General features: G+C 47.5%; 47 protein-coding genes (2 of these 47 only partly in view). 36 read left to right on the forward strand and 11 right to left on the reverse strand.

The features are described from left to right. Nucleotides 1-113, reverse strand: partial view of an S-layer homology domain-containing protein gene (locus MHH48_RS06925; RefSeq protein ID WP_076322871.1) — the start only. The gene continues 937 nt to the left of window position 1, outside the view; 113 of the gene's 1,050 nt are visible here — the first part of the coding sequence; it begins with the start codon at nt 111-113; the stop codon falls past the left edge of the window. Between the two features lie 379 nt (nt 114-492). Between MHH48_RS06925 and MHH48_RS06930 the strand changes: the two genes are divergently transcribed. Beyond that, nucleotides 493-1,407 carry a hypothetical protein gene (locus MHH48_RS06930; RefSeq protein WP_076322872.1) on the forward strand — a complete coding sequence of 305 codons (915 nt, stop codon included), beginning with the start codon at nt 493-495 and terminating at the stop codon, nt 1,405-1,407. A 313-nt stretch (nt 1,408-1,720) separates the two neighbouring features. Beyond that, nucleotides 1,721-2,263 carry an alpha/beta fold hydrolase gene (locus MHH48_RS06935; protein WP_076322873.1) on the forward strand — a complete coding sequence of 181 codons (543 nt, stop codon included), beginning with the start codon at nt 1,721-1,723 and terminating at the stop codon, nt 2,261-2,263. A 453-nt stretch (nt 2,264-2,716) separates the two neighbouring features. Here MHH48_RS06935 and MHH48_RS06940 read toward each other — a convergent pair whose 3' ends face one another. From MHH48_RS06940 to MHH48_RS06950, 3 genes are all read right to left on the reverse strand, one after another. Then, nucleotides 2,717-4,537, reverse strand: coding sequence for an ABC transporter substrate-binding protein (locus tag MHH48_RS06940; RefSeq protein WP_076322874.1), 1,821 nt, complete (start codon nt 4,535-4,537; stop codon nt 2,717-2,719). A gap of 81 nt (nt 4,538-4,618) precedes the next feature. Further along, on the reverse strand, nt 4,619-6,127 hold the full coding sequence (locus MHH48_RS06945) for an ABC transporter permease (protein ID WP_076322875.1): 1,509 nt from the start codon (nt 6,125-6,127) through the stop codon (nt 4,619-4,621). Nucleotides 6,128-6,140: 13 nt separating this feature from the next. After that, nucleotides 6,141-7,583: an ABC transporter permease gene (locus tag MHH48_RS06950; protein ID WP_076322876.1), complete on the reverse strand. Its 1,443-nt coding sequence runs from the start codon at nt 7,581-7,583 to the stop codon at nt 6,141-6,143. A gap of 147 nt (nt 7,584-7,730) precedes the next feature. Here MHH48_RS06950 and MHH48_RS06955 point away from each other — a divergent pair, with 147 nt between their 5' ends. The 12 genes from MHH48_RS06955 (at nt 7,731) to MHH48_RS07010 (ending at nt 21,414) form a co-directional block, all read left to right on the forward strand. Beyond that, nucleotides 7,731-9,473, forward strand: coding sequence for an ABC transporter ATP-binding protein (locus MHH48_RS06955; protein WP_076322877.1), 1,743 nt, complete (start codon nt 7,731-7,733; stop codon nt 9,471-9,473). Nucleotides 9,474-9,817: 344 nt separating this feature from the next. Next, the gene (locus MHH48_RS06960; RefSeq protein WP_076322878.1) at nt 9,818-10,453 is read left to right on the forward strand and encodes an SGNH/GDSL hydrolase family protein; all 636 of its coding nucleotides are present in this window, start codon (nt 9,818-9,820) and stop codon (nt 10,451-10,453) included. A 221-nt stretch (nt 10,454-10,674) separates the two neighbouring features. Beyond that, a complete protein-coding gene (locus MHH48_RS06965) occupies nt 10,675-11,796 on the forward strand; it encodes a sugar ABC transporter substrate-binding protein (protein WP_076322879.1) in 1,122 nt (373 codons plus the stop codon). A gap of 144 nt (nt 11,797-11,940) precedes the next feature. Then, nucleotides 11,941-13,431: a sugar ABC transporter ATP-binding protein gene (locus MHH48_RS06970; RefSeq protein ID WP_083659684.1), complete on the forward strand. Its 1,491-nt coding sequence runs from the start codon at nt 11,941-11,943 to the stop codon at nt 13,429-13,431. Next, a complete protein-coding gene (locus tag MHH48_RS06975; RefSeq protein ID WP_076322880.1) occupies nt 13,428-14,423 on the forward strand; it encodes an ABC transporter permease in 996 nt (331 codons plus the stop codon). Before MHH48_RS06970 ends, MHH48_RS06975 begins: the two co-directional genes overlap by 4 nt. A gap of 288 nt (nt 14,424-14,711) precedes the next feature. Continuing rightward, a complete protein-coding gene (locus MHH48_RS06980) occupies nt 14,712-15,167 on the forward strand; it encodes a thioesterase family protein (protein ID WP_076322881.1) in 456 nt (151 codons plus the stop codon). 50 nt (nt 15,168-15,217) lie between these two features. Next, on the forward strand, nt 15,218-16,216 hold the full coding sequence (locus MHH48_RS06985; protein WP_076322882.1) for a Gfo/Idh/MocA family oxidoreductase: 999 nt from the start codon (nt 15,218-15,220) through the stop codon (nt 16,214-16,216). A 126-nt stretch (nt 16,217-16,342) separates the two neighbouring features. Further along, entirely contained in the window at nt 16,343-17,419 is a 1,077-nt protein-coding gene (locus MHH48_RS06990) for a fatty acid desaturase (RefSeq protein ID WP_076322883.1), read from the forward strand. Nucleotides 17,420-17,523: 104 nt separating this feature from the next. Beyond that, nucleotides 17,524-18,657 (forward strand): sensor histidine kinase, encoded by a 1,134-nt coding sequence (locus MHH48_RS06995; protein ID WP_076322884.1) that lies wholly within the window; start codon nt 17,524-17,526, stop codon nt 18,655-18,657. Next, on the forward strand, nt 18,654-19,256 hold the full coding sequence (locus MHH48_RS07000; protein ID WP_076322885.1) for a response regulator transcription factor: 603 nt from the start codon (nt 18,654-18,656) through the stop codon (nt 19,254-19,256). The genes MHH48_RS06995 and MHH48_RS07000 overlap by 4 nt, the downstream gene beginning before the upstream one ends. Before the next feature lie 367 nt (nt 19,257-19,623). After that, complete coding sequence (locus tag MHH48_RS07005) at nt 19,624-20,844, forward strand: cation:proton antiporter (protein WP_076322886.1); 1,221 nt, start codon at nt 19,624-19,626, stop codon at nt 20,842-20,844. An 81-nt stretch (nt 20,845-20,925) separates the two neighbouring features. Further along, nucleotides 20,926-21,414, forward strand: coding sequence for a cation:proton antiporter regulatory subunit (locus MHH48_RS07010; RefSeq protein WP_076322887.1), 489 nt, complete (start codon nt 20,926-20,928; stop codon nt 21,412-21,414). A 214-nt stretch (nt 21,415-21,628) separates the two neighbouring features. Here MHH48_RS07010 and MHH48_RS07015 read toward each other — a convergent pair whose 3' ends face one another. Beyond that, nucleotides 21,629-22,375 carry a class I SAM-dependent methyltransferase gene (locus tag MHH48_RS07015; protein WP_076322888.1) on the reverse strand — a complete coding sequence of 249 codons (747 nt, stop codon included), beginning with the start codon at nt 22,373-22,375 and terminating at the stop codon, nt 21,629-21,631. A gap of 588 nt (nt 22,376-22,963) precedes the next feature. Between MHH48_RS07015 and MHH48_RS07020 the strand changes: the two genes are divergently transcribed. The 3 genes from MHH48_RS07020 (at nt 22,964) to MHH48_RS07030 (ending at nt 26,231) form a co-directional block, all read left to right on the forward strand. Continuing rightward, entirely contained in the window at nt 22,964-24,148 is a 1,185-nt protein-coding gene (locus MHH48_RS07020; RefSeq protein WP_076322889.1) for an acyltransferase, read from the forward strand. Between the two features lie 151 nt (nt 24,149-24,299). Next, a complete protein-coding gene (locus tag MHH48_RS07025; RefSeq protein ID WP_076322890.1) occupies nt 24,300-24,992 on the forward strand; it encodes a response regulator transcription factor in 693 nt (230 codons plus the stop codon). A gap of 21 nt (nt 24,993-25,013) precedes the next feature. Further along, nucleotides 25,014-26,231 (forward strand): HAMP domain-containing sensor histidine kinase, encoded by a 1,218-nt coding sequence (locus MHH48_RS07030; RefSeq protein ID WP_076322891.1) that lies wholly within the window; start codon nt 25,014-25,016, stop codon nt 26,229-26,231. Nucleotides 26,232-26,389: 158 nt separating this feature from the next. Here MHH48_RS07030 and MHH48_RS07035 read toward each other — a convergent pair whose 3' ends face one another. From MHH48_RS07035 to MHH48_RS07045, 3 genes are all read right to left on the reverse strand, one after another. Further along, a complete protein-coding gene (locus MHH48_RS07035) occupies nt 26,390-26,578 on the reverse strand; it encodes a hypothetical protein (protein WP_083659672.1) in 189 nt (62 codons plus the stop codon). Next, nucleotides 26,575-26,916, reverse strand: a complete 342-nt coding sequence (locus MHH48_RS07040) for a sigma-70 family RNA polymerase sigma factor (RefSeq protein ID WP_076322893.1) — start codon at nt 26,914-26,916, stop codon at nt 26,575-26,577. The genes MHH48_RS07035 and MHH48_RS07040 overlap by 4 nt, the downstream gene beginning before the upstream one ends. Before the next feature lie 227 nt (nt 26,917-27,143). Then, nucleotides 27,144-28,856 carry a DUF4127 family protein gene (locus MHH48_RS07045; protein WP_076322894.1) on the reverse strand — a complete coding sequence of 571 codons (1,713 nt, stop codon included), beginning with the start codon at nt 28,854-28,856 and terminating at the stop codon, nt 27,144-27,146. Nucleotides 28,857-29,187: 331 nt separating this feature from the next. Between MHH48_RS07045 and MHH48_RS07050 the strand changes: the two genes are divergently transcribed. The 17 genes from MHH48_RS07050 to MHH48_RS07130 all read left to right on the forward strand — a co-directional run bounded on the left by MHH48_RS07050 (nt 29,188) and on the right by MHH48_RS07130 (nt 50,862). Beyond that, entirely contained in the window at nt 29,188-29,505 is a 318-nt protein-coding gene (locus MHH48_RS07050; protein ID WP_076322895.1) for a hypothetical protein, read from the forward strand. 184 nt (nt 29,506-29,689) lie between these two features. Continuing rightward, nucleotides 29,690-31,957, forward strand: a complete 2,268-nt coding sequence (locus MHH48_RS07055; RefSeq protein ID WP_256720548.1) for a PQQ-binding-like beta-propeller repeat protein — start codon at nt 29,690-29,692, stop codon at nt 31,955-31,957. A gap of 325 nt (nt 31,958-32,282) precedes the next feature. After that, nucleotides 32,283-32,834, forward strand: a complete 552-nt coding sequence (locus MHH48_RS07060; RefSeq protein WP_083659673.1) for a PadR family transcriptional regulator — start codon at nt 32,283-32,285, stop codon at nt 32,832-32,834. Then, entirely contained in the window at nt 32,815-33,576 is a 762-nt protein-coding gene (locus tag MHH48_RS07065) for a type II CAAX endopeptidase family protein (RefSeq protein ID WP_076322897.1), read from the forward strand. Before MHH48_RS07060 ends, MHH48_RS07065 begins: the two co-directional genes overlap by 20 nt. A 257-nt stretch (nt 33,577-33,833) precedes the next feature. Then, the gene (locus tag MHH48_RS07070) at nt 33,834-35,126 is read left to right on the forward strand and encodes a maltose ABC transporter substrate-binding protein (protein WP_076322898.1); all 1,293 of its coding nucleotides are present in this window, start codon (nt 33,834-33,836) and stop codon (nt 35,124-35,126) included. Nucleotides 35,127-35,162: 36 nt separating this feature from the next. Continuing rightward, nucleotides 35,163-36,479, forward strand: a complete 1,317-nt coding sequence (locus MHH48_RS07075; RefSeq protein WP_076322899.1) for a sugar ABC transporter permease — start codon at nt 35,163-35,165, stop codon at nt 36,477-36,479. Next, the gene (locus MHH48_RS07080) at nt 36,480-37,313 is read left to right on the forward strand and encodes a sugar ABC transporter permease (protein WP_076322900.1); all 834 of its coding nucleotides are present in this window, start codon (nt 36,480-36,482) and stop codon (nt 37,311-37,313) included. A gap of 35 nt (nt 37,314-37,348) precedes the next feature. Then, nucleotides 37,349-39,109 carry an alpha-glycosidase gene (locus MHH48_RS07085; protein WP_076322901.1) on the forward strand — a complete coding sequence of 587 codons (1,761 nt, stop codon included), beginning with the start codon at nt 37,349-37,351 and terminating at the stop codon, nt 39,107-39,109. Between the two features lie 46 nt (nt 39,110-39,155). Continuing rightward, a complete protein-coding gene (locus MHH48_RS07090) occupies nt 39,156-40,073 on the forward strand; it encodes a LacI family DNA-binding transcriptional regulator (RefSeq protein WP_076322902.1) in 918 nt (305 codons plus the stop codon). A gap of 26 nt (nt 40,074-40,099) precedes the next feature. Then, nucleotides 40,100-41,443, forward strand: a complete 1,344-nt coding sequence (locus MHH48_RS07095) for an alpha/beta hydrolase-fold protein (protein WP_076322903.1) — start codon at nt 40,100-40,102, stop codon at nt 41,441-41,443. A 5-nt stretch (nt 41,444-41,448) separates the two neighbouring features. Beyond that, nucleotides 41,449-42,792, forward strand: coding sequence for an alpha/beta hydrolase-fold protein (locus MHH48_RS07100; protein WP_076322904.1), 1,344 nt, complete (start codon nt 41,449-41,451; stop codon nt 42,790-42,792). A gap of 281 nt (nt 42,793-43,073) precedes the next feature. After that, nucleotides 43,074-45,389, forward strand: a complete 2,316-nt coding sequence (locus MHH48_RS07105) for a helix-turn-helix domain-containing protein (protein ID WP_076322905.1) — start codon at nt 43,074-43,076, stop codon at nt 45,387-45,389. A gap of 190 nt (nt 45,390-45,579) precedes the next feature. Continuing rightward, the gene (locus tag MHH48_RS07110; protein WP_076322906.1) at nt 45,580-46,500 is read left to right on the forward strand and encodes an ABC transporter permease subunit; all 921 of its coding nucleotides are present in this window, start codon (nt 45,580-45,582) and stop codon (nt 46,498-46,500) included. Between the two features lie 12 nt (nt 46,501-46,512). Then, entirely contained in the window at nt 46,513-47,373 is an 861-nt protein-coding gene (locus MHH48_RS07115; RefSeq protein ID WP_076322907.1) for a carbohydrate ABC transporter permease, read from the forward strand. A 59-nt stretch (nt 47,374-47,432) separates the two neighbouring features. Then, nucleotides 47,433-48,983, forward strand: a complete 1,551-nt coding sequence (locus tag MHH48_RS07120) for an extracellular solute-binding protein (protein WP_076322908.1) — start codon at nt 47,433-47,435, stop codon at nt 48,981-48,983. Between the two features lie 29 nt (nt 48,984-49,012). Beyond that, entirely contained in the window at nt 49,013-50,068 is a 1,056-nt protein-coding gene (locus MHH48_RS07125; RefSeq protein ID WP_076322909.1) for an amidohydrolase family protein, read from the forward strand. A 434-nt stretch (nt 50,069-50,502) separates the two neighbouring features. Then, the gene (locus MHH48_RS07130; protein ID WP_076322910.1) at nt 50,503-50,862 is read left to right on the forward strand and encodes a Rieske (2Fe-2S) protein; all 360 of its coding nucleotides are present in this window, start codon (nt 50,503-50,505) and stop codon (nt 50,860-50,862) included. A gap of 746 nt (nt 50,863-51,608) precedes the next feature. Here MHH48_RS07130 and MHH48_RS07135 read toward each other — a convergent pair. Genes MHH48_RS07135 through MHH48_RS07145 form a run of 3 tightly spaced genes read right to left on the reverse strand, consistent with a single transcriptional unit; the run spans nt 51,609 to nt 53,256 of the window. Then, complete coding sequence (locus MHH48_RS07135) at nt 51,609-52,151, reverse strand: chromate transporter (protein WP_076322911.1); 543 nt, start codon at nt 52,149-52,151, stop codon at nt 51,609-51,611. Then, nucleotides 52,151-52,720 (reverse strand): chromate transporter, encoded by a 570-nt coding sequence (locus MHH48_RS07140; protein ID WP_076323163.1) that lies wholly within the window; start codon nt 52,718-52,720, stop codon nt 52,151-52,153. The genes MHH48_RS07135 and MHH48_RS07140 overlap by 1 nt, the downstream gene beginning before the upstream one ends. A gap of 53 nt (nt 52,721-52,773) precedes the next feature. Next, complete coding sequence (locus MHH48_RS07145) at nt 52,774-53,256, reverse strand: Lrp/AsnC family transcriptional regulator (RefSeq protein WP_076322912.1); 483 nt, start codon at nt 53,254-53,256, stop codon at nt 52,774-52,776. A 435-nt stretch (nt 53,257-53,691) separates the two neighbouring features. On the opposite strand from MHH48_RS07145, the gene MHH48_RS07150 reads away from it, so the two are divergent. Next, nucleotides 53,692-54,786 carry a CapA family protein gene (locus MHH48_RS07150; RefSeq protein WP_076323164.1) on the forward strand — a complete coding sequence of 365 codons (1,095 nt, stop codon included), beginning with the start codon at nt 53,692-53,694 and terminating at the stop codon, nt 54,784-54,786. A 473-nt stretch (nt 54,787-55,259) separates the two neighbouring features. Then, nucleotides 55,260-57,671 carry the start of a phosphodiester glycosidase family protein gene (locus MHH48_RS07155; protein ID WP_179090636.1) on the forward strand. The gene runs 3,690 nt beyond the window's last position, so 2,412 of the gene's 6,102 nt are visible here — the first part of the coding sequence; the start codon lies at nt 55,260-55,262; the stop codon falls past the right edge of the window.

Below are 57,671 nucleotides of genomic sequence, written 5' to 3' on the forward strand. Positions count from 1 at the left end.
GCCCAGTGGTTATCGATATCCCGAAACGTAACCCCGGCGGAAGCGCTGCCAGCCCCAACGAATAAAGAGACAACCAGGAGTATAGGCGCACATAGTGTCCTGAACTTCAACATCTGCAATCCTCCATCTATAATTTGCTAAAATACTACAAAATACATTGTATAAGTCTGTTTTTCGAGCGGTCAAGCGTCTTGAAGCGGTTCTTGCCAAAGATGGGCTGTTATAACTAGCTAACTAACTTAAGCGATACTTAGCGACTACAGGACTAAGGAAGTGCATAAATCCTCCACTTTGAAATATGGAATAATGAAAGAAAGACATGTTTTTCGCGAAGGAGCTAGGAAATGGAGTATGCTGTACTGTGAAATATTCGAGCACGGAATAAGAAGGCTGTAGTCTAAAAGTTAGGGGTTCGTTATTCCTATTGGAAGATACCAAGTCATTAGGTAAAATATCCCTTGTTTACTATCTATAGAAGAGGGGCGAAATTCAATGAGATTGGTGCGGAAATCCTTATTGACCCTATGCAGCCTTTTGCTTGCAGTCTCGGTTCTGATTCCGCAAACAACGGTTCACGCAGCGGATCAGAAATGGATGAATCAAGTATGGAGCGAGTATCAATCGTATAACAAGAAGACCGTAAATGCATATAACACTTATCAGAAGCAAGCAGATAAGAAATATCAGCAATTTTATGATGAAAGTCATGCTTCCTTGGATCAGCTGGAGAGAACAGTGCTGGAGGATCAAAAGCAGTGGGATGAGAAGCTTCAAGCAGATCTAGATCAGCTGAAGCTGAAGTATGAAGGAAACCGCGACTTAAAGGATAAGCTGGCACAATATGAACGGTTTATCAATCCAAGTTATTTGAACAGTCCGATGTGGAAGTATGCGAATGCTGCAAACCGGCATTATTTGAATAGCACGCTCTGGAAGCTAAGCAAAGAAATGAACGAGGATTATTTGAACAGCTTGATGTGGACCTATAAGAAGACGATCGATCCGGATTATTTGAACAGCTCCGCGTGGAAATTTAACAAAACGGTCAGTGAGACTTATTTGAATAGTCCGATGTGGAAGCTACGGAACGGGTCAAGCACGTCGTATCTGAACAGTCCGATGTGGAAGTACAAGCACGGAAAAATCAGCAAGGCAACAGCCAAGAGCCAATACAGCAAGCTGTTTAAAGAGCAAACAACCGCGATATCCAAGAGCAACGCCGCAAGAAAATCCGAAATAGAGAAAATGGCAAGCGGCACGCAGAAGAAGATAGGCGAGCTTTACAAGGAAACCGTGATCACCCTTGAGACACGACGCGAGGAGGCACTGAAGAGCATCTCCGACCTGCGGATTGAAATCACCGGAGAAGGCTTGCAATGGGAAACGCTGCTTGTGGAGAGACCGTAATATTATTTTATTGTTAACAAGGGAAGAGCTGCCCTACTGGTCTGAACATGACCAGAGGGCAGCTTTTGTTTTTGTAAAAATGAGGATTGCGGCTGATAGAGAAACCAATCCTCGATGGTTTGATCATAAGCAACAGTAACCTAGGGGTATCTTCATCTCCATGTGATGAGGTCATGTAAAGGGTGTCCGATTCCGGCCAGATGTCAGCAAACGAAAAGAAGTCCAGCACTCTACTATCGGTTACCCTAGATTGGTAGACATTCTGTTGGGATATGTCCATACCCTTAAGCAAAGATCGGGAAGGAGACTAAACATGAAAAAACAAGTTTTGTTCATCCATAGTGCCGGCCCACAAGGCATTCACCAAGGCAGCAGTGACTTGATTGCCCATCTACAAGATCAGCTCGGGAAAGCTTACCATGTCTTATCCCCCGGCATACCGGATCCGGATTACGCCCTGTGGAAAGCGCAGATCGCCAATGAAATCGAGGCATTGGATGAGGAGGTTCTCCTCATAGGCCATTCCCTGGGCGGCTCGGTGTTGCTAAAATTTCTGTCGGAAGAAGGCTGCAGGCGAACCGTCTCCGGACTGTTCTTGATCGCCGCCCCCTATTGGGGGAAAGACGACGATTGGCGGAGTGAAGATTTTAGATTGCCTGATTCTTTCGCCACCATGCTGCCTCGCATATCCAGTCTGTACCTGTACCACAGCCGCCACGATCCCGTGGTGCCTTTCGCGCACGCTCAGCACTACGCGAAGCAACTCCCCCAAGCTGTCACCCGAGAATACGAGGGCGACGATCACTATTTCTGCGAGGGCTTGCCCGAGCTTGTAGATGATATCAAGCGTATATAATCTAAGTCTTCAATCTTGGAAAGCCCCCCTGTATATGTTAATTACAGGGGGGCTTCCTCTCACTCCCCCCTCCCCAAAAAAGGCGAGAGTAGCTGCGCCGCGGCTATCATTCGTCCCTTTTTATGGCTAATGTGAGATGTATCGAAGCATGAGCTAACAACGGACTACTTAAGGCAGTGCTCCAGCGGAGAAGGCGGAATGATTCTGGAGAAGCGAAGCGGTCTCCGTTGCCCCCGGATTTCTACTCTGGCCCATTCATTCATAGAAATCTGGGGGCAACAGAGATCGGAAGAATCATCCGCATGCGGAGCGATGAAAAAAAACAGCCGGAGCGATGCAAAGGGTCTACCTGCGAACATAGCAATGCTATGGGAGCCATAATTTTAAGGTGGCGCATATAAACCTCGCATCAAAAAGACGACATCAGCTTTTCGCTAATGTCGTCCTCTTTTTTTACTTGCTCGCTTTATATGCGCTCAAGTATTCCTTCACCTTCGCCGGATCGGCAACCAGCTCGTTGCCGGTTTTAACGATTGGGCTGACGGTGGAGTAAGCTTTAATTTTGTTGTTGTTGTAGTAAGTCAGGATTTCATCCTGGTTGATGGAGTAGAGCACCGCTCTTCTCAGATCATCGCTTGTTGCCACATCACGGTTTTTCGTGTTGAACAGCAAGTAGGATACGGCGTTACTTTCGATGGTTTGCAGCTTCAGCTTACTGTCGCCTTTAACCACATCGTATTTCGTTTCAGGCACGCCGTAGTACAGGTGAATTTCGCCGCTGCGCAGTGCGGAGAGCGTGCTGTCCGCATCTTTGATAAAACGAACTTTCACTTGCTCGATTTTCGGTTCGTGCTCGGTACCCTTCATGTAGCCAGGGTTTTTGTAGAAGGTCGCTTCATAGTCATTTTTGGAAGACAGAATGTAAGGACCGCTGGCATACAGCGTGTTGTTGTATTTGTCGCCTTCGGTTACCGTGTTTTGGTCGCCGTAAGGGATGTCTTTGTTAACATCGAATTTCTCAACATCATATGTGTTGATGGATTCCACTTGTTTCTTCGATACGATACCGGCCGATTGGTGAGCCAGGTAGTTCAACACTTGCGGGAACGGCTCGGTGGTCGTCAATTTAATGACTTGGTATTTACCATCTTTCGTGCTTGCTTGATTCTTGTCGTCGACGAGGGAAGTGATCTTGGTATCCAAACCAGCTTCCAGTGCATCCTTGATGCTTTCGCTGCCACCCGACACTTTAGTGTTCTCCAGTGCGCTCAGATCGGTTACAGCTTCAACCGTGTTGATATGCTCGTGAAGCGTGTAGGTGCGATGATCAGGTACCGAATTTTTGTCTTTGGCTCTGTTCATGGAGAAGATGACATCGTCAGCGCCTACGCGCTCGCCGGAATCTTCAGCCTTTTTATTTGTGATTTTCGCAAAGTCAATATCGTCTCTAAGAATGAAGTAGTACTCCGAGTTGCCTTCGCCAATGGCATGGTTATAAGACAGCGATCCTTCGGATGTGATCTTGTCATCATCGGTCAGGTTGATCAGACGTACGTTCATGTTGGTGTTGATGATATTGATGGAACCATCGTTACCCTTGATTGGATCAAGAGAAGTCAGTTCAGAGATCGATTGGGACAGAATCAGCGGCTGCGTAGCACGCTTGGATTGGTCTTTGAAATCAACAGCTTCCCAAGGAAGGGAACGGGATTTCGAGAGACGGACGGAGTTTTCGTCCAGCACATCCTTGTTGAACGCTTGGCTCTTCAGGGAAATGTACAATGGCGCGATGTAAGCTTTGTCCGTAACGAGACGCTGTTCAAGCTGCTTGTAGGTTTCGGCAGCGTCCTCAGGCGTTTGTGTTGCCGCTTGGTCGATCAGCTTGTCCACTTCTTCGTCGGACATGATGCTGTAGTCGCCGCCCGTTTTGAACAAGGAACGTACAGCGTAGTCAGGATTACCCGTAACGGTTGTCCAGCTGGACAGCGCGATGTCGTAATTTCCGGCATCTTGCTGTGCCTTGTAGCTGCCGTAATCCGGCTGCAGATTCAGCTTCACGTTGAAGCCGTTCTTTGTGAGCTGGTCGCGAATGATGTTGACATCGGATTCGTTAGAGCTCATGCCAAGCAGTTCAATATTTACAGCGGATGTATCTGTAGCTGTATCCGATGGTTCTTGCTGATTTTGCTGTGCATCATCTTTGGTTGTTACGTTGCATCCAGCCAGTACAATGACTAGCGAGAGGAACAGTAACAGCAAGGAACTCTTTTTCATTTGTGATACCCTCCTGAGTTGTATATATATATAAAATATTTTTGAAACCATTAGTTAGTGTGCCATGGGCACTGAAGCACATTAATCCAGCTTAGGATCTAGGGCATCCCGCAGTCCGTCGCCAAGGAAGTTGAAGGACAGGACAAGCGCGATGATGGCGAGACCCGGATAAATGGCCAAGTAGGAATGTGTCTCAAGATACGTGCTTCCGATCTTAAGGATATTACCCCATTCCGGGATGTGCGGCTCAACGCCGAGACCCAGATAACTCAAGCTGCTCGTCGAGATGACGGCTGCACCAATGGTTAGCGTAGATTTGACAATCATGGGTGCAAGCGAGTTTGGAACAATATGCTTGAATATAATCGAAAAATTGCTCGAGCCGAAAGCTCTGGCCGCATCAACGTATTCAAAGGTAGAGGCCAGGAGCACATTCGCCCTCATGGTTCTCGCATATGTCGGGATAGCCCCTACGCTGAGTGCCAGGATGAGGTTGATGGTGTTGGCTCCGAATGCAGCAATGATCGCAATGGCGAGTAAGATACCCGGAATGGCGTACAGCACATCCAGCAAACGCATGATGATGTTATCGGTATGGCGGCCATAGTAGCCGGAGATGGCACCGAGAACACCGCCGATGACAACCGGGATCGCCGTAGAGGCAAATCCGACGATCAGCGAGATTCGGGCCCCGAACACAATTCGGGAGAACAAATCCCGGCCGAAGTTGTCCGTACCGAAGGGGTACACAAGGTTTGGCGGCTGCAGGATGGCACTGTAGTTGTTATCAATTGCGATGCTGTAATCGAAAGTAAACAGACTGCTTACCGACAGACAGAACAGGAAGATCACAAAGAACAGTCCGGACATGGCCGTGGAGTTAGCGGTAAGCTTCACCCACACGTCGCCCCAGCGAGTCATCGCCGGATTGCCGTTCTTGCGTATCTTCGCTAGCAGGTTGATGCCGAGCACCAGGGCAAAAATATTACCCGTCACTGCAGTCAGAATGACCGGAAAGGCAAGCCAGGCCATTTTGGGATGTGCATAATTCGTTGTTACATATCGGGCAACGAGTATAAGCGCGACCAGTTGAATGACTGCAATAATCAGAAGCGCGGCCATCGCCGGCAGGAATGTATTCGAGACGTAAGGCTTGAACAGATTCAGTGCCGATACCGCGATAACAAACAGTTGGGTTAACAGCATGTAGACGGCAATCGTATATTCAGGAGGCTTCTGTTTTTTAATCAGATTGAAACCGAACGTGACGGTAAACAGATTTCCTGTGACGATGCTCAGCAGCTGAATGTATCCCAGGATCCTCGTCGAGCGCCGGATTTCTCCCTGGCTTTGAAGGTCTCTTCGGATCAACAGCGTGATGATGATCTGAATGATGGTAAACAATGCATATACCGCAAAGGCGGTGAACACCCACGGTTTGATGGTTCCCCCAGTGAAATCAAAGCTGTTCAGAAGCAGGATCACCGTTAAGGTCAAAGAAATAACCCATGTGAAGCTGGCTTGACTGTACTCGTGTGAGGATTTCAGCTGGTGTTTGGTTTCTTGTTTAGAAAGAAGCTTCTTGATCATGAGTACACCTGCTTTAGTATTGTTTCATCTTGGACCTGATCCGTGGATCGAAGAACGCGTACAAGATATCAATGATGACGTTCACCAGCGATATGGTAATGGCGGTGTATACCACGCCGCCCATAATGGCCGGGATGTCAGGGATGAATTGTTTATCGACGATGTAGCTGCCGATACCGCTGATGTTGAACACCTTCTCTGTAACGGCAGAGCCGCCAAGCATCCCGCCGAACTGAAGTCCAATGACGGTAATGATCGGAATGATGGCGTTGCGGACAGCATGCTTCATCAGGATGGTGCCCTTGCTGAGCCCCTTCGCTCTGGCTGTGATCATGTAATCTTCATTAATAACCTCCAGGGTAGAGGAGCGCGTCATTCTCGCTACCGAAGCAGTAAGTCCTGTGCCGAGCACAATCACTGGCATGATCATGGACAACCAATTCTCCGGATTAAAGGTGGCGGGCAGCCAATGCAGCTTGATCGAGAAATTCAGGATGAAGATCAGTCCCTGCCAGAAGTTCGGAATGGACAGCCCGAGCAGAGCCACGAACATAAAGGTATAGTCAAAGAATGAATTCGGTCTCGTAGCCGAGATAATCCCGATTGGCAATGCGATCGCAATCGCAATGACCAGGGAAATGACCGTGAGCGTCAGTGTGATCGGGAACTTTCTGGCGATGCTTGAGGTGATCTCTTCGTTGCCAGAGAAGGATTTGCCAAGATCAAAATAGGCGATTCCTTTAATATTGTTCCACAGCTGCGCCAGGTACCCTTGGTCTAGACCGTGCATTTTGTTAAAAGCCGCGATCTGTTCCGGCGTTGCCGTCTCGCCCAGGATGTTGGCTGCAGGGTTGAACGGCGACAAGTGGAGAATCGTAAAGACAAGCACGGCTACCCCAAAGATAACGAAGACCGTCATCACGAGTCTCTCCATAATATATTTCAGGTAAGGATTGCTGTACAAAAAAATAAGGATGTACATCAGCAAGCCTGGAATAAGTGATATAATGAAGAACAACGGATTCTCGATGAGAGAACCAAACGTATCCGCCACGGTCAACCGTTTCCGGTTGTTCAGCTTCAGTTCCTTGGCAGTCCGTTCCTTAAGGACTTCCTGGAACCTTGCTTCTACGATCTTGTCGACTTCCTGCCGGAGCTGACCCTCATTGACTTTTTGCTTGAAAAAGTCGTGTTTGCGTTTCTGCTGCTCCATAATCTCGGAGCGAAGGGCCTCCAGATATCCGGCAGCCAGCATCTCGCTGCGTATGCGGTTCTCCGCCGCTGTGTAGTCATCCTTCTTTCTCTGAACCAAATAAAATAGGAAGACCACGAGATTAACGGGCGCTCCCAATAATAATAGTAAGTATCTATAAGAAGGATTCAGAAGGATCTTACTGTATGTGCTGCTTATCAAACCTATGAGTCTGTTTGGTCTTGCTGCTTCTGTCCCCCCCATAAGCTGCCTTTCCTCCTTGTTTCAAATTGCATTATTCCGAGTGATATAGTATATTTTATTTTAGCCTATTTTAAAAGTCAATAGATTATAAGAGTTGTAGATGATATTCCTTTAATGACATAAACGCATAATGGCAGGTGAGCAGAGTTGGAACCGATATTGCAGGTTAAAAATTTGAGTGTAGCCTTTCAATCCCGTGATTCAGAATTTCACGCGGTGCGTGGGGTCAGCTTTGAAGTGAAGAAAGGGGAAACGCTCGGGATCGTTGGGGAATCCGGGAGCGGCAAAAGCGTCACTGCACGCTCGATCATGCGGCTGCTGCCGTCCCCGCCCTCTTATATGAAGGATGGGGAGATCCTGTTCCTTGGCCAGAACCTGGCGGAGAAAACCGAGAAAGAGATGGAGAGCATCCGCGGACGCGATATCGGGATGATTTTTCAGGACCCGATGACCTCGCTTAATCCGACTATCCGAATCGGGGAACAAATATCGGAGAGCCTGGTTAAACACCAGAAGCTGTCCAAGCAGGAAGCGAAGAAGCAGGCGCTTGATATGTTGAAGCTGGTCGGCATACCGAACAGCGAAGCGCGCTATAATCAATACCCGCACGAGTTCTCGGGCGGCATGCGGCAGCGGGTCATGATCGCCATCGCGCTGGCGTGCAGACCTGCGCTGCTGATTGCGGATGAACCTACAACGGCGCTTGACGTAACGATTCAGGCTCAGATCCTTAATCTGATGAAAAATATGCAGGAGCGCTTCGGTTCTTCCATTATATTGATCACGCATGACCTCGGCGTTGTTGCGGGCATGTGCGACCGCGTGGCGGTGATGAAGGACGGCATGATCGTGGAGACGGGCACGACGGAGGAAATCTTCGAGAATCCTCAGCATCCTTATACCTTGAAGCTGTTAAACGCGCTTCCGCGTCTGGATGAGAAGAAGAAAGTTAAGCCGGCTCCGATCATCGTGCCAAGCACGGATTACAAAGGACCACTGTTAGAGGTTAAATCCTTGAAGCAGTATTTTGATATGGGTAAAGGGAATGTACTTAAAGCGGTGAATGATATTAGCTTTCATATTCAGGCTGGGGAAACGCTTGGGGTCGTCGGGGAATCCGGCAGCGGAAAATCGACGACGGGACGAGCCATCCTTCGCCTTCACCAGCCAACAGGCGGAGAAGTGCTGTATCAGGGAATGTCTGTGAATCGTCTTTCTCCTTCGGAAATGAAGGCTATGCGGCGCCATATGCAGATGATTTTCCAGGATCCGTATGCTTCGCTCAACCCGAGATTGAAGGTGGTGGACATTATCGGCGAAGCGCTGGATGTTCACAAATTGACTGGCAGTAAACAGGAGCGGAAGAAACGGGTCGAGGAGCTGCTGGATATGGTCGGATTGGATCCGGCCTATGCCACGCGTTATCCGCATGAGTTCTCCGGCGGTCAACGCCAGCGGATCGGGATTGCCCGGGCGCTTGCAGTGGAGCCGAAATTCATCGTGTGCGATGAGCCGCTCTCCGCGCTCGACGTGTCGATTCAATCGCAGATCGTGAAGCTGCTGGAGGAATTGCAGCATCGTCTGGGCTTGACCTATCTGTTTATTGCGCATGACCTGTCGATGGTGAAGCATATCAGCGACCGCGTTGCTGTTATGTATATGGGCAAAATCGTAGAGCTGGCTGAAAGTGAAGAGCTGTACTCCAATCCGCAGCATGATTATACGAAGTCCTTACTCGCGGCGATTCCGGTACCCGATCCGAAGATCGAATCCAAGAAGAAACGGGTACTGCTGGAAGAACGCACCGGAGAGGACAAGTATAATCTCGAGCATTCGGAGCTTGTGGAAGTATCGGAAGGACACTGGGTGGCTATGCCAACCGGAGCCTAACGAACAATAGTAGAACCTGTCCCGAGTCGGGGCAGGTTTTTTGTTGAATAAGGAGTATGAAGTTCAGAAGTTTACCGCCTTGATCTCGCAAAAAAACTTTCGCCAATAACTTCCGCTAGAAACGGTCTGTCTTTCTGGGAAAGTACGCCCGATCAACTTTGTTCTCATTCAACGGGACATGCCAAAAAATTCGCTCATAAATCGACGATTTGCGTGGTACATAAAAAAGGAATTGAGCCCTGAACGGCAAATATTTAAATGTTAGGAAGCGTTCTCACGAGAAATGAGCCTACGAATTTCCAATTGTACTTACATTAGCAACATACCGATAAGGAGGAAGTGGAATGAATCGTTTGCAGCAAGGGGATGTCGTATTATTTCAAGGGGACAGTATTACGGATTGCGGTCGTGACCGTAACTTTTCCGGCAGCTTGGGTAACGGCTACCCGCTATTGATCGACTCGTTGTTCGGCATGAAATTTCCTGAGTTAAACGTAACCTTTTTGAATAGAGGGATCAGTGGAAACCGGGTCGTTGACTTGAATGACAGATGGCAGGAGGATTGCCTGGACCTGAAACCGGACTGGGTATCCATCTATATCGGAATCAATGACACTTGGCGCCGATATGATAGCGGTGACCCGACAAGCACCGAGGATTACAAAGCTGGCTACCGTCGATTGATCGAACGCACCAAAGGGGCGCTGGACGCCAAGTTGATTCTGGTTGAACCGTTCGTGCTGCCGCATCCGGAGGATCGCAGAGTTTGGCGCGAGGATCTGGATCCGAAAATCACGGCGGTTCGCGAATTGGCGGTAGAATACGGGGCGCTTCTAGTGCCGCTGGACGGATTGTTCGCTGCGGCGTCGGTGCGCCGCGAAGCTGCTTTCTGGGCGCCGGACGGCGTGCATCCGTCGCCGGCCGGACACGGCCTGATCGCGAAGGCTTGGCTTGAAACGATGGGCGTTCGTTTGGATTAATTCATTTATCAGCGAAAAGCGGAATGCAAGATGAACGATAAGCTTGATGCGCTGATCGATCAAGATGAGAAAAGAGCTCGGGCGTGAATCACTGCCTTTCGAGCTCTTTTTTTAATCATGCATTAAAGCGAGAAAATTAAGGTTGACGCCCCTTGTTAAATCCTATAGGATTACTTGTATTAATATTCGTCCTTTTAACGGAAAACAGGGGGAGAGAGAACATGAAAGGCAGTAAACATGTAAGGAAATTAACGACGCTGGTGCTCGCGTTTATGATTGTCTTAACCGGTTGTGCCGAATCGGGCAGCGGTGGCGGTAACGGAGCCGGGAATCTGGCGGACAAGGTCGAGAACCTGCCGGCAGGCATCGCGGAGAAGGATCCTGTGAAATTGATGGTCGTCCGGAAAATCGGGGGCGATGATCATACGGCGCAATTTTTGGCAGGCGCGAAGCAGGAAGGCGAGGCACTCGGGTTTAAGGTAGATACCTTCTCGGCGAACGGGGATTCCGCCAAATTCCATGATGCGATCGCCCAGGCCATTGACAGCGATTACGATGGATTTATCATTTCGCACGGAGACGATCCTGCATCGGTTCAAGACGTGAAGAAGATTACGGATAAAGGGATTCCTGTCGTCACCTTTGACTCCCTGCCGGAGATCGGCGACATTGCAGGGGTAACCCAGACATCGCAGGATGACGAGCAGCTGGCGAAGCTGGCACTGGACAAGCTGGTCGAAGAGCAAGGGCCGGAAGCCAACATCGTCTATCTCTGGGTAGACGGATTCCCGCCGATGGTGCGTCGTAATGCCGTATATCAGGAAACGCTGAAGAACAACCCGGGCATCAAGGAATTGGAGCGTTTCGGTGTAGCAAGTAACCAGACTTCACTAGAAACGCAAAATGCAGTATCCGCCATCCTGACGAAATATCCGAAGGGTGAACTCGATGCGATCTTCGCTACCTGGGATGCCTTCGCCATCGGTGCAGCCAGAGCGCTGGAGGAAGCGGGACGCACCGAGGTTAAGATTTACGGCATCGACGTATCCAACGCAGATTTGGAGCTGATTCAGAAGCAAGACAGCCCATGGGTGGCAACGGCTGCCGTGGATCCGAAAACGATCGGCGCGATCAACGTCCGTTTGCTTGCTAAAAAGATTGCCGGCGAGGAAACGCCTGCTACGGTCAATCTGGAGCCTGTATTGATCGAGCGCTCAGGCCTTGCAGGTGCAACCGAAGCGGTCAACATGGTTAACCTGGCGGATATTATCCCTAGCTGGGGAACAAGCACCGAATTCGAAGAGGACTGGATGAAGGCGTTGAAAGAAGCAGGCGGCAAATAAACAGCACGATTCATACAGGCGCTCTTGTCGGTCATCGATAAGGGCGCCCTATCCTATTTGAAGGGAAGAATGCACTTGCGAAGCGTTATGGAGCCAACAACTGCCACATCGACCGACGTGTCGGATGCGGCACCCTTACTTCAAATGAAGCATATCTCGATCTCCTTTCCGGGTGTTAAGGCGTTGACCGATGTTGATTTTCAGACGACGGCGGGAACGGCCCATGCGTTGATCGGCGCGAATGGCGCAGGGAAATCTACATTAATGAAGATTCTATCGGGAGCTTACAACCATTACGAGGGCGAGATTTGGATCAATGGGAGCAAGGTGCACATTCGTTCCCCGAAGGAAGCGAAGGACCTGGGCATTCAGATCGTCTATCAAGAGGTGGATACGGCGCTCATCCCGAACCTGACGGTCGGGGAGAACATTATGCTCGACCGGACGGTTCACGATATGGGCAAACGGCACTTGATCCACTGGAAAGAACTCCATCAGGAGGCCGAATCGATTCTTGCACGGATGAATATCCGGGTTCCCGGCAAGAAGCTGATTTCGGAGCTGACGCTGGCGGAGAAGCAGATGGTGCTGATCGCAAGAGCCGTCTCCAAGCAGTGCCGGATTCTGGTGCTGGACGAGCCGACCGCGCCGCTCAGCCACAGCGAGACGGATCAGCTGTTCAAGCTGGTGCGCAAGCTGAAGCAGGATGGGGTCGGCATTATTTTCATATCGCACCGGCTGCCGGAGTTGTATGAAATTTGCGATGATATTACGATCATGCGGGATGGTCAGTTGGTGAAGAGTGACCGCATTGCGAATATCGATCAGCCGAAAGTGGTGGAGTACATGCTGGGCTCCAAGATGGAGCAGCAGTTTCCCCACGTCGAGCGGGACATCGGCTTCACCTGGTTCGAGGTGAAGAAGATGTTTGACCCGGGCAAAATCAACGGCGTTGACCTGCACATCCGCAAAGGGGAGATCGTCGGTCTGGCCGGTCTGGTCGGGGCCGGGAAAACCGAGCTGTGCCGGGCAATATTCGGAGCATCCGACACATCGACCGGCGAGATCACGCTGAACGGGAAAAAGCTGCGCATCCGCTCGCCGCATGATGCCGTATCGCAGGGCATTGCGCTGGTCCCCGAGGAGCGCCGCCGCGAAGGTGTCTTCGTGGAAGAAGCGGTGTCCGTCAATTTAACGGCTGCGGTGCTGTCCCGTTTTTCCAGATGGGGCTCCTGGCTTAGCTTCGGCAAGGAAAAGCAGGCGGCGAGGGAGATTATTCAGTCGCTCGGCATTAAGACCCCAAATGAGCGGGCCAGAGTGAGAAACCTGTCCGGGGGCAACCAGCAGAAGGTGGCGATCGGCAAGTGGCTGTTGGTCGACGCGGACGTGTATATTTTTGATGAGCCGACCAAAGGGGTTGACGTTGGCGCGAAGCGGGACATCTTCCATCTGGTGGCCGAGCTGGCCAAGCGGGGGAAATGCGTGCTGTACGCCTCAAGCGAGCTGTCCGAAATCGTTGGCATCACGGATCGGGTGTATGTGATGTATGACGGCGGCATCACGAAGGAGCTAACGACGCAGTCATCCAACGAAGAGGAACTATTGCTTTATTGCACAGGAGGCGGGTTGACATGAATACAGCAAGACCTGTTAAGGAGAAGCCAGCGGCTAGTTTCGCTTTTGATTTTCTATATAAATACGGCACGTTGATTACGGTATTTGTACTTATTCTCGTATTCGGGACCGTCGCCGACAACTTTTTGAATACAAGCAACATTATTAACATACTCCGTTCGATCTCGATCGTGACGATCATTGCCGTGGGACTGACCGTATCGCTGGCCGTTGGCGGCTTTGACCTGTCTGTCGGCTCGACGGCTTCTCTTGCGAACGCGCTGGTTATTTCCATGTTCGTCTGGCACGGGCAAAATATCGGCATCGGCATTGGTATCACGCTGCTGTTCTGTCTGGTCGTGGGATTGATCAACGCCTTCCTGGTCATCAATTTCAAAATTGATGATATGCTGATGACGTTGGCCACGATGTTTATCTTTCAAGGCGTTGCGCTCACGTATACCCGCGGCGCTACCATTTCCCAGAATATGATCCTGCCGAGCGGAGATTTTGCCACCGGTAAAATTCCGGCGGTGTTTGAGAAGATTGGGCAAGTGCCATGGATCATTATCATTATGGTTCTCGTCGTCCTCGTCGTCCATCTGTTCCTGACCTATACGAAACACGGACGGTATATGTATATGATCGGAGGCAACCGTGAAGCGGCGGCTTTATCCGGGATTCCGGTGAGCAAATACCGTTTGCTTGCTTATCTGGTTTCTGCATTGTTTGCCGCCATCGGCGGCATTATCCTCGGGGCACGCGTCATGACGGCCGAAGTCAACTCCGGCGGACCTTATCTGATGGATGCCGTCGCCGCGACTTTCATCGGATACTCCGTATTCGGAGCCGGCAAGCCAAATGCGCTCGGGACCTTTGTCGGCGCCGTGTTGATCGGTATATTGCAAAATGGCCTGATCATGCTGTCCGTGCCGTATTATGCGATGGATATCGTGAAGGGCGCCGTGCTGGCGTTGGCGCTTGCTTTAACCTACTATAAGAAGCGGCATTGATCGCTTAAGCTGCGCTTTTTGTAACCGAACTTTGTTCCATTCATACTTATCGAGACCATCCCTCCAGTGTCCCAACTTCGGAGTGGGTGGTCTTTTTTCATGACTAGCAGCATTTAGACAACCTATGGGATAAGCAAAATTTCAAGCCTTATTCTACGGGCGAATTCGGCGGATTATCCATGATTTGGTTATTTAGTTGACGGACCCAACTTGTATTCATTATCCTTGATAGAAGACTGAATAAATTGTACATACATTTGCCTCGTATAAAGAGAAAGGGGACTCATCATGAAAAAAACAACCTTCATACAACCGGATCCCATGACTTGGCTGGACACATTTCACTTTGAAATTCCGATAAAGATAAGGTATTGCGAAACGGATATGCTGGGTCATGTCAATAACGTCAGTTATTTCATGTATTTTGAGCAGGGACGCATTGAGTACTTCGAGAACCTGGGATTGACCGAGGATCTGTTCAGCGACAAAAAGGTGTCGGTGGTTGCGGATCTGGAATGCCAGTATCTTGCTCAAATGTATCTGAAGGACCCGCTTAAGCTTCATGTCCGGGTGGCTGAGATCGGGCGTTCCTCCATGGACGTCCAATATGCGATCGTGGTGGATGGCACCTTAAAAGCGGCCGGTCGCGGAACCATTGTCCTCATCGATACCGCGTCAGGCAAGAGCACGCCAATTCCGGATTCGGCACGCGAGCGAATTTCGACGTTTGAAGGATGGATGTAACGAAAAGCGAAAGATCAATCATAATCAGATAAGAAGGGAAGGGATTAGGGATGAACATCCGTTTTGCCGTTATCGGCACAAACTGGATTACCGAGCGGTTTCTCCAAGCTGCTCTGGAGACGGAAGAATTTATTCTTGCAGCCGTATACTCTCGTACAGAAGAGAAGGGAAAGGCTTTCGCGGCCAAGTACGCGGATCCCAAAGTGTACACGGATCTTGTGACGATGCTGCAGGATGACGAGATTGATGCGGTGTACATTGCGAGCCCGAATTCCTATCACGTCGATCAGGCGATATTATGCATGAACCACGGGAAGCATGTTCTCTGCGAGAAGCCGATGGCTTCTAACGCAGTCGAAGTGTCCGCCATGATTGAAGCTGCGAAGAATAACAACGTTCTGCTAATGGAAGCCCTGAAGTCGACGTTGATGCCGAATTTCAAGACCGTCAGGGACAACCTGTACAAGTTGGGTCCGATTCGGCGTTATTTTGCAAGCTATTGCCAATACTCCTCCCGTTATGATGCGTACAAGCAGGGGACGGTACTCAATGCATTTAATCCCGAATATTCCAACGGTTCACTCATGGATCTGGGGATTTATTGCCTGTACCCGATGGTCACCCTGTTCGGTAAACCGGGCTCCGTCAAAGCTTCGGGTTATATGCTATCCTCCGGGGTTGATGGCGAGGGCAGCCTGTTGTTGTCCTATCCCGAGATGGATGCCGTTATCATGCACTCCAAGATCAGCGATTCCTATGCCCCTACCGAAATCCAGGGCGAGAACGGCACGATGATTATCGACAAGATCAATCAGCCTTACGATGTGAAGATCCATTACAGAGACGGCACCATTGAGAACGTCACCCAACTGCAGACCCATGAATCGATGTATTATGAAGCTCGGGAATTTATCGATTTAATCCAATGCGGCGAAAGGGAAAGTGAAATCAATACCCATGCCAACTCACTCATTACGGCTGAAATTATGGAGGAAGCCAGACGTCAGGTCGGACTGCGGTATCCGGCCGATTCCCGCACCGATATATGATATTTGTCATACTCCCGAAATGACGTTTATGACTACGACACGCGTGACATTCTATCTATAATTAAGTTAGACAAGTGCGTGATACATGTATAACGTCCTTGCGCCATTTCGAGGAGGAAGACTACTATGGCTAAACCCGATAACAAACTATCCAGCTTAAAGAAGAACGTTGCCCCTTATGAGGAAATTGACACAAAGGCGAGTATTGGTCAGCTTTTCAATACACTGGTTCCCTTGATATTGCTATGGTATGCAGCTTATTTAAGCCTATCCGTATCGTACTGGCTTACCATTCCCATAGCGGTTATTGCATCGGGGTTTGTTGTCCGGACGTTTATCATATTCCATGACTGCTGTCACGGATCTTTCTTCAAAAGCCGCAAGGCGAACAAAATTCTCGGCACGATTACAGGCGTAATTACATTGTGCCCTTACGAGCAATGGAAGAACACGCACGCGATTCATCACGCGACGAGCAGCAATCTCGATAAGCGTGGAATCGGCGATATGTGGGTATTAACCGTTGAAGAGTATGGAGCGGCTTCTTTTTGGCAGCGTTTATACTACCGGGTATACCGCAATCCGATCGTGATGTTTGGACTGGGTCCCATCGCCATTTTTCTGGTATCTTATCGTTTCAACCGTAAAGGCGCGAGACGCAAGGAGAAGATCAGTAACTATATAACGAATATTTCGATTGTTGCGCTGTATGCATTACTGTGCTGGGCGATTGGATGGCAGGCATTTCTGCTCGTTCAAGCTCCTATCTTTATGGTATCGGGGATGCTTGGCATTTGGTTGTTCTATGTACAGCATCAATTTGAAGAAACGTATTACGAGCATGATGAAGAGTGGAGTTATATCAATGCAGCCGTAGAAGGAAGCTCTTATTACAAACTTCCGAAGGTTCTGCAATGGATTACGGGTAACATCGGCTTCCATCACGTTCACCATCTTAGCCCGAAGGTTCCTAATTATAACCTGGAGAAGGCCCATGAAGCCGCTCCTCCGCTGCAAAAGGCAACAACGATTACGCTCAAGACCAGTCTGAAGTCGATTCGTTTCCGTCTGTGGGATGAAGACAAAAAGGTGTTCGTCACGTTTAAGGATGCAAAGAAATCGCTCCGTAAACCGCAGGAATCGGTATTGGCGAAAGCCGAGAAGAGCCTGGCGAGCAGTAGACCTAGAGTGCAGGGCGAGTAATTCCTTGCGGCTGCGAGGTTACAATAGGAATAGGAATGAATAAGAATCCGGGTACGTTTTGCAGAAATGAGGACTAAGCTCGAACCGACAGAAGGTGGGACTCCATGCAGAAATGGTATCAGATATTTCATAAAAGTACGGGGCTGAGCCCTTATGTATGGGTCGTCTTCTACATCCTTCCGTTCTATTTCATCTTCCGGTCGACCTCTACCTATCAGGTCGTCAGCGGCACGCTGATGATTGTGATGTTCTTCGCCTTCTATGTGCTCTCATTTCTGGCCAAAGGCTGGCTCGTCTACTTCTGGACGAGTCTGCAAATTCTGATATCAATTACGATGTCATTGGTATTCGGGTATATCTATTTCTCGTTGTTCCTCGCATTTTTCATCGGGAACATCAAGAATAAGGCCGGGTTTATCACGCTGTATTCGATCCATCTGGTCACGACCATCATTACAGTCAATTATGGATTGTTAACGCGGAATCCGTTCTTTATCACACAGCTGCCATTTATGCTTGTCAGTGTTGTCGGGGTGATTCTGCTGCCCGTGACGAACTATAACCGGAATAAGAATGATCAGCTGCAGGGTCAGCTGGAGGATGCCAACAAACGGATTTCGGAACTGGTGAAGCTGGAGGAACGTCAGCGCATTGCCCGTGATTTGCATGATACGCTGGGACAGAAGCTGTCTCTCATTGGCCTCAAAAGTGATTTGGCTGGTAAATTGATGACGCAAGATACGGAAAGAGCCCAGGCCGAGATCAACGATGTGCGCCAGACGGCCAGAACGGCACTCAAGGAAGTGCGCGAGATGGTGACAAGGATGCGGGGGACCCGGCTCACGGATGAAATTTTCCGCATTCAGCAAATTCTAAAGGCGGCACAAATTGAATTAACCTTTGAGGGAACGTTGGAGCCGGAAAATCTGTCGTTAATGAATGAAAATGTGATCAGCATGTGCCTGAAAGAGGCCGTGAATAATATCGTGAAACATAGCAATGCCACGGCCTGCTCCATTGTGATCGAATCCACGGAAACGGATCTGGTTGCGAAGGTGAAGGACAATGGAACAGGGTTCGTGACTGATGCGAGAAACCGCGGGAATGGACTCCGGGGAATGAGAGAGCGGCTTGAATTCGTAAACGGAAGCATGGAGTTCACTTCCGGCGAGGGAACTACGCTGATCCTTCGTGTACCTAATGTGCTTAGAATGCCGGATAAGGAGGCGGGAATATGATCCGAATTGTCATTGCCGAAGATCAGCGGTTGCTGCTTGGAGCCCTGGCCTCACTGCTTGATCTGGAAGAAGATATGCAGGTGGTCGGGACGGCAGGTAATGGGAAGGATGCCGTACAGCTTGTCAAACTTCATAAACCGGATATCTGTATCATGGATATTGAGATGCCGATGATGAACGGACTTGAGGCTGCCGAAGAGCTAAAAGGCTATGGTTGTAAGGTGATGATCTTGACGACCTTTGCTCGGCCGGGGTATTTCGAGCGTGCCGTGAAGGCTGGCGCCAACGCCTACCTCCTCAAGGACAGCCCGAGCGAGGAACTGGCTGCATCCATTCGAAGCATTATGGCAGGCAGACGAATATACGCCTCGGAGCTTGTGGATGAAGCGTATTCCGGTGAAGAGAATCCGCTGACGGAGCGGGAAAAGGAAGTGCTGGGCCTGATTGCGGACGGTAAGAATACGAAGGAAATTGCCAATGAGCTGTTCATTACAACGGGTACTGTACGGAATTATATTTCCGTTATTCTTGATAAGCTCGGCGTCAGCAACCGGATCGAAGCGATCACGCGTTTTAAAGAAAAAGGTTGGTTTAAATAATTAAATAAATATAGCCGGAAGCCCCGTGGTTGCAGCCACCGGGCTTATTTTTCGTGTGGATAAAGAGCAAGGGATAGCCCGGAAAATCCATTTTGATTCGCGATATATGTATTTTTTTACCTGGTGTATTATTCGTTTTTATGCATAAATATTCATTGTCTTTTGTGTGGTAAATTATTTGGATATAATTTATATTTTTTGGAAACCATAAAATCACTAATAAAATTAAGCCTGTACTTTATGTAAATAATGTAGTATCTATTGGGCTATCAAGCAAGAATATTGCTGTTGCTTTGTAAATGTATGCATTTTTATGTATAATAGGAATGATTGCCCGAAGTCAAATTTGAGGAGGAGGAGGTCTTCTATGGACCATATGATGTTTGAGGTTGGAACTGCTCTGATTCTGGTTGCTATAGCCTCCATAATTGCAGGAAAGCTCAAGTTCTCGATTATACCGTTCTTGATTGTACTCGGGATGCTTGTAGGTCCGCATGCACCAACGATAGGAATTCTTGACTTTAAATTTATCGAGAGCCAGGGAATCATCGATTTTCTGGGGCAAATCGGTATTCTATTCCTGCTCTTTTACCTTGGCCTTGAATTCTCTGTTCAAAAATTAATCAAATCCGGACGAAACATAGTGGTAGGCGGAACCATATATGTCATCCTAAACTTTGCACTGGGCCTGGCTTACGGATTTGTGATCAACATGCCGCTGTATGAGACGTTAATCATTGCAGGGATGTTGTCCGTTTCCTCTACTGCAATTGTGGCAAAAGTGCTGGTGGATCTGCGGCGCACCGGTAATGCGGAGACGGAGCTTATTCTCGGCATGATTTTGTTCGATGATATATTCCTTGCCGTGTTCTTATCGATTATGTCGGGACTGCTGTTAGGCGGGGCTACATCGGTAGGGGCAACGATTATCTCCGTAGGTATATCCATAGGTTACATGCTGTTGTTCTTTGTTATTGCGAGAAAAGGTCCACCTATACTTAACAAATTGCTGAATATTACATCCAGCGAAATTTTCATTATCGTTGTTTTCTCGTCGATGTTCTTTATTGCTGGATTTTCAGAGACGCTGCACGTAGCTGAAGCGATTGGCGCGCTGTTGTTCGGACTAGCCTTATCCGAGACAGATCATAGCGAACGGATCGAGCAGTTGGTTATTCCTTTCCGTGATTTTTTTGGAGCGATCTTCTTCTTCAGTTTCGGTCTCGGTATCGACCCGACCACGCTGGGGAATGCGTTATGGCTGGCACTCGGTGCCGTGGGACTGACTATTATTGGCAACCTTGTAGCAGGCATGATTGCGGGACGCAAGGCCGGATTATCGCATAAGTCGTCGCTTAACATCGGATTGACTATTATGGCGCGCGGGGAGTTCACGATCATTGTTGCGAATCTGGGACTCGCTGGCGGACTGTCCGCCGTGCTGAAACCGTTCTCGGCGCTATATGTTCTGATTCTTGCGATCCTCGGGCCTCTTCTAGCCAAGGAGTCAAAATGGGTCTATCGTGGCGTGAATAAAATATTCAAATGGAGCGAACCTGTGGAGAAAGTAAAAAAAAGGAAAGTATGAGGATGCTGGGATGATTTACTTTCTTCCAACTAATCTATATAATCTAGAGATTGAATTAACCCCAGAACGGAGGATTTTCACATGAGTATTATTCGCGAATCTGATCTGCCGGGTATCGGGAAGAAATTCCTTATTCAGGCGAGATCAGGGGATAAGCTGGTTATTGTGATTCATGACGATGGCCGTAGAGAACTGTACCATTTTGAAGATGACGATCCTGAGGAGACCATCTCCCAGATTACATTAGAGGATGATGAGGCTAGACAAATTGCCGGCATCATCGGCGGCATGACGTATAAGCCGAAAGCGCTGGAGACAATCGAGGTGACACTTGAAGACCTGATCATCGAATGGGCACGCATCGAGCCGCATTATAAATGCGTGGATAAGACCATTGCTGAGCTTGGAGTTCGCCAAAGAACAGGTGCAAATGTACTGGCGATCGTAAAGCGGAACGAACAGAAAATCAATCCGGGACCGGACGACATCCTGACAGCGGGATCGACGCTGGTTCTTGCGGGCGAGCGCAAGCAGATCAAGCAACTGAAAGAACTGCTGGTCAACGGCTAATAGCGCTCCTTGGTTGATACGATGATAAACCATACCGAAAGCAAGCTCCTCTTTTGTGGGGGGCTTGCTTTTTTATGCGATGGGCAACCTATTCATCCAAGGGATAATATACGAATCTGTTTTGCATAAAAAAAGCGCCAAGGGTTTTGTCCCTTGTGCGCTTTTTCTGTTTAACAGCGGGATGCTGCGGGTTATGGATTTTCAGAGGGCCCGGTTATTTCCGGGCCACAATCATAAACCGGGCGGAGTTCGTCCGGATTCCACGATCTGTGCGATGGTCTCTGATGAACTGCTGCAGGATGCGAAAATCCAATTCCTCCTGTCCAAACCCGGGGATGATGGGCGTGTGCTTGAGCAGAAAGATAAGATCCTCTTCACGCTCATAGTACTCAACCGCATCGTATTCGGCATATTGGATATCGCCGAACCCGGCAAGCCGAAGTTCCTTCGTATATTGATCCTTTAAGGCACCGTCTTCACGGGAGGATTGTCCTCTGCCAAAAGCTTGAGCCAGATTGGCTTTATCACATTCGCGAACCTGCTGCGTCAAAAACACGCCATCCTCTTCTAGTACTCTTGCCACCTCTGATGCACGGAAAGGGGAGTGTTTGCATGAGATCAAATTGAAAAACGCCAACGGGAATTGAAGCGCCTCTGCATCCATCTGCATCAAGCGTACATTGGAAGCCGATACGTTCCGTTTATTCCGCCGGGCTGTCTCTATCATCGCATGTGAAAGATCGATTCCAACCAGCAAGGCTGCTTTGTCGGCGATGGAGAACAAGCTTTCTCCGCCGCCCGTGCCGATATCGAGCACAACGTCGGATGGTTTGCAACATTTGCCGACCTGATCGTAAAAATCCCACTTCACACCTTCCGAGATACATCTGACCTGGCTGAAGTCCCAGCCGTTTAAGGCTCCTACAATATCATAAAACTGCTTGTATTCCTGTGAATTCATTTATATTGTCCACCTTCCATATGAGATAAAATGGGATGCTGTAAACCGATTGACCCTCATTCGATCGAAGCCAAAAGCCGGCAGACTTCTTGGTTATAGAGCAGGAGAACTTGTCCATAGGAACGGACGACTCCCTTTCTGTCCGGCAGCTGATTTATGTTATATAGCAAAATGCAGCTCATATGGCTACGAGTTATAATTTTGGCATGGCCCGGTCCTCTGTGAACCCGAGCCTAGCTACTTCGAATGATACGGATCAAGTGCAACATCCCATTCACCCCCATTCTGAAAAGTTTATTTTTTGAGATAAGAAAGATATACATCTGAGGCTTAGCATCCTTATCTCGCAAGAAAAACTTCCGCTATATGCGGTCTGTCTACTGAGAAAGTACGTCAATAGACGTTTTTCTTATTGTATGTCCAAGGATTCTTCGTAATCAAGGAGAATTTTATTAGGAGGAAGGACCATAATCTTAAGCAAATGATAAGAATTTGGAAGTATGGCGTTAAGAAATGTCTACTATACTTGATGAATCCGTTTCCGAAGGAACGGGAATAATCGGATTTTAAAGATGAGAGGGTACTGCCATGAACAAAATAAACGCTTTACCAAGGGAACGTCTTCCCGAGCTGCAATTGGTACGCGCATTTGCCATCCTCGGCGTGCTGTCCGTGCACTCCACTTCGTATGCTGTATCTGCGATGACAGACTCCAAATACTTTTTTATGTACAATTTCATGAACATCTTCATGAAATACGGAACGCCAACATTTATATTTTTGAGCAGTCTGGTACTCTTTTATAATTACTATGACCGTCCTACGACGAAAAAGCTGATCGGTGGATTTTACAAGAAAAGACTGCTGTATATTATCATTCCATATACGCTGTTCTCTGTGTTCTATTTCGCGCTGCTGCACTATTTATATTATCAGGGCAGACCGTTTGGCGAGACGATGGAGAGCTTTGTTCAAAAGTTGTTGACGGGCAAAGCGTATACGCATCTATATTTCGTATTTATTAGCATTCAGTTTTATGTAATGTTTCCGCTTGTGTTGTGGCTGTTCAAGAAGGTGCCCCAGCTTGCGAAATGGGCGATACCGATTGGACTGGTGATCCAGTGGACGTTTATACTAATGAATAAGTACTATTGGCAGGTACCGAATAAAGGGAGCTGGGCATTGTCCTACATTGCCTATTTCATGCTGGGAGCATTTATCGGCATCTATTACCCGAAACTGAAGGCCTGGCTTGTCATTAGCCGCGCGAACGCACGACCACACCGCATCGCCGCCTGGGTGGTGCTATGGATCGGATGGGCAGCTGCCGGTCTCGGCCATGTGTACATTTATTACAACAACCGTCTTCACGGAACCGGATATAATTCAACGCTGTATGAGCTATTGTGGAATATGCATACTTATTTTGGGGCGCTTGTCCTGCTCCAGTTTGCCATTCTGTTCTATCGGGCAGGGGTGCGCGGATGGACACCAGCGCTGGAGAGACTGGGGGCCGTATCCTTCGGGATATATCTCATTCATCCATTCTTTCTGCTCGTCTACCGGGAGTTTCCGCTAACCACGGGGAGCTCGATGCTGACCCATCTGTGGTATGCAGGAGGTTTTGCGGCAGCGCTAGGCTGTTCATGGATCGTTGTGGAATTGACGGTTCGATATATACCGGGCTCATGGGTGATATTCGGTAATATTCCGAAGGCGAAGAAATCGGTTAAGCCAGTCGATTCGCCGTCCGTGCCGCTTTCCGGTTCGTAGTCGGTTTCATCGCAAACCAGGACGCATCCGAAGACGAGGGCATGGCTATGGAGAAGAAACATCAATTACCGCACCACGCGGTCTGACATCCATGAAGAAAGACGACGTACAGATGTTGTGCTGACGGCCGCATTCGGAACAAGGAGGAGCCATGTCTGGAGTTACGATATTAATGGTTGATGATGAAACCGAAATTTTGAAATTGATGGAGATTTACGTCAGAAATGAGGGCTACACGCTGCTCACCGCATCTCACGGCCTGGAAGCGCTGGAGATTCTAAGAACCCATAAAGTGGATTTAATCATCCTTGATGTCATGATGCCGCAGATGGATGGCATTGAGGCATGTATGAGAATTCGGGAGGAGAACAACACGCCGATCATCATGCTGTCCGCCAAGAGTCAGGAGATTGACAAGATCGCCGGGCTCAGCATCGGCGCGGATGATTATGTGACCAAGCCGTTCAGCCCGCTGGAATTGATCGCAAGAATCAAATCACAGCTCCGCCGATACAAACAGCTGAACAGTAAATCGGTGAGGGATGAGAACGAAATCCAGATCGATGAGCTGATTATGAATGTCGCTTCCCACCGAGTAACGGTGGCAGGCGTTGAGATTAAGCTGACGCCGCGCGAATTTGCCCTGCTGCATATGCTGGCCATCAATCGCGGACTCGTGCTTAGCATGGACAAGATTTATACCGAGGTGTGGAACGAACCGTTCATGGAATCGAAAAATACGGTCATGGTACATATTCGCAAGCTGCGCGAGAAGATCGAGAAGGATCCGCAGCAGCCGGAATATATTAAGACGGTGTGGGGGATTGGTTACAAAATAGAGTAAACTTAAGCAGAGGTGACTAACTTGAAAGTAATGAAGCTTCATAGCATCCGTCTGAAGATGCTGCTTATGCTGTTTAGCAGCATCGGCATCACGGCAGCCCTGCTTATCATACTCTATGCGTTAAGTACGCTAATACTCTCGATTCCGGCAATCAAGCCGCCGCTCGTCTGGATCATTAACCATATTGGCTCGGATCCGGTTATGCTGGTTACGGGCATCATTCTCTTTTTTGCCAGCTATTATATGAGCACGAAGTGGTTTGTCCTTGATCTGCAGAAAATACAGACCGGTCTTCAGGACATCACGGCGGGACGATTCGATTCCAGAATCGAGCTTAAATCCCAAGATGAATTAGGCGTCGTCGCTTCCAGCATAAACCGCATGACCGAACAGCTGAACGTTTATCTGGAGGAAATCAGGAATGGGCTTCGCGAGATTGCCAAGGGGAATTTCGACACCGACATTCCGGTGCAGTCAGGCAGCCAGCTGGGTGAGGTGGCGGAGAGCATCAACCAAATGAGCAGGCAGCTTCACCAATCCATTCTGGAGGAGCGTAACGCGGAGAAAACAAAGAATGATCTGATTACGGGCGTTTCCCATGACTTGCGGACGCCGCTTACATCGATACTGGGATTTCTGGAAGTTATTGAGGAAGACCGGTACCAGGATGAAGTGGAGCTGCGATATTACGTGAATATCGCTTATGAGAAAGCGCAAAATCTAAAGAAGCTCATTGATGATTTGTTCGAATACACACGGATTAATAACGGGCTTCCGCTGGATATCCAGAAGATCGATATGGCTCAGTTCATTAGACAGCTGATCGAGGAATTCGTTCCTGCCCTGGAGAAATCCGGGATGGAATGCAAGCTTGCGGCAGAGGAAGGCCTCATTATTCAGGCAGATGGCGCCCAGCTTGTCCGAGCTTACGAGAATTTGATAACCAATGCGATCCGTTACGGAGATTCGGGCAAAAAGATCGACATCGCCGTCCGCAGCGATGGCAATCAGGTGAGCATTAGCTTCACCAACTACGGAGATCCGATTCCTGAGCGTGATTTGCCGTTCATCTTTGATCGCTTCTACCGTGTAGAGACCTCACGTTCGAAGCAGACAGGGGGTACCGGCTTGGGATTGGCCATTACGAAGAGCATTGTGGAGATCCAAGGCGGTGAAATCCGGGTACGGAGCGACCAGCAGAGGACAACCTTTGAAACGCGGTTTCCTAAAGTCGTATAACGGATGCTTTAACTTGCCTGTATGTACTACATCTTTTTTTACACTGTAAAACACAACCCAGTACCGCGCCGGTACTGGGTTTGTTGTATACTGGAAAGAAAGAAATTTTTCTGGGGATTAAACCCACTAATATCGAGGCCATAATTGAAACTGCAAAGTTACTCTGTCTCATAGGTATCATTGTTCTCCCGAATCACTTCCATAAACTCCAGAACAATCGTTGATATGGCATCCTCTTGAGGCATATAGATATATTGACTGATTCTCAAAATATCGTCTTTGTATAAATCAATGAGTTGCAGAATGGCTTGATCATCATTCTGCTTTGCAGCTTGCAGCAAAGTCATGAATTCGCGATCTGAGATAACTTTTGGATCATTTTTCTTTTCCATCGGTTCACCGCCTGTTGAGAGATATGGAGCTGCTTGGCTACTTCCGCTTCAGTGAGGTCTTCTATGAAGAGTTTATATATAATGGTTCTCCCTTGCGGGGGCAATGAATCCAGTAATTGACCAATCCAAATGCGGTCATCGGATCTTGCATGAAATGAGCCTGTCTGCACGGTACTAAAATCAGGGTACGGCGTTTCTCGTTTTCTAAGTTTTTTAGCCTGATATTGTATTCTCCAACCAATTCGATAAATTTCTGTTTTATAGCGTTCGTATGCTGTTATATGCTTCTTCATAACGCATCCCTCCTATGCCTGTCTATAATCGTATTCATCATTTAGGGAAAAAAGAGAAGTTAAAGAACTACAAAACAAGAACATTTGTTCTTATTTTATTATACTATTTTTTACATCTATTGTGAAATGGTACTCTATAAGTTGAACTATTGAATCCACTCATAAAAACGGACAAAAGAAAAAGGACAGCTCCGATAAAGACCGAGCTGTCCTTTTTCATTCTCATGTTATTGGAGTGTGACCTTAGGATTGAGTGTGATCTCAAAGGCTCGCCACCAGATGAAATCAGGATTGTCATAAGCCAGCGAAGCACTGCTGTATTCTGCCAATGTCCACGAACACCCCTTTATTTGTTTGACATTGCATGTCGGAGCGGAGGTGCCAATCAGGAAAGCGTCCCTTCCGGCCAGCGTTGTTTGGTGAATCTGCATTTGATCTCGAAGGATCGTGAACACTTGCTGGTAAGCTGATTCTGTGTTAAAGAGACGCATGTTCTGATCAGCGAACGAGGCTTGAAGATTATCGTAACGAATATGGCTTGGAGTTCTGGAATAGCTTCGGACATCGACGACAGCAAGCCTCTTGTAATAGTAATCCTTCAAAAACCGTTTAAAGAGTAGTGACCCATGAGCGTTAACGGCCATATTCAACTTGGAGGCAGAGGTTTCTGATACCAAAAAAGCATATCTCGCTTGCCCCATGCCAAGCGAGATGCCCATAAGGTTCCCGGCAGTGTTCCATGCACTATAACCTAATAGGCGTCCCGTATACTGGCTGTCTAGCAGCGTTTCCGTTACTGTTGGATTGGCAGAGCCTTTCCCGGTGAAATCCATAACCACGGTTGCTACGAAGTTTGCTCCATTGGCATGGATACGGCTTACGGCATGGGACACCTGTGTTTCGTCTGTGATTGCCAGAATTTCTATGTTTGGTTCGCAAGTTACATATTGGCCGCCAACCACATCAATATGACGAAGAATATTCTGATGTAAAGTCATGTATTCATAGTCGTTGATGATCGTGGATCCATGAGGGCCGTAATATTGCAGCGAAATTTGCGTTTTGCTGCCTTCTCGATGCAATTGATTAGCCATCCGTGCTACCAGAGAATGACCCAAGCCATCTGCATCAGGCAATATAATGGCACGATTCGGATTTTGCCCCTCGCAACCGTCCAGATAACGATCGATGTAGTTCTCCACAAATTTAATTTCATTGATTTGCACACCTTCTACTTTCGCATCGTCCACTCCAACGGCCAGGAAATCAATATAGCCCTGACGTACAAGCCTGTCCAATACATAATGATTGGTTTTAAACTTATGTTGCCTTGTGTTGTAGTAATGGGTTTTATTGAAGTGGACGGTATCGCCCAGCTCGGCACCATCACTGGATACATTATAGCCGTTCAAAATATCGCTGAAGTCTGTATATTTTTTGCGAGCTATACCCATGAAACTGCGAGACTCGGTGTACGCGTTATAAGAGAGTCCCTCCACATAAGTGGTCGTAGCGAGTCGCAAAATGGTATCAAGCACATAGATTGGCTTGCTGGGATAATGTTGTTTAATCTCGCGGATTAGGTCAAGCAAGTCTGTTGTCCCTGAATCATAATGGGGATACGTCTCGCCTCCGCTTGTTCGCAAGCGTCTACTACCGATTAACCCCCCATAAACGAGCATATCGATAGAAATAATAAACCCCTGGACGGAAGAGGCATGATTCAATATGAACTGACGAATATCCTCCGGTTTACCAAAAGTAGGTGCGGAGGTGCCTATAAGTTGGCTGCCTGAGGCTTCTGCGACCGAATCGATTCGGTTACGAATAACTGCAGCAGTAGGAGTTATCAGGTTCAAGCCCGAAGCTTGTCCCAATTTGATTACATCATCAAGGTTTACTGGGCGATCATCCAAGGGTACATACAATACATTTTTCATTGGTCAACTCTCCTTATTTATGGTTTGATTGGTCTTCATATATATAGGTAAATTTTCCATTCCGTTTACAACCATAAATCATTTATTTTTTTCAATCCAATCTTCCAAGCATTTTAAAGTCAATCCGGATTGCGCTCTGGCTGTTTACCCCTTCAGACGGAGGGAAGTACATGGATTTAAGCATATTTTTCGAATGTATGAAGATCTGATTCAGCATAAGCGAAGGTAATTGTTCAGCTATATTTAAGCATTCGTTAAGAACTTGCCCCACTGATTGATAAGATATGTTCCTTATACTTTCCTTCAGAGAGTACATAAGGAGGCAGTCGAGATGGGATCCATACATCATGCGAAACGGAACATTAGGCTTACTATGGTATGGCCAGCAATCATAGTATTGGTTGGTGTCTTGCTACTATCGGGGTGCGCAGAGTTCAAGATTTCTGGTGAAGATACCCGGATTGAGAATCGAACCATTGGAGGGGCGGCAGCAGCCAATAGAAACTCATCGATGGCACCAGCATCCTTTCTCGAGCAATTATGGGGGGAAATATCAGACGGGGTGACGAATCGCACCAGAAAAATGACAGGCAGGCAAACGCCGGGCCATACCCTATCCGAAGCGAGTTGGCGTATGGAGGTACGATAATGCAGGGAAGACGGCTAATTGTGAATATGCTGCAGAAATCATTTTAACGAGATCCTCTCGTGAATGTAGACGACAATAAAGAAAATGAGGACGGCTCCTTTCCTGGAAGGGAGCTTTTTGTTTTGATTTTGGAACATATTGTCTTATAATAGCGTTTACATGATATATGCTTGTATGGGAGAGGATGGTTTCTGTGAGTTTACGCGTATCGATCCGAAAGCGACTATTCGTTGGAATAACGGCAGCTGTCTGTATTTCACTTGTTGGGCAACCGGCTCAGGGTATACAGATGAGCACTCGTATCGTAGTCGCTGGTGCTGCTGAAACTGGGGGCTTTACATCCGGCCAACGCGTTACGATTCAGCAGAAGGTTGCTTTATTTCCTAATACGCTTAGTAAGAATAGCAATCTGACAAAACTCAAGGTGAGCTATTACGGCACCAAGGGGGAAACGCTCCGGCTTACCTCCGTGAAAGGGGAATTGGCCTTAATCCAATCCGATTCCCGGGGAGACTTATGGCTCCCGACATGGTATGTGTCCAAGGAAGCTGCCCTAGTAAAAGAAATTTCTCCGCTCTCGCTTCAACTGCGCAGCAGCGGCAGTATATATCTTACTCCCGGCAGCACGGTGAAATGGCCAATATCCCAAACGGGAACGTCTCTTATCGCCGTAGCGAAGTGGAAGGACTGGTATGGCGTCATGATCAGTCCTGCCAAGTGGAAGGAAGATTACCGGATCTACCGTCCGGCGATGATGTGGGTGCGAGGCAGTGACGTGACGGCCAAGAAGGCGATGCCTGACGGGCTTCTCGATGGAAATTCGGAAATAACGACGGATGTGGTACGCAACTTGACGGAGTTTCTTTTCAAGAAGGGCACCCCTTCTTCTTATGTGAAAAAGCTGCTTGGCGAGCCGCAGGCGAGGGAGACATCGCGGAATCAGGAGATGAGCTCCAATAAACCGATGATACTTGGAGAGACCTGGAGATATGAGCAGCGGGATGCCCATTATACCGTGACGTTCTCTCCGTCCGGAAAGCTGACGGCCAGCGAGTGGACGATTCCGGGGACCGGATCCTTTGAACGGAGTTTCAGTCCCGGCGATGATTACGAGTTTACCTATCATTTTGCCGCCGTGCCGCCGCCGAAGACCCTAAAAGCTGAGCCCGACTGGCGAAATCAGGGCAATCTGAATTTCACCTTCCTGCTTGAGGCAAACGAGGACGTCCTGCTCCTCAAGGGGGATGATGGTGGATACAGCGGGATGCATGATAATTCATCCTTGTATGCGATAGACCGCGGCACCGGCAAGAAGCTGTGGCAGGAGGATGCGGGATTTGGCTGGTATACAGCCGTCACGGATAAGGAGCGGGAGTATGTCACGATGTTCTCGGCTTATAACCCGGTGCTAAAGGATTATGTAGCCCGCGTACGGCATATCCGGTTATCCGATGGAAAAGTGTTATGGGAGGTTAAGCCGAAGAACGAATTTGGACTGACGATGACGGCTGCGCAAGACACGGTAGTTCTGGATGAACCGCTCGATCTGAACGAAACCAAAAGCTTGCTGAGCGTGCTGGATCAGGAAACCGGAAAAGAGCGTTGGAAAAAGACGTTGTCCGGCGAACACCGCTTGTTGAACCAGGGCACGGACGATCCGTACGTGCTCATCGAGCAGAACGGACAGCTTACCGCATACGATCCCGAAACCGGCAAAGCCGTATGGGATTACAAAGTCGGGAAAAAGTTCATGGACGATCCGAACCGAAATCCGTATTTTACTGGAGGCTATCGCTACGATCCGGTATCTCCTACGGATATGACAACAAGATGGATGCTGCTTGGCAAGGAGTGGGTTCTGCTCAATACGGAAACTGGCGAACGCGAAGGTGTGTATCCAGCACGTGAGATGGAACGTTTCGAGGTACTAGATGAGCGGTATTTGTTGGTGCAGCGGGCGTTGAACGGGAAGTATTTCAGCGGGGCGACCGCTTACGAAAGCGTGTTGTATGATCATCTTGAAGATAAAGAAATATGGACTGTGAATGGTAAGGCCGCCCGCGGGGTCATCGAGGGAGAGCGAGTCTATCTTACATTGAACGGCATCCCGGCAGCGGTAGATAAAGAAACCGGCAGCGTAATTTGGAAGATGGAGACCATTTCCAAAGCGAGTGACGATCTAACCCATTTAGTTGGCAGCAGTTACGGAATCCTGGACCGCTACCTGCTTCTGAGCTTGGGAAGCGATCTTGTGGTGTTGAACAAGGACGACGGCAGAAGCTTGGGAAGATTGCATAACGTGATTACCGGCAACGTGGATTTGCGAGAGCAATATGCCAGAAACGGTGCACTGAACGTAACGGATCATGAGGTGTTGGTCGGAACAGTGAATGGAGCGTTCATTCGCTATGATGCGGAAGAATTAATGGCTCGTCTGGATGAACTGTTATAGCCTGTTTTTATCGATAGATGACGAGGTCGTATTTATCTTCCAATGAACTCCAGGAAGGTACGGAAATCTATATAGTGAATGATGATATGTTGGTGGCTTTGCAGGAAGATCGAAGGTTTAAGGTGTTTGAACGCATGGAAAAAAGATGAATTAGCGATAAGCGTCCCTGGTGTCTGGTAACAGATGCTAGGGGCATTTTTTTTGTGGATGGCGATGGATGAACGGAAGAAAAGAATCACTTGTTAAAATTTCCCTTGCGAAAAAAAGCTAATTATAAATGTATCGAATGGATATATCAAATAGATACATTATATGAAACGTGGTGATGACATTGCTGGAGTACATTCTCCTCGGCATGCTGATGGAAGGAACAATGAGCGGCTATGATCTTAAGAAAACAATCGACAGCACTGTAGGCACTTTCTACAAAGCGAGTTACGGAAGTCTTTATCCTGCGCTCAAGAGACTCGCAGAGAAGGACATGGTCAGACTGACCGAAACGGACAACAGCAAGAACAAGAAGCTATATACACTGCTGCCTAGCGGTCAAAAGGCTTTTATCGACTGGTTGTCCGGACCGATGCAGACGGGGCGCAATGAGCAGCTGATCCGCATTTTCTTTTTTGATTATTTGGATGAAGACCTTCGTCAAAAACGATTGGCTGAGTACATATTTAAGCTGGATCAGGAAATTCACATGCTTGAGGCGGTGCAGAACGTCGTGACTGGAGAATTGGCTGAGATCGAACATCCTGAGGATTATTACTATCGGGTATCGGTTCTGGCGTATGGATTGAACCATTTTCAGATGGAACGGCAATGGCTGAAGGATATTATGGAGAGGAAGGATCTGAACCATGTCAAACCTGAAAACTAGGGTTTCTTTTTCACAAAACCGCCCGGTTTTAACTGTTATCATTATCGAGGTTCTGCTGTTATTAGCCGTATTTGCCGCCGGAGCTTACGCCACGATTAAAGAGTTGAGTTATACTTCGCCTGTGCTGATCTCATTTATCCCAATCGCGCTGGTGTTGATGGTGTACTTTACATGGAAAAAGAAGTGGAATGCGCTCGGTTTCCATAAGCTCAGCAGTATTCCAGCCAACGATTGGGTCTACTATTCTCCCTTGCTACTTATTCTGATTGTCATCTCGCTCAAAGGAATGCGCGATATTAGCGCTTCGGAGGTCCTGTTCTTTATCTTCTTTACCCTGCTGGTTGGTTTTGTGGAGGAGAGCATCTATCGGGGATTGATTCTGAAGACACTGCTGCCCAAAGGCATTAAAACCGCGGTCATCACCTCCAGCATCCTGTTCGCGGTCACGCACGTACTGAACGTCTTATCAGGGCAGGACGCATTTCAAACGATTTTACAGATTGTATATGCTCTGCTTATAGGGGCTGTACTGGCTCTGCTGATGGTGAAGAACAAAAATATCATTCCTCTCATACTATTCCACTTCCTTCACAACTTCGTTCAGTTTGTCGGTAACGACAACAGTGATGCCTTTATCGGTTATGATTTATTGATCCTGCTGGTGTTGGCCGTTCATTGTGTCTGGCTGTCTTTATCTTTGAGAAAACCTCCGGTATCTGCACGAATAGATCAAGCGGTTTAGTATCCTCTAGCCGCATAGCAGTAGTACGAACACCACCTCTTTATGGGACATTAAAACAGGTGCTGACACAATAAAAACGGATGGACGTTAATTAACGTTCATCCGTTTTTTTGACTTGTACTGCTCCTGGAAGAAGATTTCCCCTGCAGCGCAGAATTTTTTCAAGAATTTAACATTGACTTTGGTAGGGATTAGAAGTTACTATAGCAGTGAAATATACTTAAACGTTTAAGTGAATTAGAAAAGGGGGAGTATTCATGTCAAAACGTTTGTTGATTTCCGCAATCATTTTAACGTTGTTCAGCTTTTCATTCCTCACTGCATGTGGAACGGATAATCAATCATCAAGCCAGCAATCGCAAGGGAATGAAGCAGCAGGTAACGAACAACAAGATGGGATGAAGCCTGAGGCCGGGGCTGAATTGCTTGTATGGGAATCGAAAGGTCCTGAACTCGACTTTATGAAAGCGGTCGCAGATGATTTTGAAAAGGAATATGGAATAAAAGTAAAGGTAGAGCCGGTTCCTGCGATAGATGCCGTCAAGAAACTTACCACAGATGGGCCCGCTGGAATTGGTGCCGATGTCTTCTCATCGCCACATGATCAATTGGGAAACGCTGTTATGGCAGGACTCGTATTGCAAAATGATGTGTTTACCGAGTCTGAAAAAGATGATTTTATGACTTCTGCAATCGATGGCGTTAGCTATGATGGTGTCCTGTATGGGTTTCCAACAGCCATTGACACCTATGCGCTTTTTTACAATAAGAAGTTGATGGAGAAAGCCCCGAAGACTTATGAGGAGATCATTAAGTTCGCCGAAACTTATAACGATCCGAAAAATAAAAAATATGGTTTTATGTGGGATGTAGGTCAGTTGTATTTATCTTATTCATTCCTTGGCGGTTACGGAGGATATGTATTTGGCAATCATGGGACGGATATAAATGATATCGGTCTTGACAATGACAAGTCGATTGAAGGAGCAAGATTCTTACAATCCTTTAAAAAAGTACTGCCCCTAAATATAAACGACCTCAATGATAATATTATCACTGGATTTTTCCAAGAAGGCAAAACAGCTGCCATTATTAATGGACCGTGGTTCATTTCAACTTTGGCAAGCACGAAAATGGATTATGGCGTAGCTCCTTTACCTCTATTGCCTAATGGTGAACATCCAGTAAGTTTTTCAGGTATTAGAGGTTTATATGTGAACTCATACACGAAATATCCCGTTGCTGCAAAATTATTTGCTAGTTATGCGACAACGAAACAAAGTTTAACGAAACGTTATGAAATGACAACTCAATTGCCTCCCAGGAAAGATCTGATGGACGATCCGCTTCTTACGAACGACCCTAATACAATGGCTTTCTTAGAGCAAGCGAAATATTCAATTCCAATGCCGTCTATTCCCGAAATGGGTAATGTATGGGTTCCTGCAAGTGCTGCTCTCTCATCCATTTGGAATGACAATCAAGACCCGGGCACAGTTTTAAATAAAGCCGTAAGTCAAATCAAAACAGCAATCAATACGAAAAAGTAGGATGATACTCCAAATCTCAGTAAGGCGGTCTCAGATATGCATTTGAACCAAAGTTCTCGTCAGCATCAGACGAAAGGCATGATTTTGTCTGCGGTTTTTATTGGATTGGGCCAACTGTACAACAAGCAGTATCTGAAGGGCTTGATTTATATGATCCTAGCCCAATTGTTCTTCTGGAACTATTATCCTGTTGCCTATAAAGGCATAGTGGGATTTATTACATTAGGCGATGTGCCTACAAAGGTTATTCAGGGGAAAGTCGTACAGGGTGACCATTCTATTTTTCTATTAATCAATGGTCTGATCACATTCATAATCATTCTTTTGTATTTGAGTTTTTATTTCATGAATATTTATGATGCTAGGAAAAACGGAGCGCTTAGAGACAAAGGGGGATGTGCTCCACGATTTACAGATTCCATTAAAACCATGAAATTTCGTAAATTGCCCTACCTTTTGTTATTGCCCGCAGCCTTTTTTGTCCTGTTTGTGACCTTAATACCGCTACTATTTAATGTGTTGATCGCATTTACCAATTATTCTGCTCCTGGACATATTCCGGATCGTGCATTAGTGGATTGGATCGGATTTAGCGTGTTCTATGATTTATTTGCACAAGAATCATGGAGATCTACCTTCTTCGGTATATCCGTCTGGAATTTGATATGGGCTACAGTTTCGACGAGCACCGTTTTTCTGAGCGGTCTTTTATTAGCGATGATGGTGAATCACCCAAGGATTCGATTCAAAAAGTTTTGGAGAACCATCTTTATCCTGCCTTGGGCGGTTCCACAATTCATATCGATTTTGGTTTTTAGGGTATTATTGAACGGCTCATTCGGTCCGATTAATGATTTGGTGGTGAAGCTTGGTTTCTCACCAGTACCGTGGCTCTCCGATCCGACGATGGCGAAAGTGTCTATCCTTATGGTGAATTTGTGGTTCTCAACCCCTTTTCTCATGGCATTGATGTCGGGGATCTTAACGACAATGCCGCGCGATATTTACGAAGCTGCAGAGGTAGACGGCGCCTCAAAATTACAAAACTTTTTTAAGATCACTCTTCCTCTTGTCTTATTGGCTACCGCGCCTATTTTTATTATGCAGTTCGCTTTTAATTTTAATAATTTCAATCTAATTTATTTACTAACGGATGGGAAACCGGAAAATCCGGACTTTTACTACGCAGGAAGCACCGATATTCTGATCTCATGGATTTTTAAAATGACACTGAACCAAAGTCAATTTAATATGGCTTCTGCTGTGTCTATTATTATGTTCGTTTTCATTGCGTTTTTCTCCTTATGGAATTACAGGCGGATGAAGTCAAATAAAGAAGAGGATTTGGTCTAAATGTCGAAAATAAAAGACAACTTGCTGGTCATTGGCATCTACATGATTTTTATTGTGCTATTCATTACCACGATATATCCAATTATTTGGGTTATTGGAACTTCACTTAATCCCGGCAATACCTTATTGGTGAGTCAGATGTTTCCTGATCATCCCACGATTGCTCATTATGTTGATCTTATGAGGAACACTGATTTTGGACTGTGGTACAAGAATACAATAAAGATCGCCATTTCGAATGCGGTGATATCCACCTCACTTGTAGCTGCGACGGCTTATGCCTTTTCTAGATTTCGATTTAAAGGTAGACAAACAGGATTAATGACGTTATTAATCTTGCAAATGTTTCCCGGATTCTTATCCGTCATGGCACTATTTGTTCTGCTATTACAAACGAGGTTGCTAGATACACATCTAGGGTTAATTCTGATTTATGCTGGCGGGTCCATTTCAATGGGAACATGGGTGATGAAAGGTCATTTTGACACGATTCCCAAAAGTCTAGAAGAAGCTGCTTTTATGGATGGGGCCAGTAATAAGGATTCATTTTTTAAAATTATTTTACCTTTGTCTTTGCCGGCCATTACATTCGTTGCACTGAATAGTTTTATTACGCCCTTCATGGATTTTATTTTGCCGCAAATTGTTCTAAGATCATCAGAAAAAATGACGCTAGCGCAAGGGTTATATAATATGGTTGCGAACGAGACGAATTCCAGCTTTACCTTATTTGCCGCAGGTGCTGTGCTTGTTGCTTTGCCAATTACGATCCTGTATATGTATTTCCAGAAATATTTGATTAACGGGATCGCAGCGGGTGCGGATAAAGGTTAAGGGATTACAAATCACATATGTCTAAGGAGTGTACCATGTTATTAGAAGCAATCTATCATCGACCAAGGAATTCCTATTGCTATGCATACGATGATCATCTCATTCATCTCAGAATTCGGACCAAAAAAGATGACCTCGAAGAGGTTCATGCCTTTTACGGTGATAAGTATGATTGGGATAATACCGCATGCGAAAAGGCTCTTCATAAAATAGCAAGTGACGAATTATTCGATTACTGGCAAGTAGAAATCGAACCTACACATTTACGACTCAGATACGCCTTTCACTTGATATCAGGGGATCAAACATATTGGTACACGGAGAAAGGTTTCTGTAAAGAAAAACCGGGGAACCCTCTAACATTTTTCGATTTTCCGTTTATTTGGTCGCATGAGGTGTTAAAACCGCCAGCGTGGGTAAAGGAGTCTGTATTTTATCAAATTTTCCCTGAAAGGTTTGCTAACGGTGATTCGAGCAATGATCCTGCATCTGTGCGTCCTTGGAAAGACAGCAATCCGGGTCCGCAAGATTATTATGGAGGAGATCTGCAAGGCGTGTTAGATCAGTTAGATTACATCAGTTCCCTAGGTGTTAATGCCATTTACTTAACCCCTATATTCGAAGCCAAAACAAATCATAAATACGATACGACAGATTACTTAAAAGTTGATCCCCATTTTGGCGATGTTAAGTTATTAAAAAAACTGGTGAATTCATGTCATGAGCGAGGTATTCGTGTCATCCTTGATGCGGTGTTTAATCACAGCGGTTATGACTTTGCACCCTTCCAGGATGTAATCGAGAACGGAGAGAAATCTAAATATCGCGATTGGTTCCATATCAAGCAATTTCCGATTACATGTGAGCCAAGACCATCTTATCATTGTTTTGCCTTTGAATCCCATATGCCTAAGCTTAATACGTCTAACCCTGAAGTGCGAAAATACTTGCTAGAAGTTGCTCAATATTGGGTTACCGAATGTGATATTGATGGTTGGAGACTGGATGTGGCGAATGAGGTTGACCACGATTTTTGGAGAGAGTTCCGAAAAACATTAAAAGCGCTGAAGCCCGATTTATATATTCTGGGAGAGATTTGGCACGATGCCATGCCGTGGCTGGAAGGAGACCAATTTGACGCGGTCATGAACTATCCTGCAACGGATGCCATTATCGAGTTTTTTGCGAAGGATAACCTGGATGCGGTACAGTTCTCCTATCAAATCAATTGGCTATTGGCTAATTACCCGCAGCAAGTAAACGAAGCAACCTTTAACGTTCTGGGAAGCCACGATACGCCGAGACTGCTCACAGTCGCACAGGATGAGAATAAATTAAAGCTGGCTGTACTGTTTCAATTCATATTCCTTGGAACGCCCTGCATTTACTATGGAGATGAAGTAGGGATGACAGGGGGGGCAGACCCAGATTGCAGGAAACCAATGATTTGGGAAAAGGAGAAACAAAACCACGTGCTTTTTAATTTTTATCAGGATATGATTTCATTTCGAAAGAAACATCGCGTATTACAAGAAGGCTCATTCCATTTTATGTATGCCAAAAATAATCAACTTGTCGTACAAAGAAAGAATGACAATGAACGAATCTACATTTGTTTTAATAACAGCAGTCAATCGGAACAAGTTGATTTCAAAATTCATCAGGAATTTTCACCCGAACTAATGATAGGCAACGGAACATATGAAGTGGAGGGTGATGCAATTAACGTAAGTTTACCTGCATTCGGATGGATCGTATTAAATACCGCCAAGGTCACCCGTTTGACAAAAGAATAGGGATATGGTTAAATCTCTTAAACGTTTAAGTAAAGGCGGTTTATCCATGAAAAAAACAACTATTAAAGATATAGCAAAAGAAGCAAATGTATCGATCGCGACAGTTTCTTATATTTTAAACAATGTGAAGACGCAATCCATTTCGGATGAAACGCGTGTTAAAGTTCTTAAAATTGCCCAACAGCTTAAGTACGTGACAAACCGAACAGCCCAGTCTTTAAAAATCAAGAAAACCGGATTAATTGGCATCATTTTGTTCAAAGAAGAAAAACAGCATGTATGGTCAGATTTAAAATATGCGAAAGCCATTTTTAAGCTTGAGCAGTTATGCAGCGAGTTAGGTTACCATGTCCTCTTTATGCAAATCGACAGCATGACGCCATCCAACAAGATTATTATGGAAAGAAATCTAGATGGTGCGTTCTTAATAAATGTGGATCAAGACAGATTCTCGACGATATCCAATTATTTTGGATTTGGGGTTCCCGTATTTGTAATGGACAGTTATATTGATAACTCATTGTTTCATAAAGTCCTCCCAGATTTTGAGCAAAGCTTTCATTTATCTCAGCGTTTACTTGGTGAATCCCCCCAATTTCTGATTATGGATTCCTATAACAATGTTGAACTCATGGAGTTTATTAAACAAAAGTCAAATTTAGATGAAAACCAGATTTATGTCTCAGATAACACAGCTAGTAACATGAATACGTTCTTATCCCAATTTCCAGACAGCCCTGGAATGGTCGTGAACGAATTTTTAGCTAACGAGGTATTCAAAACGCATAAAAAAATAGTTGCCATATGCACCTGCGATTGTTCAGAGATCTTGAGAGATGATATGTATCAAATCAAGTTCAATTTGAATGATTATAAAGGAGTTGTGCGCATGATGGATCGTTACATTCAGGATGTGGATTACGTAAACAAGGAGAAATTCTTTTTCTTGTCGCCCCAATCCTAATAATTTTAGTTGAGGGAGTATGCCTTGTGAATTTATCGCGGTTAATCGCCATCAAGAACTTTTATTCCAGTATTCTTAATAATGAGAGAGATATGTTTATTTACTTACCCGTTAGTTATGAAAAGGATGTAGAAAAAAGATATCCCGTCCTTTATATGCATGACGGTCAGCATATGTTCTTTGAAGATCACAAAGGGGAATCTTGGGATATTCATACCACAGTGGATGCGTTGGTGTCTGAGGGGAAAATGAAAGAAATTATCGTTGTTGCCATCTCTCATGTAGAAGACACTAGAATATCAGAATATATGCATGCCAATCCCGATGGCCATAATATTTTTAATACGACCAATCAAGGCGAACTTTATGAGGAATTCCTTATTAAAGAAGTTAAACCTTACATCGATAAAGAATATCGAACGCTACCTGATAAACGTAACACGGCGTTAATGGGGTCCTCCGCGGGTGGACTCGTGTCTTACAATATAGGATTCCGTCAATCAGATACTTTTGGTATGGTAGGTTCGCTATGCCCATTCTTTGTCAGTGTCGACCCGAGCACGATGGAAGATCGATGGTTAAGCCGTGTATACACAGAAAAAAAGGATCTTAAAATATGGCTAGATGTAGGAGATGCTGAGGGCTTTACCGTGATGGAGAAACATGTGAGATATGTGGCAGATATACTTATTAAAAGCGGCTACCAGCCCGGAAATGACCTGATGTATTATCTTGCTGTCAATTCTGGCCACTCTCAAAAGGATTGGGCGGCTCGGGTTCATGCGCCGTTAATTTATTTTTTTGGCGAAATAGGTACGCCGGTCCGTGTTGATTTGCATGGTCCTGAAGCTGTTGGCATAGATGGACTTAAGCGAACATTAAATTCGGTGGTGCACTTTGATAGCGGATTTATGATGACGGATTTAAATGCAACATACGAAGTTGGTGATCCCGATATTTTGGAGGTAACAAAGGAAGGAAGATTAATCCCCAAAAAAGTAGGGAAGACCACCATCACATATATGAATAACAATCTAACAGATCAATTCGAAATCGCAGTTGTGCCCTATATTTCCGATACAGTTACCGTTAATCTTTCCGTTAAAGTGCCGGCATTTACGCCAGAAACAGATAAGTTATACGCCGGTATAGAGTTACCAATGATTCAAGAAGGACTATATGGCGGAACGTTTGAGGTGCCAAGAGGCATTTCGTTTGAATTCCGTATTTCTCGTGGATTAGGCATGCATGAAACAGACATTCAAGGCAGGGAAGTTCCATATCGAAAATTTACAACGGATGATGGATTAATCCTGAATTACGAAGTCGATCAATGGGTAGATCTCATACCCGAGAATTGTAAAAGGTGATGAAAATGACATACAAGTCAAGCATTTTGCGAATTGAGAGCTTTTACTCGGCGCATTTGGATAATAAGAGAGATATTTTTGTCTATCTTCCTCCTAGTTATGCGTACGACAAGACAAAGCGATACCCTGTATTATACATGCATGACGGGCAAAATATCTTTCACCCCGCCTTCAATGGGTATTCTTGGCATGTAGATAAAACCATTGATCGATTGATCCGTGATCACAAGATGGAAGAGATCATCGTTGTAGGTATTGCTAATATGGGGCTAGAGAGGTCCGACGAATATACCCATGACTTGGAAGGGGTGCTGTATCCACTCGATAAAGTTCCGATTCACCCCAAAGGTCTTCTATATGAAAAGTTTATCATTGATGAAGTGAAGTCTTACGTGGATTCGGTTTTTCGAACGAAATCAGATCCTGAACACACGGCGTTAATGGGTTCATCCAGAGGCGGGCAAGTTACCTATCATATCGGGTTTCGTAATCCAGATATATTCGGTAAACTAGCTATAGTTTCCCCTTATTTTTATTGTGTAGATCCCATTTCACTCGAAGAAATCAGGCTGTATCATACTTTTACAAAGAAGCAACCAATATCCCAAATATGGATTGATTTAGGGAGCTCTGAAGGAACTTTAGTCATGGATAAGCATACCCGTGCAGTGACAGAGGAACTCGTAGATTTAGGTTATGAAGCCGACACTCAATTGATCTATTTCAATGATCCAGGTGCTGCTCATGTGGAGAAAGATTGGGCAGCAAGATTATCATCTCCACTCATTCATTTTTTTGGAAGGAAAGGCGAAGCACGCTCATTATCGTTAATCGGTTGTGAAGAGGTGGGTATTGTAGGTCCCACAAGCCGACTGAACGCGATTCTAGAATTTGGGGATGACTTTAAAATGTCCTTATTACGAGCGGATTATCATGTGTATGATCAAGAGATCGCGGAAGTAATAGCGAACGGAACCATCGTGCCTAAGAAAACAGGGGTCACCTCGGTAACCGTTAAATACAAGGACTTGGAAGCTACTACAGAGATTCGTGTTGTTGATGAGAAAAAAGAGTGTGTAACCTTGGACATGGTTGTTCATGTTCCGCTAAATACACCCGTCGATATGAACCTGTATGCTTGGTTTCCTCTGATTCAAGATCCGAGCAAGGGTATGTACTACAATCAACTGCAGGTACCTTTACATGCTGAGTTTATCTACCAAATCAGTAGACAGGATGGGATCGTGGAGGTGGATTCAAGCGGCAAACCCGTTCAACATAAATATACAGCTTTAGAGGACACCATGATTGAAATTAACGTCGAACATTGGATGAGGAATGAAACATGAAAAAAATAGAAAACATTAGACGAAGTTAGTGAGTTAATTAAGACATTTGATTTGGAAGAATAAAAATAGGGAGTCTCAGTGCAAATTGAATAGTCAAAAATCAATTTATACCTTGAAAGGCTTTGTGCCATTCAAGGTTTCTTTTTGGTTATCAATTTTGCTCTAAGCTTGAAGCTCCATGCACAGAAGTTGCAGCGAATATTATAACTTACATCAAAATATAGTAGACGTAAATGCAAACCTTGTTTACTTGCAATTTTAAATACCAAGGGGGGACATTCATGAAGCGAAGGACGCCGCCTAACCGATCACCTGAGCCGGGAGATACCGATTCTCCGCCTCCCAGAAGGACCACTCTGTTTTGGAGGCTGTTCGCCAACTATTTTCTCCTCATTCTCATCCCCGTCATTGTTGCTTCGGTTCTTGCGCAGGTGCTTGTCGTTCGCATCATTGAAAAGGATGCCGAGCGTTTTAACCAAGTGATGATGAATCGATTCTCCGAGCAGACGGATACCGAGCTTCAGTCCTTGAAAACGAGCATGATTAATATCCTCAGCACCTCCAGATTACGGAGCGTGCTTCTCGCTCCCATGGCTTCTTCGCCGGAAAGCCAGCTGCTTCCGGAACTGCTTCATTCCCTGCGGGAGCAGCTGCAGCAGCTGGAATCGGATGATCTCGTCGAGAGGGCATATTATTATTTTGTTCACCAGGATTTGATGATGGATGCCGAAACCTACACGAATAAAGCGTATTATTTCCATTCCCATTATCCCTTGGATCTGAACCGCCGGCATCAGCTGGAAGCTGAATTATCCGGCAAAAAAATGATGGACTTTATGGATACCCCCGACACGTTGACGGCTTCCATGAGCTACCCGTTTAATACCGCGGCTCCTGAAGTCTATCTCCTGGTCGAAGTGAAACGAGACAAGCTTCAGGAGCAGATTCATATTCCGGAGAGCTGGGTTACGGGCACGGCGATTGTGGATGATAGGGCCAAAGTGATCGCCCAGAACGGACTGACCGAGCAGGACCAGCTTGCCCTGCAGCAGCGAATACGTACAGAGGGCATTGCTTCGCAATTCACGATATCGGACAAGACGGGGCTGTCCTTCATGGCATCTGGCTTTGACGAGTCCTGGCATTATATCAGCATGATCGATTTGGGTACATTGATGAAGCCGGTCTATATGACCCGATGGATCTGTTGGTTGTTCCTCCTATTTTTTCTCATTGTTGGCGCACTCGCCTCGTATTATTTAAGCCGACGCTTATATCGGCCGATTCGGGAGATTAAGGATGGACTGAAGCTGCATCACGCTCCGAACGGGGAGGTCGGCCACGAAGGAAATGAGTTTGATGTCATAAAACGCTATTCCCAGTTCATTATGACGGAGAATAAAGAGCTGTTCCAGATGGTGAACGGGATGCTTCCGATTGTGCAGGAGCAGTTTTTTACGAAAATCCTGCTGGGGCAATACCGCGATGCCTTATCGATTGAGTACTACGCCAAGGAGATTGAGTTTGCCTACAGCCATAAGGCGGCAAGAACCGTCCTGTGCATCTCGTTCCATTATGATCCAACCGTTTACGAGTCGGCATCGGAATCCACCAAGACTTTTTTGCTGACGGAGCTGAAGGACAAGATTCATCGGCTGGCACATGGCATGGTCTGGATCTGCCAGACAAGGCCGGATCTGATAGCTTGCATCGTGGAGCATGGTCCCATTACGGAGGGCGAGGACCATCCGGAACAAATAGCGGAGCAGATAAGGCACGTTTTTCTGGAATACGGTGCTTATTATAAAGCGACCATCGGTATCGGAAAGACCGTTCATGCCATTGAGGAGCTGCACCAGTCTTATGAGCATGCGCTGGCCATGCTGAAGTACCGGGGGCTGCATTCCGCGGTGGAGATTTGCGGCAGTCAGCCTTCCCGGGAGCTGCAGCAGCGGGATTCTTTTCTATCTGTACAGGAGGTTCAGCGGATTCTCAATCAGTACAAAACGAGGGAGTATGACAAGCTGCTTCATTCCGTGCTTGCTCTGCTGGGGGAGGGAAAGGGCAAGGATGCATCTGCCATGCAGATGAAATATCTGCTAGCCGATGTGCTCAACACCTGGATTCGGGCCGTGGAATCGGAGCGCAATGAACTCAACGTTCCGTATTACTCGGGTCTGTTCGAACGAATGAATCGCTGCATGACATGGGACGAGCTGACGTGCTGTTTCGAAGAGATTCATGGTTTTCTGTTCCGGAAGCCGGCTTCCAGCAGCCGGAGTCAACAGTTTAGCGAGATCGTGGAATACATTCATGAGCATTATGATCAAGAGATGTCGATCGAGTATTTTGCCGGTAAGTTGAATATGTCCATCGGGCATTTCAGCCGGACCTTCAAGGAGGAGGTCGGCGAGAAATACGTGGAGTATATCGCGAAGTACCGGCTGATGAAGGCGAAGCAATTTTTGCTTGAAACCGATTTGAAAATTGACGAAATTGCCGAGAAGGTTGGGTATTGGGGCCGAAATTCTTTGATTCGGGCTTTCCGCCGATATGAAGGCATTACGCCCGCCAAATACCGGAGTTTTCACCAATAGGAAAGAAGAGACTGCATTATTTTCTGAAGTCTCTTTTTTTGCATGGAACAGGCTGAAAGCCTTGCGGCACAGGCAGTGCAAAACCTGTGTCTTAAGGAAAAGATGCATGCTTTACGCGAAGGAAGCACAGCTCGTATAGTGGGGACAACAACAAATGAATGTAAATGCTTTCAATCGGAGGTGGGGATTATTGGCGCAGCTATCACGGATCGGCTATGTTCTGAGAAAACATAAAGCGTTGTACTTGCTGATGCTGCCCGGCATTTTGTACTACTTGATATTTAAGTACGCGCCGATGTACGGCATCATCATTGCCTTCCAGGACTATTCGATCGGCCGGGGTATTTTGGGAAGCAAGTTTGTCGGATTCAAGCATTTGATTGAATTTTTCTACGTCACCCCCGATGCATGGAAGCTGATTCGCAACACGATCATGCTGAATGTGTATGATCTCCTGTTTCATTTTCCGGCGCCGATCATTCTGGCGATCCTGTTCCATGAGTTGAAGAGCAAATGGTTCAAACGGTTTGTGCAAAACATCAGCTATATGCCGCATTTCCTATCCACCGTCGTGATCGCGGGCATTCTCGTGACCTTCCTGTCTCCCACCACGGGCGTGGTGAACCATCTGCTCGTCAAGCTGCTTGGCATCGAGCCGATCATGTTTCTGGGCATGCCGGAGTGGTTCCGGACGGTGTATGTGGGCTCCGAAATATGGCAGAAGGTGGGGTGGGGCACCATTCTCTATCTGGCTGCGATTGCCGGAATCGATCCGACGCTGTATGAAGCGGCCAAGATGGATGGGGCGAACCGGTGGCAGCAGGTCAGACATATTACGTTCATCGGCATGGTGCCTGTCATGATTATTCTGTTCGTGCTGTCGCTTGGTAATTTCATGGAGGCCAGCTTCGAGAAAATACTATTGATCTACAACACGATGAATTATGAAACCTCGGATGTCATTAACACCTTTGTGTACCGGCGGGGCATCCTCGATGCCGATTTCAGCTTCGCCACCGCGGTGGGCCTGTTCCAATCGGCGATTGGCTTCATTCTGGTCGTTGCGGCCAATCGGATCGTACGCAAATATTCGGAGACCAGCCTGTGGTAAGGGAGGTGCGCGGTGAAAAAGCAGGAAAGCTTCGCCTCGAAGCTGTTTGACGTATTCAATGTATTGTTCATGATTGTGCTGATCATTGTAATGGCTTATCCGATGGTTTACGTATTCTCGGCTTCCATCAGCAACAATGCCATGGTCGTGAGTGGCGCCGTGCTGCTATGGCCGAAGAAGATCACGCTGATCGCTTACGAGCAGCTTATCTATAACCCGGATCTCTGGGTGAGTTATTGGAATACGATCCGTTATACCTTCCTTCAGACGGTACTGACGCTGATTGCGACCTCCGCCATGGCATATCCGCTTGCAAAACGATGGCTGCCCGGCCGAAGAGTGATTCTGCTGATGGCGGCGTTCACACTACTGTTCAGCGGCGGCATGATTCCAACCTTCCTGATCGTTCAAAGGCTGGGGATGCTCGATACGATATGGGCGATCGTGCTCCCGTCACTGATCAGCACATGGTATCTGTTTATCATGCGGACATTCTTCGAGGCGCTGCCGGAGGAGCTTGAGGACGCGGCTGCCATCGACGGATGCGGGCCCATGCAGATTCTGGTGCGGATCGTGCTGCCTTTATCCGTACCGGTGATGGTCACGATCGGCCTGTTCACGGCCGTGAATCAATGGAACTCTTTTTTCAGCGCTTTGATCTATCTGAATGACCGGGAGATGTACCCGCTGCAGATTATGATGCGCAACATCCTGATCGCCGGTACGAATGTGCAGGGCGAGGGAGACCTGACGCATCTGGAGACGTTGAAATACGCCATGATCATGATCGGTACGCTGCCGATCCTATGCGTCTATCCGTTTATCCAGAAATACTTTGTACAAGGCACGATGATTGGCGGTATTAAGGGGTAGTTATGGATTTCAAGCAAATCCGTCTCTATACGTTGTGAAGATAAAAGGGAGGTTAGGGAATGAGGCGAAAGGGGTTCAGAACTGCGCTTGCCATGATCCTGCTCAGCGCGATGCTGGTTGCGGGATGCTCCGGCGGGGGCAAGGATGATTCGGGAACGTTAAGTCCTGACAAACCGGTTACTTTTTCTTGGCTGGTATACGACCGGGTCGAGGGCAAGGTTCGGGATGACTGGGAGATTTTCAAAGAGATCGAGGCGAAGACGGGCGTCAAAGTGAAGTTCCAGATCGTGAGCCAGGAGGGGCTTGAGGAGAAGAGGCAGATCATGATTGCCACAAATACCGCGACGGATTTTATCCAGGTGCCGACGCAGGACGGCAGGGAGCATGGACCGGAGAAGGTGTTCCTGAATCTCAATGATTACTTGGATCGGGCGCCGAATCTGAAAGCCTTTTACGACAAATATCCTGAGGCCAAGGCGCTGGCAACGGGCACGGACGGAGGCTTGTACACCGTACCCGTATTGGAAGGGGATGCGGAGGGCAAGGGCTTCAACTTTATCTGGTATGCCCGCAAGGATATCATGGATCAGCATGGGATAAAGGCACCGACCACCGTGGACGAATTTTATCAGTATCTGAAAACATTGAAAGAGAAGGTTCCGGATTCCTATCCGCTCATATCCAACGCCATCGTTGGCGATACAGGGCTGTATACGACCTTCGGGCGTATCTTCACGGGGATCAGCGGTTTCTACAATCTGGATCCGACCACGGATCAATACGCGTTTGCCCCATATCATGAGAATTATCAGGATATGTTGGTCTATCTGAATAAGCTGTATGCGGAAAAATTGCTGGATCCGGAATTCTCGCTGCTGACGCAAGCGCAGTGGGAGGAGCGAATACTAACCGGCAAATCCTTGGTGACGTTTTTCTGGAAGGCGGACCTGGAATCTTTGGTTGTCAAGGCGAGGGGGGCCGGTTCGGCCGAGTATGAGCTGGATGCGATTCCTTCCTTTGCCGCCGAAGGGATCAAGAACTATCAGTTTTCCCGTCCGGTCGTTGGCACTGTCGGTCGAGCGATATCGGCCAAAGTGAAGGATAAAGAGCGTGCCGTTCAATTCCTTGATTATTTGGTCAGCGAAGAGGGAACGAATTATCTGTCCCTGGGAATCGAAGGCAAAACGTATACGATGGAGGACGGTAAAGCGGTATATAACAAGGAATTTGGCGAGTCTCCGTTTAATGCGCTGCGCAAGGACTGGGGCGTATGGTATGACCTGATCACGCTGAATAACGCTAAATCCCGTGAAGTGTGGGAGCGTGGTTTAAGCGAGAAGAGCAAGGATATCAATGCCCGGTATGAGCAGTACATTGTCCCGGCACCGAAACAGATCGTCAAGACGGAAGAGGAGCTGGAGCTCGAGAAATCGAAGCTGAACAATCTGAACAAATTCCTTGAGCAAAAGGTGACGGAGTTCGTGACCGGCAAAACCCCGATTAACGACACCACCTATCAGCAATTTATTGACCAGGCCAAGAAACTCGGCTCCGAAGAACTCCTTACTATGTACAACACCGCCTACACGCGCACGTACGGCGGTAAGTAATTACTTATGGAGATTGGAGGAATCAGGCAATGGACGATATGAAAATTATCGACGTCGACGTTCATAACGAGCAGGACGACAGGGCGCTGCTTCCATATTTGCAGGAGCCCTGGCGCTCCCGGGTAGCCGCATCTGGCATCGGTTATGCAGGCTCAGGGTATTACTCGCCAATCGGCGTGATGAAAAAAGACTCGATCCCTCCGGGTGGAGGCAAAGCCGGTTCCGACCCCGATTATATGATCAAGCAGCTGATCGAGGGCTATAATCTGGACTACGCCGTGTTGACGGGCGTTGTCTACAACATCTCTTCCACCCATGATCCGGATTACGCAGCCGCGATATGCTCGGCCTATAACGATTATCTGATCGCCGAGTGGCTCGGCAAACATAAAGCATTCAAAGGCGCAATGGCGGTAGCGACTCAGGACCCTTTGCTGGCGGCACGCGAGATCGACCGGATCGGCGGCCATCCGGATATCGTGGAGGTGATGATCTCCAGTGCGGCGCGTTCGCCGCTGGGTCAGCGTCATTATCACCCGATCTACGAAGCAGCGGAGCGCAAGGGTCTCCCAATCGGGATCCATCCGGGAGCGGAAGGCGGCGGGAGCTCGACGGCTCCCACCGCGGCCGGCTACCCGACCCGCTACATTGAGTGGCACACCTGCCTCTCCCAGATGTTCATGGCGCATCTGGTGAGCATGGTATGCGAGGGCGTATTCGTGAAGTACCCGAACCTGAAGGTCGTTCTGGTTGAAGGCGGAGTGGCTTGGCTGCCGGGCCTGATGTGGCGGCTGGACAAAAATTACAAGGCGCTGCGCGCAACCGTGCCCTGGCTGACGAGAATGCCGAGCGAATACATCCGGGATCATTGCTACTTATCCACGCAGCCGATTGAGGAGCCCGACAATCCGCAGCATCTCATCGATCTCTTCAACATGATCGATGCCGAGAACATGCTGCTCTACTCCAGCGACTACCCGCATTGGGACTTCGACTCGCCAAGCCATATTTTGCGGGGGCTGAAGCCGGAGGCCCGGCGGAAGATTTTTTACGAGAATGCGAAGCAGCTGTACAGATTGGATTGAGCGGATGGATGATGAACGTAGAGCCAATTTGATGAAACTAACTTGCTAGATTGAAGTTAGCTCGCATGGTCGAAACTAGCTCGCATGATCGAAGCAAGCTCGCATGATCGAAGCAAGCTTGCATGATCGAAGCTAGCTCGTATGAACGAAACCAGCCTTGAAACTGGTCAACGACGAACGTCAATAACTGGCAACTTTTTTACTGAGCAGGAGTAGGTTATGAACTCGATGATTTGGACTGCTGATAGAATACCTTAGCTAAATTGAGTCATTGGATTAATTAATATGATAGGGAGTGGCTGGGCAGATAGGGTAACTCGACAACCGGGATTAATGAATTTGACTGGAGTCAACTAAGGTACTCTGGATGAATAGCACGCGGTGAAAGACAAACTTGATTAACGAACTGGGCGCACAGGCAAGGAGGTGCATGAATGGGAGTACATTACGTGCTGGCGGAGGAGGACATACCGGAGGGCGGACACCAGGTCGTAAACATTGAGGGGCGCGAAATTGGAATTTATCGGATCAACGGCGAGTTTCATGCGATCCTCAACTACTGTCCGCATCAGGGGGCGCCGATCTGCGCAGGACTGGTCTCCGGTACGACGCTTCCTTCGGAGGTATACGACTACGAATACGGCCGGACAGGCGAGATCGTCCGCTGTCCCTGGCATGGCTGGGAGTTTGACCTGCAGACCGGCAAGTCGCTGTTCAGCGACCGCATCCGGGTTAAGAAGTATAAGGTAGAGGTACATGAGGGCAAGATCGGGGTGGTGATGGGGAGGAAGTAGGTGGGGAGTTGAAAGAGTATCATTAAGGACAGAGGGGCTCCATCCAATGTGAACAGACGTGGGGCCGTCGAGCATTGGATACTTGTTGGAGGCAGGTGACGATCAAGGCACATTCGTTGGGAGTTGGGTATAACGAGATGTCGCTAATTACATTGGTGTGGCATTGAGATATAATCGGATGTGGCAAATTACCGGGCCTGCTCCTGGTTTTGTGACCTTGCGCCACTTCTTGGGATTACTTAATGGGAAACTGCAGGTTTCATTGCCAACCATGGGCGCCCAAGGTACTTGTGTCAGCATTTAACGGACCCTAGATCCGTTATTTAAGATCACCACCCGATTATTTACAAAGTACCGGACTACAGATCCGCTATTGTGCGAATTACGGGTGCCAATACCAATAAAGACAGCAAATAAGGTCCTCTGGGTCCGCTAAAGTTACCAAAAGGGCTATTTTGGACAAAATAAGGTATTCTGTGTCCGTTAGGAAGTCTTCACGACGAATAAGAGGACTTTCGGACATATTAAATGATATAGCAATCGTATACCGTCCGGTTCACAGGTGAATTTCTACTCATTGCCCTATCAGTCTAAGCGGGGGACAGGTAAGGTGCGTGATCCGGGGCATGCTTGGATGGCTGTCGACTGAAAAAAGAGCGAGTATGGTGGGAATGAGTCCCTCACACTCGCTCTTTTAGTCATGGCGATTATCCCGAACGGGTTATAGTTGTTCTATACAATCCCCCTCACACCACCTGCGACAACACCAAGCCCCCGTAAGCAAACGCGGCCAGGATCACAAGCGCCGGGTGGATCTTGCGGATGTTCATGGCCCAGAAGGCGATGGCGGCGATGCCGAGGGATTGCAGAAGGCCGATGGAGATGACGGAGCTTTTGCCCATCTGCCAGGTCAGGGTCAGCATCATGATGGCGATGACCGGCTGAACTAACAGGGTCATGCCTTTGACGACTGGCGACGTACGGTATTTCTGCAGCAGATTCAAAAGCCAGATGAGAGCTACCGCCGAAGGAATAACCGTAGCCGCGAGGGCAAGGATCATGCCCATCCAGCCGGATACGTCGTACCCGACAAAAGCGGCGATTTTGGTGGCGATCGGCCCGGGAAGCGCATTGCCAAGGGCAAGCATGTTGGAGAACTCCGGGTCGGTCAGCCAGCCGTGATTCGTGACGATCTCCTTGTACATGAGCGGGATGGAAGCAGGACCGCCGCCATAACCGAGCACGTTGGTGACGAAAAAGCTGATCAGCAGCTGAAGCCATTCTTCCATTAGGCGGACCCCTCCTTATCCTGTCTTTGTTTTTTTAATTTGGCTACGGTTTTGAAATGTACGGTGCCGTAGGCAAGGAACAGTATAATGACAATGGCCGGGTGAATCTGGAAACTCTCCAGCAGAAGAAACGATACTGCGAAAAATCCGATCCCGGCGTAGATGCCGAGCCCCTTTACAGCCTTCTCGCCGAATTCGTAAGCCATCGTTCCCAGCATCACGGCAATGACCGGCGTAACGCCGGCAAGCATGCCTGCCACGACTTTGGAGCTGCTAAGGAACGTCACCGCGGACAACAGCGCGATCATCGCAATACAGGTCGGAAGGATATGCGCGAGAATGGCAACTATGGCGCCAAGCACCCCTTTTTCCCGGTAACCGAGATAGGCGGCCATCTTCGTGGCGATGGGACCCGGAAGCGCGTTGGCTAACGCGAGCACCTCCCCGAATTCATCGTCGCTGAGCCAGTTGTAACGAACGACGGCCTCGTGACGGATCAACGGAATAACTGAAGGACCGCCGCCGTAGCCGAGTATTCCGGTTCGGAACATGCCGAACGTTAATTCCATGTATGGATTGCTAGTTTTATCAGGCAAGGTATGAGTCCTTTCTGTTGTAAGAGTTAAAGTCGGATGCCCATTCGGCTTTTATAACGCTTGATTAAGATCTGCGTATCCACACTTGTAATGCCCGGGAGCGGGTAAAGCTTCTCATTTAAAAACATTTCCATTTCCTTATGATCGGTAAATAGTCCGTGCATATGCAGCTTACTGGGACCGGTCATATGATACAGACTTGTTACATACGGCTCGTTCTCCAATGTGTCCGCTACCTGCTGTAGATGTTTGGGTTCGACCTCTACATTGAAAAAAGCAGACACCGAAATCCCCACTTTCTCCGGATTAATGACCGCCGCGAACCGTTCAATAACGCCGTCATCGATTAGGGCGTTGACCCTGGCCTGTACGGCAACGCGGGACAACCCAATCTCCTTGGCCAAATCGGTGTACGAGATTCGCCCGTTCTTGCCGAGGATCGCAATGATTTTGCGGTCCGTATCATCAATCAGGGGAGGCCCGTTTTCACCGGAAGAATGAATATTCATGGGCTGCAGCTCCTTTGGTTTTACTTATATGTAAGAGTTAGCCGACATAATTATTACAAAACGTAATTAAAATGAAGGTTATACTTGCGATACGTTTAAATATATAAGCAATTTATAATATTTTCAATCTGATTTGCAAAGTTTGAAACTTTTTGTCCGCTTTTCAAGTCTAAGACTATGGATAGAAAAAGATAGATTTGATTTATTTGGATGTACAACCACTTTTAATCCGTTTAAACAAATCTGGGGGCATTAGGGGATCGGAAGAATAATCCGCATGCGTAGTGCTGAAAGGGATAACTGGTTAGAATCCATTATGTAATTCTATTAAATGGTTCATTTTATAGAATTACCCTTTTATATCAAATTATGATAGGATAAACGTGGTAAATGACTAGCTTCTTAGAAGTTCTTATTTGGAAAGGCGGCATCGATATGAAAAGATTATTTTGCCTCATTCTGGTTATCGTTATGATTCTCCCGGTCAGCATCGTTTCGGCAGCGGGCACGAATGAGAAAGAGACTCAGAGCAAGGTCAAGGAGACCAGGGATACAGCGGGCACAACCACTCAAGCCAAGTCGAAGAGCAAACCGATAGATCTTGTTTTTGCAGGTGACATTCTGTTGGACGGCTACGTGGGGAGTCAGATTGATAGATTCGGGAACCTATACCCATTTAAGAAGGTCGCCCCCATCTTGAAAAAAGCGGACATGGCGTTTGCCAATCTGGAGACACCGGTCTCCACTCGGGGTAAGGCTGCGGATAAAACCTTTGCTTTCCGTTCGAAGCCGGATACGCTTGAAGGCTTGGTCTATGCAGGAATCGACGGCGTAACGCTGGCTAACAACCACATTCTGGACTATGGGCAGCATGCGATGCTGGATACGATTACACATTTGAAGCGCCAGAAGATCGGGTACACGGGAGCCGGGCGCAATATTGACGAGGCCTTCCAGCCTTACGTGCAGAACATTGATGGGAAGAAAATTGCGGTCCTGGGAGTCAGCCGGGTGCTCTCGGGTAATTCTTGGATCGCGGGCAAGAACCATCCTGGCGCTGCTTCCGCGTACACAATGGAGCCGATGTTGACCCATATTAAGAAATCGGCAAAAACAAACGATTATACGATCGTGTATATCCACTGGAATGAGGAATTTGCCGACTATCCGGAAGAATATGCACGCACGATGGCGAAGAAGATGATCGATGCGGGTGCCGACATTATTATTGGTTCCCACAGCCATACGTTGATGGGCATTGAATATTACAAGAACAAACCGATTTATTATTCGCTGGGCAACTTCGTGTTTAATCGCTCGACCCGGGGCGGTGACAATACCTTGCTGTCGATGATGGTCCATTTTGAGATCCAGGGTTCCAAGATCACGAGCCGGATTACACCGGTGAAGATTATTCAAGGTCAACCGAATCTGATGGACAAGAAGTACAACAAAGACATCATCGCGAAACTGAACAAACTTTCCTATAATGCAAAAATTGATGCCAACGGCAATGTCACCAAAAAATAAAAGGAAGTTTATAAACAACTGCGGCCATAACCATAGGACGCGGTTGTTTTTTTGTGCGCTGAGGAAGACCTTCGCAAAAAATGTCAGAAACGGGTGTATGGATTTTTTCTTATTCTCAGCATTCGACAAAATCCGCACTTACTCCATCCAGCCAGAAATTCCTGCTCTATAAAATAAAATAAAGTTTTACAAAACATATTGTAATTCGAAATAAAATTTCAATATGATAAGGGAAAGAAGACGGGTTAACTCGGTCGTTGGTGGTAGCGGTGAATATGAAGCGGAAGTATACATTTTTGCAGCCCTTCAGCTAATGACGGAAATGTAACAGCCGATAGCGGCAGAGTTAACTTCGTCTTAACACAGATCGGAGGTGGAATTAACAAGCTAACGTTATACTCCCGAGTAGGTCTTTCATTCACGGACAAACATCCGGGAGGAACAAGAGTCCAAGCACAGAGAAGGAGGAATTAATGTACATGATAAAAAGCAAAAAGAGAATATCGTCGCTGCTCAGCGGAGTGATGTTTCTTTCGCTACTGCTTCCCGCAGGACAAGCTGCTGCCGACCCGGTCGCCGCTGCGTCATCGGTCATTGATATGCGGCAGATGGAGATTGGGCCAAGGGCTACATATACATGGGCGAATATGCAAAAGGGCAGTGGCGAGCAGAAGGTCCACATGGTGGAGTTTGATCCATCGCAAGGGAATCTGGAGCTTCAGCCCGGCCTCACCGATGGCAAGGTCTACGGCATGCAGGGAGTCAGCAAAATGGCATCCGATGCCGACAAGGCAGGCAACCGCGTCATCGCGGCAGTGAATGGGGATTTTTACGATATGTCCACCGGAATTCCGCTCGGATTGTTTATGGGGAGCGGGGAGTTATTAACGGATCCGCCCAGTGGCCGGAACGCCTTTGGCATTAAGCCGGACGGGACCAGCCTGTACGGCAGTCCGAAATTGACGAAAAACGTGACGATAGGCGGAGTGGTAAGCAGTCTATCATCCATCAACCGTCTCAGAGGGACGGACGCACTTGTCCTTTATACCGAAAAATTCAATGCTACAACGATGACCAATAATCTTGGCGACGAGGTCATTTTGGAGATTGTGAGCGGCAGGGTCGCCAGTGGGGAGATCTTGACGATGAAGGTGGCCTCTGTTCTTAAAGATCAGGGGAATTCGCCGATTGGCCCAGGCCAGGTGGTACTATCCGCATCGGGATCACAGCAGAGCAAGCTTGCCGGACTCCAGGCAGGGGATGAAGTAAAGGCAAGTTTTGAGCTGGACAACGAGTGGAAGGATGTCACGATGGCGATTGGCGGTACGGTGATGCTGGTGCAGGATGGCGTAGTCCAGCAGCATACCGATCCGGCCGTGCATCCAAGAACGGTGGTGGGAACCAAAGCGGACGGAACCGTTGTGCTGTTCGAGGTCGATGGTCGTCAGCCCGGCTTCAGTGAAGGGCTTAACTACATTGAGCTTGGCGAAATGCTGCAAGAGCTTGGTGTGGTAAACGCACTGAATCTGGATGGAGGCGGATCAGCTACCTTTGTTGCCCGCCTGCCGGGAGAAGCCACGCGCAAGGTGCTCAACTCGCCATCCGATGGCGGTGAACGCAAGACGGCCAACGGTATTTTGCTGGTAAACAAGGCGCCTGAAGGAGCACCGAATAAACTGGTCGTTGCACCTACACTGGAGAGAGTGCTGACGGGTTCCTCTACAACTTTCAAGGCGGCAGCCGTGGACCAGAACCTGCATCCGGCGAAAATGACGGAGGCTGCGGCATGGAGCGTTGACCCTGCTTATGGGAAGATCGACGCAAGCGGTACGTTTACGGCAGGGAATCAACCGGGTGTAACCGAAGTATCCGTACAATCCGGCAATCTGACCGGAACAGCCGCGTTGGAAGTCGTTAATGAGCTGACCGGGCTCAAGTTCACGGACGCCGTGAAGACCTTCTCTTCCGGCTCGACCGAGACGCTTAAGGTGACCGCGCTTCGAAATGGACAGGTGATTCAGGCGGATAACAGTCGTTTTGAATGGCGAACCGAAGGCGACATCGGGACGATTGACGCAAATGGAACGTTTACCGCCACGGACAAGCAGGATGTCAGCGGCAAAATCCATGTGAAATACGGAAATGTTGAAACTTCCATTGATGTGAATGTCGGTCTTCCTCCGGTGATGCTCGAGGATTTTGAGAACGGCCTTAGCCGTTATAAACCAAGTGCCGGAGCGCAGTATAAGTCGACCAAGGTATCCATTGAAACCGATGAGACCTACATTCGCTCGGGGAATGGCGCATTGAAGCTGGAGTATGATTTTACCGGGATGACAGGCACCTCCGGCGCTTATCTGCAGACGAATGGCACAGCGGACAATATCGAAATTCCTGGTTATCCGGAGAAGATCAGCATGTGGGTCTACGGGGACGGCAATGCGCACTGGCTCCGTGCCCAGATTCGTGACAGCAAGGGCGCGATCCCGCTCGATTTTACCGATCAGACGATTGGCGTTGATTTCAAGGGATGGAAGTATCTCGAAGCGTCCGTTCCCAAAGGAAGAACCCTTCCGCTGGTGATGGACATGCCTGTTCGTTATATGGAAACCCAGGCCGCGAAAAAAGACGCCGGTGCCATCTACGTGGACGAAATTCGGGCATTGTACGGCCCGGCTAATGACGATATCGAACCGCCGATCCTGAAGAAATTCTCTCCGGCTGACGGTGCGGAGATTACAGAGAACACGCCGACCATTACCGTGTATGCCGAGGATGCAGGTTATGATCCTGTCGCACACCCGGGAACCACCTTAATTGATCCGGACAAAATCCGATTCTATCTGGACGGCAGTCCGGTGCAGCACACCCTGTATCCGCCGGAA

This window comes from Paenibacillus sp. FSL F4-0100 (assembly GCF_037993005.1).
Classification (GTDB): Bacteria; Bacillota; Bacilli; order Paenibacillales; family Paenibacillaceae; genus Paenibacillus_AQ.

Coding starts and splice junctions, on each gene's coding strand:
- MHH48_RS06930 (WP_076322872.1), top strand. CDS start 493: ATGAGATTGGTGCGGAAATCCTTATTGACCCTATGCAGCCTTTTGCTT.
- MHH48_RS06935 (WP_076322873.1), top strand. CDS start 1,721: ATGAAAAAACAAGTTTTGTTCATCCATAGTGCCGGCCCACAAGGCATT.
- MHH48_RS06940 (WP_076322874.1), bottom strand. CDS start 4,537: ATGAAAAAGAGTTCCTTGCTGTTACTGTTCCTCTCGCTAGTCATTGTA.
- MHH48_RS06945 (WP_076322875.1), bottom strand. CDS start 6,127: ATGATCAAGAAGCTTCTTTCTAAACAAGAAACCAAACACCAGCTGAAA.
- MHH48_RS06950 (WP_076322876.1), bottom strand. CDS start 7,583: ATGGGGGGGACAGAAGCAGCAAGACCAAACAGACTCATAGGTTTGATA.
- MHH48_RS06960 (WP_076322878.1), top strand. CDS start 9,818: ATGAATCGTTTGCAGCAAGGGGATGTCGTATTATTTCAAGGGGACAGT.
- MHH48_RS06965 (WP_076322879.1), top strand. CDS start 10,675: ATGAAAGGCAGTAAACATGTAAGGAAATTAACGACGCTGGTGCTCGCG.
- MHH48_RS06970 (WP_083659684.1), top strand. CDS start 11,941: ATGAAGCATATCTCGATCTCCTTTCCGGGTGTTAAGGCGTTGACCGAT.
- MHH48_RS06975 (WP_076322880.1), top strand. CDS start 13,428: ATGAATACAGCAAGACCTGTTAAGGAGAAGCCAGCGGCTAGTTTCGCT.
- MHH48_RS06980 (WP_076322881.1), top strand. CDS start 14,712: ATGAAAAAAACAACCTTCATACAACCGGATCCCATGACTTGGCTGGAC.
- MHH48_RS06985 (WP_076322882.1), top strand. CDS start 15,218: ATGAACATCCGTTTTGCCGTTATCGGCACAAACTGGATTACCGAGCGG.
- MHH48_RS06990 (WP_076322883.1), top strand. CDS start 16,343: ATGGCTAAACCCGATAACAAACTATCCAGCTTAAAGAAGAACGTTGCC.
- MHH48_RS06995 (WP_076322884.1), top strand. CDS start 17,524: ATGCAGAAATGGTATCAGATATTTCATAAAAGTACGGGGCTGAGCCCT.
- MHH48_RS07000 (WP_076322885.1), top strand. CDS start 18,654: ATGATCCGAATTGTCATTGCCGAAGATCAGCGGTTGCTGCTTGGAGCC.
- MHH48_RS07005 (WP_076322886.1), top strand. CDS start 19,624: ATGGACCATATGATGTTTGAGGTTGGAACTGCTCTGATTCTGGTTGCT.
- MHH48_RS07010 (WP_076322887.1), top strand. CDS start 20,926: ATGAGTATTATTCGCGAATCTGATCTGCCGGGTATCGGGAAGAAATTC.
- MHH48_RS07015 (WP_076322888.1), bottom strand. CDS start 22,375: ATGAATTCACAGGAATACAAGCAGTTTTATGATATTGTAGGAGCCTTA.
- MHH48_RS07020 (WP_076322889.1), top strand. CDS start 22,964: ATGAACAAAATAAACGCTTTACCAAGGGAACGTCTTCCCGAGCTGCAA.
- MHH48_RS07025 (WP_076322890.1), top strand. CDS start 24,300: ATGTCTGGAGTTACGATATTAATGGTTGATGATGAAACCGAAATTTTG.
- MHH48_RS07035 (WP_083659672.1), bottom strand. CDS start 26,578: ATGACTTTGCTGCAAGCTGCAAAGCAGAATGATGATCAAGCCATTCTG.
- MHH48_RS07040 (WP_076322893.1), bottom strand. CDS start 26,916: ATGAAGAAGCATATAACAGCATACGAACGCTATAAAACAGAAATTTAT.
- MHH48_RS07045 (WP_076322894.1), bottom strand. CDS start 28,856: ATGAAAAATGTATTGTATGTACCCTTGGATGATCGCCCAGTAAACCTT.
- MHH48_RS07050 (WP_076322895.1), top strand. CDS start 29,188: ATGGGATCCATACATCATGCGAAACGGAACATTAGGCTTACTATGGTA.
- MHH48_RS07055 (WP_256720548.1), top strand. CDS start 29,690: ATGGTTTCTGTGAGTTTACGCGTATCGATCCGAAAGCGACTATTCGTT.
- MHH48_RS07060 (WP_083659673.1), top strand. CDS start 32,283: ATGACATTGCTGGAGTACATTCTCCTCGGCATGCTGATGGAAGGAACA.
- MHH48_RS07065 (WP_076322897.1), top strand. CDS start 32,815: ATGTCAAACCTGAAAACTAGGGTTTCTTTTTCACAAAACCGCCCGGTT.
- MHH48_RS07070 (WP_076322898.1), top strand. CDS start 33,834: ATGTCAAAACGTTTGTTGATTTCCGCAATCATTTTAACGTTGTTCAGC.
- MHH48_RS07075 (WP_076322899.1), top strand. CDS start 35,163: ATGCATTTGAACCAAAGTTCTCGTCAGCATCAGACGAAAGGCATGATT.
- MHH48_RS07080 (WP_076322900.1), top strand. CDS start 36,480: ATGTCGAAAATAAAAGACAACTTGCTGGTCATTGGCATCTACATGATT.
- MHH48_RS07085 (WP_076322901.1), top strand. CDS start 37,349: ATGTTATTAGAAGCAATCTATCATCGACCAAGGAATTCCTATTGCTAT.
- MHH48_RS07090 (WP_076322902.1), top strand. CDS start 39,156: ATGAAAAAAACAACTATTAAAGATATAGCAAAAGAAGCAAATGTATCG.
- MHH48_RS07100 (WP_076322904.1), top strand. CDS start 41,449: ATGACATACAAGTCAAGCATTTTGCGAATTGAGAGCTTTTACTCGGCG.
- MHH48_RS07105 (WP_076322905.1), top strand. CDS start 43,074: ATGAAGCGAAGGACGCCGCCTAACCGATCACCTGAGCCGGGAGATACC.
- MHH48_RS07120 (WP_076322908.1), top strand. CDS start 47,433: ATGAGGCGAAAGGGGTTCAGAACTGCGCTTGCCATGATCCTGCTCAGC.
- MHH48_RS07125 (WP_076322909.1), top strand. CDS start 49,013: ATGGACGATATGAAAATTATCGACGTCGACGTTCATAACGAGCAGGAC.
- MHH48_RS07130 (WP_076322910.1), top strand. CDS start 50,503: ATGGGAGTACATTACGTGCTGGCGGAGGAGGACATACCGGAGGGCGGA.
- MHH48_RS07135 (WP_076322911.1), bottom strand. CDS start 52,151: ATGGAAGAATGGCTTCAGCTGCTGATCAGCTTTTTCGTCACCAACGTG.
- MHH48_RS07140 (WP_076323163.1), bottom strand. CDS start 52,720: ATGGAATTAACGTTCGGCATGTTCCGAACCGGAATACTCGGCTACGGC.
- MHH48_RS07145 (WP_076322912.1), bottom strand. CDS start 53,256: ATGAATATTCATTCTTCCGGTGAAAACGGGCCTCCCCTGATTGATGAT.
- MHH48_RS07150 (WP_076323164.1), top strand. CDS start 53,692: ATGAAAAGATTATTTTGCCTCATTCTGGTTATCGTTATGATTCTCCCG.